The sequence below is a fragment of the Bradyrhizobium sp. AUGA SZCCT0431 genome, from assembly GCF_018131065.1.
In the GTDB taxonomy this organism is placed as follows: domain Bacteria; phylum Pseudomonadota; class Alphaproteobacteria; order Rhizobiales; family Xanthobacteraceae; genus Bradyrhizobium.
On sequence record NZ_JAFCLR010000055.1, the window covers coordinates 1 to 51,529 of the forward strand.

Genomic DNA, 51,529 nt, shown 5'->3' on the forward strand with positions numbered 1-51,529 from the left:
CGTCCAACGTCCGTGACGACGGCCGACGCCCTCTGAGTGGGACGGGATGGCCAAAGATATGCCCCTGATTTGCCTTCGGGAAAAGCGAAATATTTTTGATTTCGGGGCTTGACACGATTTCTGTAAATCGGAACTGATTTGCCCGTCGGGCAAATGGTGAGCATTTCGCGGTGCCTTGCGCCTCCAAATCGAAGACGCTCATGCGTCGTGACCTAAGAGCTCATGGTCGTGAGCTAAGATCTGTAGCGAAACGCTGCGATGAGTGCAGAAAGTGCGGGCGGCGTCTGCCGCCGGCTGGGGTGATAGAGATAGTAGCCGGGAAAGGCCGGGCACCACTTCTCCAGTATCCGCTTGAGCCGCCCGGCCTTGACATCGGCAGCCACCTCATCGTCGTAAACATAAGCGAGCCCTTGACCGGCCAGGGCTGCCTCGCGGATCAGATCTCCGTTGTTGAATGAAAGCGGACCATCGACGCGAACCTGGAATGGCCTTCCCTTGTCCTCAAAGTCCCAGGCGTAAAGCCCGCCTGCCCTGACACGCCGGTAGTTGATGCAGCGATGGCCCGCGAGTTCGCGCGGTGTTCGGGGCACCTCATGGCTCGCGAAATACGACGGCGCGCCGACGACCACCATCCGGATATCCGGCCCGATGCGGACCGCGATCATGTCTTTTTCGACGATGTCGCCGAAGCGGATGCCGGCGTCGATGCGTTCCGCGACGATGTCGGTCAAACTGTCTTCGACGAGCATGTCCACCCTTATGTCGGGATGCGCTGCAAGGAAGCGCGGCAGCACAGGCATCACAACCGTCGAGACCGCATGTTTGGTCGCAGTGAGGCGGACAGTGCCGGACGGTTTCCCGCGCAGAGCGCCGACCGCATCCACTCCGGAGGCAATGTCCTCCAGTGCCGGGCGCAACGAGCGAAGCATCGTCTCGCCCGCTTCGGTCGTCGAAACCGAGCGCGTGGTCCGCGACAGCAACCGCACTCCGAGGCGCGCCTCCAGCGACTTCATGGCGTGGCTCAACGCCGACTGGGACATGCCGAGTTCGGCCGCCGCGCGGGTAAAGCTGCCCTGTTTCGCGACGACCGCGAAGGCGGCGAGGTCGTACAGATCGTCTCGTTTCATTTATGCACCGGATACATAAGCCCTAGTGAATTATAGCGGCTAATCGATATCGACGGCCAGTGCTATCTGGCCATGAGTGCCCCCGAACGGACCGGTCGCATGCCGACATTTCGGGCATCAGAAAATCGCTCTGTTCGACACCCCCTCAAGACAAACAGCCCGCAAGGAGCACGTATGAAGCTTGTTGTGAACAACCGCGAGGTCGCGATCGATGCCGATCCCGCGATGCCCCTGCTTTGGGCGCTGCGCGACGTCATCGGCCTGACAGGCACAAAGTTCGGCTGCGGCGCCGCCCAGTGCGGGGCCTGCACGGTGCATCTGGACGGCCAGGCCGTCCGCTCTTGCATCACGCCGATTTCGGAAGCCGAGGGCAAGAACCTCACGACCATCGAAGCCGCGACTGACGGCACCGACCGCGTCGGAGCCGCCGTGCATGCGGCATGGCTCAAGCACGACGTGGCGCAGTGCGGCTACTGCCAGAGCGGCCAGATCATGAGCGCGATCGCTTTCCTCAAATCGCAGCCCCGCGGCAAGCCGCCGACAACAGCCGAAATCGACGCCGCCATGGACGGCAACATCTGCCGTTGCGGGACCTATGCCCGCATCCGCGCCGCGATAGCCGACGCCGCCCGCACGATAGCCTGAAGGAGCCGCCATGTTGCCCAACATCGACTACCGCGATCTGCCGCGCGCCGCCCAGCGCCTGATGGCGCAGGGTCAAACCGACGAAGCCGTCACGCTGCCGCGCCGCAGCTTCCTGAAGCTGGCCGGCGCAGGCGGCCTGGCGCTCGGCGCCTTTCCTCATCTGGTCATGGCTCAGGCTGCAGGCCAAGGGACAAGCGCGCTCAAGCCGACCGAACAGCCGGCAGCCTTCGTACAGATCGCCGTCAATGGTGAAGTCACGGTGACGATCAACCGATTGGAGTTCGGACAGGGCGTGCAGACCGCATTGCCGATGATCCTGGCGGAAGAACTCGATGCCGACTGGAGCCTGGTGCGCAGCCGGCATGGTTCGAACGATGGTGCCTACATCGACCCGCGCTTCGGCATTCACCTCACCGGCGGTTCCAATTCGATCAAGAACAGTTTTGCGCAGTATCGCGAACTCGGCGCGCGTGCGCGGGCGATGTTGCTCGGTGCCGCGGCCGTGCGCTGGAAGGTGGACGTGGCCACCCTGCGCACGCAGGCCGGCACGGTGCTGGGCCCGAATGGCCGCAAACTGGGTTACGGCGAACTGGCCGAAGCCGCGATGGCTCAGCCAGTGCCCGAAAAGGTCACGCTGAAGAATCCCAAGGAATTCCGCATTATCGGCCGCCCAACTTCGCGTCTCGACGCGCACGCCAAGAGCAGCGGACAACAGAACTTCGGTATCGACGTTCGCCTGCCCGGTCAGCTGACGGCCGTGGTCGCGCGACCGCCGGTGTTCGGCGCGCGTGTTGCCTCGGTGGACGACAGCGCGGCACGCGCCGTCAAGGGTGTGAAGGCCGTGCTGCGCGTGCCGCTGGATGGCGGCGCCGAAGGTGTTGCCGTGGTGGCCGACGGATATTGGCAGGCCACACAGGGCCGCGAAGCCCTCAAGGTACAGTGGAACACATCTGCCGTGGAGAAAGTGGACAGCGAAAAGCAGCTGGCGCAGTACCGCGAGTTGGCCGCCCGTCCCGGCCCGCGCAAGCTCGACGCCGACATGGCGCCGCTCGACACCGCGCCGCGGCGACTGGAAGCGGAGTTCGTGTTTCCGTATCTCGCTCACGCGGCGATGGAGCCGCTGAACTGCACGGTCCGGCTCTCCGAGGGACGCGCCGAACTGTGGACCGGCAGCCAGTGCCCTGGTTTGGACGCCGCCGCGGTCGCGCGCGTGCTAGGCCTCAAGCCCGAGCAGGTGGCGGTGCATGTGCAGATGGCCGGCGGCGGCTTCGGCCGGCGCTTCTCGAGCAGCAGCGACTTTGTGGTCGAGGCCTGCGAGATCGCGAAGGCCGCGCGCGCCGCCGGTCTGAACGCGCCGGTGCGCACGCTCTGGAGCCGTGAGGACGACATGCGAGGCGGCTACTACCGCCCCATGCATTTGCACCGCGCACGCATCGGCTTCGATGAGCGCGGCAAGGTGCTGGCCTGGGATCACGTCATCGTCGGTCAGTCCATCACCACGGGCACCGTGTTCGGCGGTTTCCAGGTCAAGGACGGCATCGACGCCACGGCGACCGAGGGCATGCGCGATCCCTACCCGCTGCCGATGCGCCTGACCGTGCATCACCCCAAGCTCAACGTGCCGGTGCTGTGGTGGCGCAGCGTGGGTTCCACACACACCGCCTTCGTGATGGAGACCTTGATCGACGAGATCGCGCGCACCACGAACCAGGACCCCGTGGCCTACCGAATGGGTTTGTTCGGCGACAAACACCCGCGTCACCGCGACGCGCTGCAGATGGCGGTCGACAAGAGCGGCTACGGCAAGACACGCTTGCCCGCAGGCCGTGCCTTCGGGGTGGCGGTGCATGAGTCGTTCCAGACCGTCGTGGCCTATGTGGTGGAAGCCTCGGTGCGGGACGGCCGCCCGGTGCTGCATCGCGTAACCGCAGGCGTTCACTGCAATCTGGCCGTGAACCCGCGCACCGTGGAGGCGCAGTTACAGGGTGCTGCCGTGATGGGCCTGTCGATGTGCCTCCCCGGCTCAGCCATCACGCTCAAGGACGGCGTCGTCGAGCAGGGCAATTTCGACGGCTTCACCGTGGCGCGCATGTCAGACATACCCGACTTCGCCGTCCACATCGTGCCCAGCGCCGAGCCTCCCACCGGCATGGGCGAACCCGGTCTGCCACCGCTGGCGCCCGCATTCGCCAATGCCATCGCGCGACTCACCGGCAAGCCGCTGCGCCAGCTGCCCTTCAACATCGAAAACAAGAGTAAGACATGAGCAAGGTCTGGTTCATCACGGGTGCCGGCAGCGGCATCGGCGCAGCCACTGCTAGGGCGGCATTGAAGGCCGGTGACCACGTCGTCGCGACCGGCCGCAAGCTCGACAAGGTCCGCAATGCCCTACGTGACGTCACAGGTGAGAACCTCGCGTTCGTCCAGTTGGATGTCGCCAACGAGGCACAGGCGAAGCCGGCGGTCGACGCGGCGATGAAAGCGTACGGACGCATCGACGTTCTCGTCAACAATGCCGGCTACAGCCTGCTCGGCAATTTCGAGGAGTTGAGCACCGCCGAAATCGAAAAACTGATCGCGACCAATTTCTACGGCGTGATGTACGCGATGCGCGCGGTCCTTCCAGTCATGCGTCAGCAGCGATCGGGCCGGATCATCAACGTGAGTTCGCTCGCGGGCATCGTCGGCTTCAAGCATTGTGGGGCCTACAGCGCCGCGAAGTTCGCAGTCGAAGGCCTGTCGGCATCGGTGGCCCACGAAGTCGAGCCGTTCGGCATCAGGATCGTTGCGGTCGAACCAGGCTTCTTCCGGACCGACCTCCTCGATGCTGACAATGCGAAATATGCCGGCAGCACCATCGGAGACTACGCCGCCGAAGGCAAAGCTGAAGCCATGTGGTCAGGCTATCACGGCACCCAGCAAGGTGATCCCGCCAAACTCGCTGACGTGCTTGTAAGGATAGCCGGAATGGAAAATCCGCCAAAGCAGTACGTCGCAGGCAGCGACGCGCTTGCAGTGGTCAAGCCAGCTCTTGAAGCCCGCCTTGAGGAACTGCGTGCATACGAGAACCTGTCCAAATCGACGGATGGTTCGTTCTGAAGTCGAGCGAGGGGCCAACGCGCCTCCGCCAGCTTGACACCAGCAACGGATAGCAAGACCACACGGCTTTGCCGTACGCTTCAGCGCTGTCGAAATTGGTGGGCGCAGCGACGCAGCCACCTTCCACAAGCCTCGAACTGCCGATACACTGCACCGGCGCTACCGAGAGTGGAAAGGACGTACGATGGCCGATGTCACCGTCAACGCCGGTACCCCGTCAAGCAGCGTCGAACCTAGCCTTCACAGGGTCATGGGCCCCTGGCTGCTCCTCCTGTTTATCGTCGGCGACATTCTCGGCACCGGGATTTATGCGCTGACGGGCCAGGTCGCCAAGCAGGTAGGCGGGGTGGTGTGGCTGCCCTTCGTGGTGGCATTCGTGGTCGCGCTGGTGACCGCGTTCAGCTATCTCGAACTGGTCACGAAATATCCGAAAGCGGCGGGCGCCGCCCTCTATACCCACAAGGCTTTCGGCATCCATTTCATCACGTTCATCGTCGCGTTTGCGGTGATGTGCTCGGGGATCACCTCGGCATCGACGGCGTCCCGGGCGTTCGCGGCGAACATGTCGCATGCGATGGGGCTCGGTCTGACGGGGTTTGGCATCACCGTCACGGGTCTTGCTTTTATGGCGGTGGTTGCCGCGGTCAATTTCCGCGGCGTCGGCGAAAGCGTGAAGGCCAATGTGGTGCTCACCTGCGTCGAACTGACCGGACTGCTGATCATTATCGTCATCGGCCTTTGGGCCATCGGCCTCGGCCAGGGCGACGTATCGCGCGTGATGCAGTTTCGCTCGACCCCGGACGGCGGCATGTTCTGGCCGGTGATCGCAGCGACCACGCTCGCCTTCTTTGCCATGGTGGGCTTTGAGGATTCGGTCAACATGGCCGAGGAGTGCAAGGATCCAACCCGCCACTTCCCAAAAGTGCTGCTTGCGGGCCTTGCGATTACCGGTCTCATCTATGTTCTGGTCTCGATCTCCGCGATCACGCTGGTGGCTCCGGAACAATTGGGCGAAGGCGAGACCCCGCTTTTGCAAGTGGTTCAAAAAGGCGCGCCCGGTTTCCCGCTCTGGATCTTCGGCTTCATCACGATGTTCGCGGTGGCGAACAGCGCGCTCATCAACATGCTGATGGCCAGCCGCCTTGTGTATGGCATGAGCCGCGAGCATGTGCTGCCGCCCACCCTCGGCAAGGTGCACCAGACGCGGCGCACGCCTTATGTCGCGATCGGCTTCACGACGCTGCTGGCCTTCGGACTGATCACCTTTGTCGGCGAGGTGCCGGCGCTCGGAGGCACCACGGCGCTGCTGTTGTTGTGCGTGTTCACGGTGGTGAATGTTGCGGTGCTGGTGCTTCGGCGCGACCCTGTCGATCATCAGCATTTCCGCACACCGACCATTCTGCCGATCCTGGGGGCGGTGTTCTGTGCCTTCTTGACCGGTCCCTGGACCGGCCGTGACCCCGTGCAGTACCGCGTCGCCGGCGTCCTGCTCGCGGTCGGCGTCGTTCTCTGGTTCGTCACGGTCATGGTCAACCGCGCGACCGGGGTGAAGCGCGCGGACCCGGATGTGGAAAATCTGGGTCGCGGCGGGCCGGTCAACTAAGCGGCGATCGCCATCAGGTTCCAACGCCTGGAAAGATGGCATTCGCACGCCTACATTGGCGGTGACCAGATCGAAATGAGGGATGACCTGATGTCGGCGGTGCCGGAAGTGAAATCCGCGGACGCAAGCATCGAGAAAACAGTAATCAGCACCATCGTGCTCGGCTTTGCGGCCGACCCGATGACGCGCTGGGTTTGGCCCGACTCGTCCGAATACCTCAAGGTGATGCCGCCATTCGTCAAAGCCTTTGGCGGCCGGGCATTCGAGCATGGCACAGCCGACATCACGGAACACGCTCGCGCCGCCGCTTTATGGCTGCCGCCGGGCGTCGAGCCCGACGAAACGGCGATGGATGCGGCCATGGAAGGGTCGCTGCGCCCGGAGATCGCCGAGGATGTTGGCATTGTGATGAAGGCCATGGCCGAGCATCATCCGCACGAGCCGCATTGGTACCTGCCCGTTATCGCCGCCGATCCGAAATGGATCGGGCAAGGGCTCGGCGCGTTGCTGATGAAACACGCCCTTCGACGCTGCGACGAGCAGGGCACTGCCGCCTACCTCGAAAGCTCGAACCCGCGCAACATTTCCCTCTACGAACGCCACGGCTTCAGGATCATCGGCAGGATACAAAGCGGCTCGTCTCCGGTGTTGACGCCAATGCTGCGGGCGCGACCCTGAGCCCACAGGGCGGATTGGCTCAACGGATCCGCGCACACCCCGGAAAGTTCGTGACGTGGATCACACCCTCGGCTGAGCGCTCGTTCTAGCCTCCCCGGCACGGTGGATGAGGCGTCCATCGCTTGAGAGGAGATCAACGGATGCAAAACGATCAAGAGTTGAACATCGACGAGCTGTCCGCGGTGTACGGAGGCATGGCAACGTCAAAGGACGGCACGATGCCCTATCCAAAGCCTTCGCCGGTGGATCAGTTCATCAAGTGGATTCTCGGCATGTTCAAATGACAACGGTCCGCGGAGCGGACTGAATCAACAGTCCGCCCTGCGGCCCTCGGCCGGCTTCACGGCGTCATTCCGTCGATCGCTGGTTGGGCTGCCGGTTGCGGCGGCCCATTTCCTGTTTGCTCCAACAACGCTTTTGCACATTCAGTTGCGATAGTGATCACTGCCCCTGTCCAAGGTGGCGCGGCAGCGTGCTAGCCTTGCTCCGGCACCGCCGGAACTGTCGGAGGAGACCTGTCATGGGCAAGCGGATCAGTCGCTGCGTCGAATTGTTGGAGCAGGATCAGGCGATCTATTATGACGGGCCGCACAGTGGCCATGTGCTGACCCATGCGCAAGGCCGCATCGATGCCGGGACCTGGGCCGACTACATGAATGTCGGCATGGAGCACGGCGCCTTCGATATGGCCGGCCTTGCCGACTACATGCGCGGCATGGTCGATGCCGGGCCGACACGGTCGGGGCACCGCACGCCGACTGTCATCGTCGAGGCGCCGGTCAATGGGATCGACGCCGCGCATGTGCGTTACAACGCCTGGCAGTTCCGCCAGATCCTCGGCCGCGGCGTGCATGGCATCCTGCTGTGCCAGGCGGAAACCGCCGACGCGGTGCGGGCCTTCGTTGAATCCTGCCGCTATCCGCACAACACGCTTGGCGTCGATCCCGAAATCCCCTCGCCGCTGGCACGGATGGCGGGAGCGATACGCGCAAAAGACGGCGGCACCGACGCCGCCGGCCGCAAGCTGCTCGGGATCGGCACGCGGGGGCGCGGATCGGAAACCACGGCGGCACCTGTGTGGGGCCTGTCGACCGAGCAATATATGGAGCGCTGCGATCCCTGGCCGCTCAATCCGAAAGGTGAACTGCTGCTGGGGGTGAAGCTGGAAAGCCCCGAAGGCGTCGCCAATTGCGAGGAGATCCTTAGCGTGCCCGGACTGGGATTTGCCGAGATCGGCCCGGGTGACCTCAGTCTTTCGCTCGGCTATCGCGAGATTCCTCGCGAACCCTTTCCGCGGGAAATGCAGGCGGCGCGCCACCGCATTTTGGCGGCCTGCCGCAACAACGGCGTCGCATTCCTGCAAGGCTGCACGGCGGACAACATCACGACACGGATTGACGAGGGTGTGCGCGTGATCGCGGGGCATAGCGAGGCCGCCGCCATCAAGGGCCGGACACACCAGAAGCGGATTTTGCCGGTGTAGCTGGAGCGGATTGGGGCGGCCCCTGGATCACGCCGGGGGGCGGGCTTTCGGCAATGGCCCCATGCGGGCAAGCACCTCGTTCGGCACCCCGTAGAGCTTGATCACGTGGTCGATCTTGTTGAGACCGCAGGCCTCGCGCTGCACGACGAAGAGCCAGAGCGCATACCCCGCCTGTTCGACGAGACGATCGCGGATCTTTCGATCGGAGTTGGCGGTCCGCGGACATGCGGCAAGTGCCGTCAGCGCGGCCTCGAGCCGCCGTCCAAGCCGCCCGAGCGCTGACGCCCTCTCCTCGGCGATCTCGTATTGGAGAGTTGCGTATCCGGATTGAAGTAAATTCAACGCCATATCGGCGCGCTCCGAAAAATGGCCTGTCAATTAGCTCTTATAGTATTGGCCGGTACGGCACCGTTCAAGACACGCGTGCCGCTAATCCTCGTTCGCCTTGAACCGGCCCAGCCCCTGCATCACGAACGGCGCTACCAGCGCGATCAGCGCGATGCCGAGCAGCGTCGCCGACATCGGGCTTTGCAGCAGCGCCATGGGATCGCCGAGGCTGATCGACATCGCGCGGCGCAACTGGCTTTCGGCAATCGGCCCTAAGATGAGACCGACCACGACAGGCGCGATCGGAAAATCGAACCGGCGCATCAGGAAGCCCATCACGCCGAAACCCGCCAGCATCGACAGTTCGACCACCGACGGTTTTGCTGCGATGGTGCCGGTGGTCGCAAACACCAGAATGCCGGCGTAAAGCCACGGCTGCGGGATCGCGAGCAGTTTCACCCACAGGCCGACCAGCGGCAGGTTGAGCACCAGCAGCATGACGTTGGCGATGAACAGGCTGGCGATCAGGCCCCACACCAGATCGGGCCGCTCGGCGAACAGCAGCGGTCCCGGGTTCAGGCCGTATTGCTGAAAACCCGCCAGCATCATCGCGGCGGTAGCCGAGGTCGGAAGCCCCAGCGTCAACAGCGGCACGAGGGTGCCGGCAGCGGATGCGTTGTTGGCGGCTTCCGGCCCCGCGACGCCTTCGATCGCGCCCTTGCCGAATTCCTCGGGGTGTTTCGACAGCCTCTTTTCAGTTGAATAAGACAGAAAGGTCGGAATCTCCGCGCCGCCGGCGGGCAGCGCGCCGATCGGAAAACCGAACATGGTGCCGCGCAGCCACGGTTTCCACGACCGTTGCCAGTCCTCTTTGGTCATCCATAGCGAGCCGCGCACCGGCTCGAGCTTTTCTTCGGAGTGATGACGGCGCGAGACGACGTAGAGCGCCTCCCCCACCGCGAACAGTCCGACCGCCAGCGTCGTCACTTCGACGCCGTCGAGCAGTTCGGGGATGCCGAAGGCGAGCCGGGGCTGGCCGGTGAGCTTGTCGATGCCGACGAGCCCGAGCGTCAGCCCGATGAACAGGCTGGTCAGTCCGCGGATCGGCGAACTTCCGAAGGTTGCCGACACTGTGACGAAAGCCACGCACATCAACGCAAAATAATCTTCCGGCCCGAAGTGCACCGCGAAATCGACCAGCCAAGGTGCCAGAAAGGCGAGGCCAATGGTGGCGATGGTGCCGGCGACAAACGAGCCGATTGCGGCGGTCGCCAGTGCAGGCCCGCCGCGGCCGGCCTTGGCCATCTTGTTGCCCTCCAGCGCGGTCGCCATCGATGCGCTCTCGCCGGGCGTGTTGATGAGGATGGCGGTGGTGGATCCGCCATACATGCCGCCATAATAGATGCCGGCGAACATGATCAGCGAACCGCCGGGATCGAGCTTGTAGGTCACCGGCAGCAGCAAGGCGACGGTGAGCGCAGGCCCTATGCCGGGCAACACGCCAACCGCGGTGCCGAGCAGCACGCCGATCAACGCATAGAGCATGTTCATGGGCTGGATAGCGACAGCCATGCCGTTGGCGAGGGCGACGAAGGCGTCCATCAAAACAGCCTTTCCAGTGGGCCGGCGGGAAGGCTCAACGTCAGCAGCCTACTGAAGGCGACATAGATCAGGGTGGTCATTACGAAGCCGATGGCAAGATCGGCGAGAATGGCGCGCCGCCCGAAGGCCGTCGCCGTGGCGACGAACAATGCCGTGGTCGCCGGGATGAAGCCGCCGCCAAGACCGATGATGGCGATCAGCAGCGCCAATCCGCCGAGAATCAGCCACACCGCTTTGGTATCGGCGCTCTCGCGTGCCGGCAGATTGCCGCGTAGCGCCTCGACCAGATTGCCGATCGCGAGAATGCCGAGCCCCACGGCGATGACAACAGGCATCACGTGGGGCCCCATACCGTAGGGATTGTTGGATTGCAGGTGGCTCGCGTCCCACACCAGCACCGCGGCCAACGCCGCGAGCGCGAGCGCAATGACAACGCCCGCGGAATCGATACGCCGCTCCGCCGCACCCTGCGGAAGGTCGCTCATGATTTGACCAGGCCGACCGACTTCAGCACGTCGGTAACGCGCACAGTTTCTTTCTTCAGGAAATCCGCGAACGCGTCGCCGCCGAGGTAGGCGTCATCCCAGCCCTTCTGCTTGAGAACCTCTTTCCAGGCGTCGGACTTGACCATCTTCTCCACCGCATCGCTCAGCGTCTTCTTCTGTTCCGCCGTGATGCCGGGAGGCGCCATCACCGCGCGCCAGTTGGCCAGCACGAGGTCAATGCCTTGTTCCTTGAAGGTCGGAATATCGCTGCCGGGGATCCGCTTTTCCGAGGTCACGCCGATCGCGCGCAGTTTGCCGGACTTGATCTGACCGTCGTATTCGCTCATTCCCGAAATGCCCGCGGTGACCTTCCCGCCAAGGATGGCCGCCAGCGACTCGCCGCCTCCGGAAAACGGGATGTAGTTGACCTTCTTGGCGTCGGCGCCGACGGCGCCCGCGAACAATGCCGCCATCACATGGTCGACGCCGCCGGCCGAGCCGCCGGCAAAGGTGACCTTGGCGATATCGGCCTTGAGCGCGGCGGCCAGATCCTGCGCCGTCTTGATCGGCGAATTCGCCGGCACGACGATGACCTGGATCTCCTCGGTGAGGCGTGCAATCGGCGTCACCTGTTCAAGCGTGACAGGCGATTTGTTCATGGCGAGCGCGCCGACCATGACGAAGCCGTTCACCATCATCTGGTTACCGTCGCCCTTGGCGCCGTTGACGAACTGCGCAATGCCGACGCTGCCACCGGCGCCGGCAACGTTGGTGACCTGGACGCTGCGCGCGATACCGGCGGCGACAAACGCCTGCTGCATCGCCCGGGCGGTCTGATCCCATCCGCCGCCGGGCGCTGCGGGCGCCATCAGCTTGAGTTCGAGCTGCTGCGACAGCGCCGGGCTGCCTGCCGCGAGCGTCAGCGCGACCGCCGCGCCAATGAGGCGCGTATGAAACGGGATCATGGGAGTTCCTCCAGGCTGATGCAGATGGCTACGCATTTGCCGCATCGTGTCATTTCGTCGCATATCAGCCGGAAAAGCCGTCGCTGTCCAGACGGACTGTTCACCGGCGTCATGTTCCGCTGCAAAAACGTGAGGGCGGTATTGCCTGCCGACCGGGGTAGTGGGTCAGTTTGGACAAACACCCCAAGAAAGTCCTTGGTTAATGCCGGGACTTTCACCATGCGGACTCGCACCGGGCGGGAACCTGCGGCTACAGTTGCGCCATGGCGGCTGGAATCAAAGACTACATCATTGCGCTGTCACACGAGGCGGTCCCCTCCCTTCTTAGGGGGATCAGCGTCATGGAGGTGATCGGGTTTCGCGCTGGCGATTGTTGCGCCCGCGCTAATCGGATGGCGCTACGAGCTTTCCGCAACAACGACCTTGGCGCTAATTGCTGGCTTTATTGTCCTAGAGATGATCCTGTATGTGCCATACAAGCTGTGGGCCAAATTAACTGAAGAAGTTACACCGCGTTTCGTTCTAGCGTGCAGCAATGACGAACGAGGATGCGTGCGACGTGATGTAAAATTCAATTCCGGCGGATCGACCAGCCAGATTTCTGCGACCTGGTTCCGCCTCAAGGTGTTGGCGTCAGGAACGGCTAACATCACCGGATGTTGCGCTCATCTGATCTCCATAAAACGGGTTGGAGAAAATCGAGACCTTCTAGATGGGGACTCTATTGTCCGCCCATTTACCCCGGCAAATGGTGCGGATACGGAAAAGAAAACCATTAGGCCGACGCATCCAGAATACGTTGACGTTATTACTGCCAACGCCAAGAACGGGATAATGTGGCTCTATCGAACGCATCAGGACGCCTCGCTTGATTGGAAGTCGATGTTCGCCAAGCATGGGAAGTTTATGCTTACAGTTGCGCTCACTAGCGAGAATTCAGCGCCATGCACGGCCGAATTAGAATTCGATTGGACTGGCGATCCGGCGACTTCATCACTTTCGTTGATTAGCCAAAATCCATCCGCGTGATTTTTCCCTGATCCATTCCAGTGCATCGGCTTCTTTCTCAAAGCCGAAGATGCTATCCACTTGGCCGCCGCGCCACAGAACGCTGACTGAGTGCCCCTTGCCGATAGCGTATTGCCGGACCACGAACTGATATTCCGGCTTGAAGTTCGATAGCTCCCATTGCTCAAGCATCGCGACCAGATCATCCATCTCCCAAAGCTTGTCGGTCACGCCAGCGGCCATTGCTGGCGTCACCTTGAGCGTCTGATGGATGCGAACGAAGTTGTAGTACATCGTATGGAGCGCAATCGCGGCGGCGTGGTTCTCAACCTTTTTCGAGAACGCATTGGTCAGGCGCGTGAAGCGGCGCATATGCGTGCGCATGATGAGGTTGCTGCGCTCGACATATGACGTGCTGATGTGCTTGGAGTCGGGATTGCCGATTTTCGGCTTCTTCTCTGCACCAATGCACTTGGCTGGACTGTAGCGGGTTTCGGCCTGTGGGTCAGCGCCGTAAATCTTGACCAGCATGGCGTAGTCAACGCCATCCCCGAACACGGCATCAACGGCGGTCAGGTAAGTCCTGTGGCCGTCGCTGGTAACGCGGTTGGCCAGTCTGTCCCGCAGATCGCCAGCGAACGAAAGGGCGGCGTCCGTATCGCGCGCGCCAAGCAACCAGCTAACGATCAACTTGGTATCGGCACAAATCGCGGTCCAAGTCCAAAGGTCGCCAGCGGTCGCCGGGGCGGCCGTCGCCTTCGCGACGTTGCCAGCCTTGGCGTAAACGAAGCTCCAGATTTCATCCATCTGGACGCGCTTGCACGGCAGATTGCGCAGCGCCTTGTCCTGATAGGCGGCGCAGGCGTGACCGGCTTCAACCAGCAGTTTGGCAACCGTATTCTTGCTGCACCCGGTCAGACGGGTGACTGCGCGGATCGACTGGCCCTCGCAAAGGAGGTGCAGGATTTGGGCGCGGATCTTCCGGTCCAGCTTGTTCATGGCTGGACGATATAACCCATTTTTCTTAACGTCAAGCATAATAGGTCAGTTTAAGGTGTCACGGTTTCCTTTTGCGCGCGGTTAAGTAGAGTGAGTGCGACTTTTCGACTCCCGTTAATTATTTCGTATTAGGTTTGTTGACTTGTATGGCAACAGTTATAGATTTGGTCAGTCGAGGCAATCTTTTCAGGCTGGACCCTCAGCTCGATTATCCGCAGCAGGAACTGCGTCGCATTTACACCGGCCCAAAACTGAGGAAATGGATCGAAAATGATTTATCTGGCCTCGCGTCGGATCGAGTTGAGTCTTCGCCCAAATTGCAATTCGACGATCTCGTCGCACTCTTTTGCTCAGGAGAGCAGCTTACTTATGATCTTCATTTCAAGCCCCTCAACCATGTTGAGGACGGTATCTGGGAATTGAAAACCACTGACCTACGTATCTTTGGTTGGTTTTCTCAAAAGGATTGCTTCATCGGAGTGATAGGCGACACAAAAAGGCGCATTCTTGATTACGGTCTTTATGGCCCTTATGCGAAGATGGAAGTAACGCCTTTCAGAAATCAGATCGACCTTGATCCGCCCAAGTATGTACCGGGAAAAAATCCACATGACGTCGTTTCAGATTACGATTGAACCCCACCAGCGCGCCGCCGGCCGCTTCATCGGGAGCGTTCGCCGTGGGCTACAAAAGGCGTATGCCGAAGCGAAGAAAAACAACGGCCTGAAGCAGTCCGATATCGCGCGAACCATCGGTGTTCATAGGTCTGTAATCAACCGCGAACTCACCGGCTTAAAGGACATGACCCTTGGCCGTGTAGCAGAGCTCGCTCACATATTGGGCCGCAAAGCGGTCATCAGCTTTCCAGAGATCCTTTCCCAGCCCGGCCAGAATATCGAAGCTAATCAACAGCCATTGGAAATGAAAACAGACTACTACTTTCTCTCTGAGCAAAACGAAGATTCTAACAATTCCGATTTTCGATTTGAGGTCGCCGCTCAATGAAGGGCATAAGCTGCTTCGCCTTTTTCTGTGAAGATGTGCGCCGAGAAGCTAGCGGGAAAGAAACCGTTATCGGCGTAGCAGCCGACGTGATGACGTTCCGGGCCTTCCCTGTTAAAGTGAGAAGACTCCAAGTGTATTATCGGATGCGGTTTGAGGTTGGTCAGGCTTACAGCCAAATCATTATTCCGTCCGTTGAGATCGATGGAAAACCGGTCGAAACCGCATCGTCCATTTCCGCCTTGCCACTAAAAATGATCAATGATGCGCTATCTAGGGCTGAGCACCGAGGGCACCCATATATTTCGAGCGCCGCCCTCGTTCAGTTTGCTGAGCCGTTTCCTGTTCAAGTCCCGTGCCAAATGCTGGCTTTCCTAAATATTGGCGAAGAACGAATTCTTTGTGGGGCGCTCACTCTTGCCTTAAAGCCTAGTCCCGAGACCAACGCTTCGCCGCACCCTTCCGAGCAATCTCCGCCCGACGATCCGGCGTCATAGCCACCGCCCTAGCCTTCCCGCCCTTCTTACCCAACGCCACCGCAGCGGGGTCCTTGCCCTGCTCTTCTGGCGTTGGATCACGGTCAGGCTTCTCCCCCGTCGCAATGTCTATGATCGACTTGGCGAGCTGGTTGGGGTCGCGGGGGCGCTTGGGGGTCATTCGGGCGTGCACCTAAGCTTGAGTCCGGCGACGGTGTTACCCGTCGTCTTAACGGTCGTGTCTATGGCGCAAGCATCGATGGCACCCGTCCACCGGTTGAGCCGGATGGTCGCCGCCAGTCCGTTGTCGCCGGGGTGAATTTCCCAATGGTTCGTCACCATGATTGCCAGCGCGATAATGGCTGCCCCGACAACGATTGCTATGCTTTGCCCCATCCCTCGAATATGCGCCGCGCCAGACCGATTTTCCAGCCCGGAACCCTGCCACAATCAAACTGACCCACTACCAACGCGGGGGGCGCTATTGCCTGCCGGCCGGCCCTACACGCCCGGCCGCGTTTTCGCCAAAACTTCCGTCGCTCAGGCCGGCTTCGCCTCCGGCATCACGCCGCCGAGCGCCACCGTCAGTTCGGCCGCCACCTCGCGCACGGTCTGGCCCAGCGACGGCAGGCGATCGTCGGTGAGACGGCTGGTCATGCCGGACACCGAGATCGCGGCCAGCGGCTCGCTGCAATCGTTGTAGACCACGGCGGCGATGCAGCGCAGGCCCATGCAGGCTTCCTCGTCGTCGATGGCAAAACCCTGGCGGCGGACTTTTTCGAGCTCCTTGAACAGATCGCTCGGCCGCACGATCGACTTTTCGGTCAGGCGCGGCATGCCGTGATGGCGGATGATCGCGTTGACGTCCTCGTCGGACCAGGTCGCGAGCACGGCCTTGCCGACGCCGGAAGCCACCATCGCGACGCGCCCCCCGACCTTGGTCAGCGAACGCATGATCTCGCGGCTTTCCATCCGCGTCAGCACGACGATGAATTCATCGTCGACGACGGCCAGATTGGCGGTCTCGCGCGTCAGGTCGCGCAATTTGCGCAAGTAAGGCACGGCTTGCGCGGAGAAATTGCGGCGGCGGGCGAAGGTCGCGCCGACCGTAAAACTGCGCGCGCCAACATGCCATTTCGATTCGGTGCGGTCGAACTGCACGAAGCGCCGGCTTTCCAGCGTCGACAGCAGGCGGTGCACGGTCGAGGTCGACAGCCCGGTGCGGATCGCAAGATCGCTCAGGCGATAGCCCTCGTCGTCCTCGGCGAGCGTTTCGATGATCGAGAGCGCGCGATCGACGGACTGCACGCCGCCGTCCCTCGACTCGGCTTCGCTGTCCAAGCCCGATTTCGGCTCGAGTGGTTTGCGCCGGATCACGTTTCGCTTCATCGCGACCTGCATCCATCCGTAACGTCAGACTGCTAGCGCGTCGGTCGGCAAGTTCCGTAGGCTTCGTTCGTCAAATAGAAATGCCGCCTCGGCGAACCGAAGCGGCATGGATCGCTGATCTCAGAGCAGGCCCGCGCCGCGCGCCCACTTGTACTTGGCGCCCAGCACTTCGACCGGCAGTTCGGTCGAGTACGCATAGGCCGGGATGCCGTTCTGGTAGAGATATTCGGCGGCCTCCTCGACCTCGACGTCGCCGGCGAGCGAGGCGACGATCGGCTTCACAAAACCCTTGGCCTCCATCTCCTTCTTCACCTCGACCATGTTGCGGGCGAACACCATCGGCGGCGTGACGATGGTGTGCCAGTAGCCGAGGATCAGCGAGTGGATGCGATCGTCCGACAGGCCGAGCTTGACGGTGTTGACGTAGGTGATCGGCGGCTCGCCACCGGTGATATCCACAGGATTTCCAGCCGCGCCAAACGGCGGAATGAATTTGCGGAACGCCGTATCGAGATCCGGCGGCATCGCCATCAGCGACAGGCCATTATCGACACAGGAGTCCGACAGCAGCACGCCGGAGCCACCGGCGCCGGTGATGATCAGGATGTTTTCACCCTTCGGCGTCGGCAGGACAGGCACGCCGCGCGCGAATTCGAGCAACTGGCGCAACGAGCGGGCACGGATCACGCCTGATTGCGCAAAGACATCCTCGTAGATCTTGTCGTTGCCGGCGAGCGCGCCGGTGTGCGACGAGGCTGCCTTGGCGCCGGCCGAGGTACGGCCGGCCTTGAGCACCACCACCGGCTTCTTCTTGGAGACGCGCTTGGCGGCTTCGGCGAAGGCGCGGCCGTCTTTCAGGTCTTCGCAATGCTGCGCGATGATCGCGGTGTTCGGATCCTGCTCAAAGAAAGCCAGCAGGTCATCCTCGTCGATGTCGGACTTGTTGCCGAGGCCGACGATCGCGGAGACGCCCATCTTGGCCGAGCGCGAGAAGCCGATGATCGCCATGCCGATGCCGCCGGATTGCGACGACAGCGCCGCCGAACCCTTGACGTCATAGGCGGTACAGAACGTGGCGCAGAGATTGGCGGGCGTATAATAGAAGCCGTAGATGTTCGGCCCCATCAAGCGGACGTTGTACTTGAGGCCGATCTCGACGATTTCGGCCTGCAGCTCGGGCGCGCCGGCTTCGGCAAAGCCCGACGGAATCAGCACCGCGCCGGGAATTTTCTTCTCGCCGCATTCGACCAATGCACCGGCGACGAACTTTGCCGGGATCGCGAATACCGCGGTGTCGATCACACCGGGAACGTCCTTGACGCTCTTGTAGGCCTTGTAGCCCAGAATCTCGGCGGCCTTGGGGTGGATCGGATAGATGTCGCCTTTATATCCGCCGTTGATCAGGTTCTTCATCACAGAGTTGCCGATCTTGCCGTCCTCGGCGGAGGCGCCGATCACGGCGACCGCCTTCGGCTGCATGATGCGGTTCATCGCGGCAACGATTTCGTCATTCGGGCGCGGCGCCGGGCGCGGCTTGTAGGCGAAATCGACAACGATGCGGACGTCGGCGGCGATCGCGTCGTTCTTGGTGGCGAATACCGGGTTGAGATCGAGTTCGACGATTTCGGGGAAGTCGCTGACGAGCTGCGACACTTTGACAATGACCGATGCCAGCGCCTCGCGGTTGACGGGGTCGCCGCCGCGCACGCCCTTGAGCATGTCATGGGCCTGGATGCCGTCGAGCATCGACAGCGCGTCGTCCTTGGTGGCGGGCGCCAGGCGGAAGGTGATGTCTTTCAAGACCTCGACCAGCACGCCGCCGAGGCCGAAGGCGACGAGCTTGCCGAACGAGCCGTCGGTGATGGAGCCGACAATGACCTCGGTGCCGCCGGCCAGCATCTGCTGGACCTGGATGCCCTCGATCTTGGCGTCCGCCTTGTACTTCTTTGCGTTGGCGAGAATGGTCTCGTAATTCTTTTCCGCATCCGCCGCGGTCTTGACGCCGACCATGACGCCGCCGGCCTCGGTCTTGTGGAGAATGTCCGGCGAGACGATCTTCATCACGACCGGGAAGCCCATGTCGGCCGCGAGCTTGGCAGCCTCGGCCGCGGATTTGGCGACGCCCTCCTTCGGAACCGGAATTCCGTAGGCATCGCAGACCAGTTTGCCCTCCGGGGCCGTCAGGCTGGTGCGCTTATCGGCCTTCACCGCATCGAGAACTTTGCGGACCGCATCTTTGGGATTCGACATGGACTTCCTCCTGGGGCATATTTTATGGCATTTGGTATGCCAGCGACGAGATTGTCAAGCGGTCCGGTGACCTGGAAACGCTGAAAACACGGGCAACTTGACATCCTGGTATTTGGTATGCCAAAAATATTATGGCAATTCCCTGCTACAACACGTCTCCCACTGGAGGAGACGAATCGTGCCCGCACACAAACAACCCAAGGCGACGCCTGCAATGGCTGAAGCAGATATCGCAATCGTCCGGATTGCACCTGAGACGAGCTTCAAGAACAAGGCCTATGAGGCCTTGAAGGAAGCTATTCTCAAGATGGATATCTATGCGACGCCCGAGCAGGTGATGCTCGACGAACGCGCGTTGTCCGAACGCCTCGGCGTCAGCCGCACCCCTATTCGCGAAGCCATCGCGATGCTGGAACAGGACGGTTTCGTCAAAACCGTGCCACGCCGCGGCATCGTCGTGGTCCGCCGCACCAAGACCGAGATCGTCGACATGATCCGGGCCTGGGCCGCGCTCGAAAGCATGGCCGCGCGCTTGATCACGACCACCGCGCGCAAGAAGGACATCACGGCGCTGCGCGATTTCTTCAAGGATTTCGGCAAGGACCGCCTGCCGCAGGACCACGTTGAGGAATATTCCAAGGCCAATATCGCCTTCCACCAGGCGCTGATCTCGCTCTCGGAGTCGCCGGTGCTGGTCGATATGACCAACGACATCCTGCTGCATGTGCGCGGCTACCGGCAATTGACGATCGGCCGCACCGATCGCACCGCGACCTCGCTGCCCGAGCATCTGGCCATCATCGAAGCGCTGGAAGCGCGCGACACCGAGCTGGCCGAGAAACGCGCGCGCGATCACACCCTGGGCCTTGCTTCGTATGTCGAAGCGCATGGCCAGGAATTGTTTAGCTAGAGAATTGATCAGCTAGAACGACCTCACAGCAGAAGACGATCAACTCGTCCGAACCACACACGATCAGGGAGAAAGTGGAATGTCCGTAACCGCAGCCAAGAGCATCGATACCAATCAAGCCGAGCGCGAGCTCACCGACGGCTTTAATCTCATGATCGATGCGCTGAAGCTCAACGGCCTTACCACGATCTACGGCGTGCCCGGCATTCCGATCACGGATTTCGGCCGCATGGCGCAGGCCGCGGGCATTCGCGTGATCTCGTTCCGCCACGAACAGAATGCCGGCAACGCGGCCTCGATCGCCGGCTACCTGACCAAGAAGCCCGGCGTCTGCCTCACGGTTTCGGCGCCCGGTTTTCTCAATGGCCTCACCGCCCTCGCTCACGCCACCACCAACTGCTTCCCGATGATCCTGATATCCGGTTCGTCCGAGCGCGAGATCGTCGACCTGCAGCAGGGCGACTATGAAGAGATGGATCAGCTCGCGATCGCAAAGCCGCTGTGCAAGGCGGCGTTCCGCGTGTTGCATGCGCAGGACATCGGCATTGGCCTGGCACGTGCGATCCGCGCCGCGGTCTCGGGCCGTCCGGGCGGTGTCTATCTCGATCTGCCCGCGAAACTGTTCGGTCAGGTGATGGATGCCGAGGCCGGACAGAAGTCGCTGGTGAAGGTGATCGACGCCGCTCCGGCGCAGATCCCCGCCCCGTCAGCGGTGAAACGCGCGCTCGACGTGCTCAAGGGCGCAAAGCGTCCGCTGATCATCCTCGGCAAGGGTGCGGCCTACGCGCAAGCCGATGATGAGATCAAGAGCTTCGTCGAGAAGAGCGGCATTCCGTTCCTGCCCATGAGCATGGCCAAGGGACTGTTGCCCGACACCCATCCGCAGTGCGCGGGTGCGGCGCGCTCGACCGTTCTGAAAGACGCCGACGTCGTGATGCTGATCGGTGCACGTCTCAACTGGCTGTTGTCGCACGGCAAGGGCAAGTCCTGGGGCGAAGCGCCGAAGAAGTTCATCCAGATCGACATCGAGCCGAAGGAAATGGATTCCAACGTCGAGATCGTCGCTCCCGTGGTCGGCGACATCGGCTCCTGCGTCTCGGCGCTGCTCGAAGGCATGGGCGCGAACTGGGCGGCGGCGCCTTCCGACTGGACCGGCGCGGTGACCAAAAAGCGCGAAGAGAACGTCGCCAAGATGGCGCCGCGGCTGATGAACAACAATTCGCCGATGGATTATCACGGCGCGCTCGGCGTGCTCAGAACCATCATCAAGGAACGGCCCGACGCCATCCTCGTCAACGAAGGCGCCAACACGCTCGATCTCGCCCGAGGCGTCATCGACATGTACCAGCCGCGCAAGCGGATCGACGTCGGCACCTGGGGCGTGATGGGCATCGGCATGGGCTATTGCATCGCCGCCGCGATCGAAACCGGCAAGCCGGTGCTCGCGGTCGAAGGCGACTCGGCGTTCGGTTTCTCCGGCATGGAGGTCGAGACCATCTGCCGCTACAACCTGCCGGTCTGCATCGTGATCTTCAACAATGACGGCATCTATCGCGGCACCGACGTGAACTCGGTTGGTTCGGATCCGGCGCCCACGGTGTTCGTCAAGGGCTCGCGCTACGACAAGATGATGGAAGCGTTCGGCGGCGTCGGCGTCCACGCCACCTCGCCGGATGAACTGAAGCGCGCGGTCAACGCCGCGATGGATTCCGGCAAGCCGACGCTGATCAACGCGGTGATTGATCCCGCGGCCGGCTCCGAGAGCGGCCGCATCGGCAACCTCAATCCGCAAAGCGTGCTGAAGAAGAAATAATCCGATTTCCACCCAATCCATCCTGCGCGTTGCAGGGCATACAGAGTACGGAGCAAAGAATATGACAAAGGCGCTCGAGGGCGTTCGCATTCTCGATTTCACCCACGTTCAGTCGGGACCGACCTGCACGCAGTTGCTGGCCTGGTTCGGCGCCGACGTGATCAAGGTCGAGCGTCCCGGCGTCGGCGACATCACGCGCGGCCAGCTGCAGGACATTCCCAATGTGGACAGCCTGTATTTCACCATGCTGAACCATAACAAGCGTTCGATCACGCTCGACACCAAGAACCCGAAGGGCAAGGAAGTCCTGACAGCACTGATCAAGAATTGCGACGTGCTGGTGGAGAATTTCGGCCCCGGCGTGCTCGATCGCATGGGCTTTCCCTGGGAGAAGATCCACGCCATCAACCCGAAGATGATCGTGGCCTCGATCAAGGGCTTTGGCCCCGGACCTTACGAAGATTGCAAGGTGTATGAGAACGTAGCCCAGTGCACCGGCGGCGCGGCGTCGACCACCGGCTTCCGCGACGGCTTGCCGCTGGTCACCGGCGCGCAGATTGGCGACAGCGGCACCGGCCTGCATCTGGCGCTCGGCATCGTCGCCGCGCTCTATCAGCGCACCGTCACCGGCCAGGGCCAGAAGGTCACCGCCGCAATGCAGGATGGTGTGTTGAATCTGGCGCGCGTCAAACTGCGCGACCAGCAGCGCCTCGCCCATGGCCCGCTGAAGGAATACAGCCAGTTCGGCGAAGGCATTCCGTTCGGCGACGCGGTGCCGCGCGCCGGCAATGATTCCGGCGGCGGCCAGCCCGGCCGCATCCTCAAGTGCAAGGGCTGGGAGACCGATCCCAACGCCTACATCTATTTCATCACCCAGGCGCCGGTGTGGGAGAAGATTTGCGACGTGATCGGCGAGCCCGGCTGGAAGACCCACGCCGATTACGCCAAGCCGCCTGCCCGGCTGTCGCGCCTCAACGAAATCTTCGCGCGCATCGAACAGTGGACCATGACCAAGACCAAGTTCGAGGCGATGGAGATCCTGAACAAGGACGACATCCCCTGCGGCCCGATCCTGTCGATGAAGGAGATCATCGAGGACCAGTCGCTGCGCGCAACCGGCACCGTGGTCGAGGTCGATCACCCGACCCGCGGCAAGTATTTTTCGGTGGGCAACCCGATCAAGATGTCGGACTCACCGAGCGAGGTCACGCGCTCGCCGCTGCTCGGCGAGCACACCGACGAGATCCTGCGCCAGGTGCTCGGCTTCTCCGATCACCAGGTGGCCGAGATCCACGACTCCGGCGCGCTCGATCCGCCGCGCAAGCAGGCGGCCGAATAAACCGCCTCATCTCCCGAATTCTGCCAAAGGCCGCCGGTTTCCGGCGGCCTTTTCGTTGGTCGGAACCCAATACAGTCATTTATGCTGCGATGCAGAAGATTAATTGCTGCTATGCAAACAAATGCGTTGTTTCTGGCATCTGGTATACATAAATTCACGGGAGATCACGAAGCGGAGCCACTCCGCGACTCAGAAAAGGGGACCAAATGTCCAAGACCGCCTCCCTCGGCCTCGTACCCTCCAGCACTTTCTTCGGCCGCCTGATGGCTTCCATCGACCGCCTGCTGATTGCGAGCTCCCGCATCGCCATTCGCAACGGCGACCTCCCCCGTTTCGGTCTCTGAGCCCACTAAGGCGCAGTACGGACTGCGTTTTCCGGCTCGACCACTTCAGGTTTCCTCCCAGACTAAAGGCCCCGGTTTTCCGGGGCCTCTTTTTTTGGCGCAGCCTTAAGCACTCCGGGTCAGACGCCAACTGCGACAAATTAGCCTGAGCTATGTTCTGGCATCATTATTCGTTTGCAGTATTGGCATATCGCATACCAATATGTCTTCCAAGCGTTCCGGCCCGACAACGAACGGAGGCGATCAGGAGGATGGCGGCAGGCTCTTCGGCGCCTAGGCGGCGGCATTCGCAGGCGGTGCCGCGGTTCGCAGTTCAGACTTATCCGAAAGACGCGGATGCTGCGCCGAGCGGTCAGGCTTACAGTTCACAAAGGTCTGCAACCCTGACCTGCAATGCCATCTGACCAAACCTCATGAGATAATTGGACAAGTGGGGAAATCCGGCTGGATCAGAAGTGTTGAGTTAAGAGTTGAGTTAAAGACAAAGCCGGCAAAGAACGGCGCGTTTAAATTTTACGGGGAGTACGTCAAATGAAGCATTCTGTCTTGCATACCGCGTTAGCTGCGATTGCCATCTTCGGCGCGGGCAATATGGCCGCCTCCGCCGCGTGGGAGCCGGTTCGCCCGGTCGAATTCATCGTACCCGCCGGCACCGGCGGCGGCGCGGACCTGATGGCTCGCACGATCCAAGGCATCGTTACCAAACATAGTTTAATGAAGCAGCCGATGGTCGTCATCAACAAGGCCGGTGGCGCCGGCGGCGAAGGCTTTCTCGACGTCAAGGGCTCGGGAAACAATCCCCACAAGATCATCATCACCCTGTCCAACCTGTTCACGACACCGCTTGCAACCGGCATTCCCTTCAGCTGGAAGGACATGACGCCGGTCGCGATGCTGGCGCTCGACGAGTTCGTGCTCTGGGTCAATGCCGAGAAGCCCTACAACACCGTCAAGGACTACGTCGATGCCGTGAAGCAGGCGCCTGCCGGCAGCATGAAGATGGGCGGCACCGGATCGAAGCAGGAAGACCAGATCATCACCGTCGCCGTCGAGAAGGCAATCGGCGCCAAATTCACCTACATTCCCTACAAGGGCGGCGGAGAGGTCGCGGTCCAGTTGGTCGGCAACCACGTCGATTCAACGGTCAACAATCCGATCGAGGCGGTGGCGCAATGGCGCGGCGGCAAACTTCGTCCGCTCTGCGTGTTCGACGGCAAGCAGATGGCCTATGACGAAGTCATCGCGGACGGCAAAGGCTGGAAGGATATTCCGACCTGCAAGTCGCAGGGCCTCGACATCGAATATCTGATGCTGCGCGGCATCTTCATGTCGCCCAAGGCCACCAAGGATCAGGTCGAGTATTACATCGAGCTGTTCAAGAAGGTGCGGGCCACGCCCGATTGGCAGGACTTCATGAAGAGCGGCGCCTTCAACACCACCTTCCTGACCGGGGCTGAATACGCCAAATGGGTCGAGACGGAAGATAAGCGTCACGAAACCCTGATGAAAGAGGCCGGTTTCCTCGCTACCCCCGGAAACTGACCTCAGTCACGTCGCGTATACCGGCGAATGCGCAGCGCATGAAGCGCTGCGAACCCAGAACCGTGATTCCGGATGGAGTTTGAATGACTACGAATAGCCCGCACGCCGGCCCGACCCACAAGGCCGTGGAAGCCGGCGTTACGCTGCTGATCGCGTTGTTCGGCGCGATCGTCGTCTACGGCAGCCTGAAGGCCGGAATCAATTGGGGCGCGGAGGGACCGCGTGCCGGTTTCTTCCCGTTCTACATCGGGATCTTCATTATCGCCTCCAGCGCGATCAATCTCTGGAACGGGCTGCGTGACGGGGACGACGGGCTGTTCGCGGAGTGGGGGCAGTTGCGCCAGGTCCTGAGCGTCGTCATACCGACCGCGATCTATGTCAGCGTGATGCCGTTCACGGGCCTCTATCTCGCCTCCATCATCTTCATCGGCTGGTTCATGCGATGGCTCGGCAAATACCGATGGCTGGTGGTCATTGGCGTGGCGCTTGGCATGCCGATCGTCACCTACTTCATTTTCGAACGCTGGTTTCTGGTCCCGCTTCCCAAGGGACCGATCGAGGAATGGCTCGGGCTCTAGAATTCTCGTGTCGTTGGAATGGTCACATCGTTAGCTCAACGCTTGCAGGACTTGAAGCATGGAAGAACTCGTCAATCTTTTTCACGGCTTTGCGGTCGCCCTGCAGCCATTCAACATCATGGTGATGGTCCTGGGCATCGTGCTCGGCGTCATCATCGGCGTGCTTCCGGGATTGGGCGGCGCCAACGGCGTCGCCATCCTGTTGCCGCTGACCTTCAGCATGCCGCCGACATCGGCCATCATCATGCTGTCCTGCATCTACTGGGGCGCGTTGTTCGGCGGCGCCATTACATCCATCCTGTTCAACATACCCGGTGAACCCTGGTCGGTGGCGACCACGTTCGACGGCTATCCGATGGCGCAGCGGGGCAAGGCCGGCGAAGCGCTGACCGCCGCCTTCACCTCCTCGTTCGTCGGCGCGCTGTTCGCCGTCATCATGATCACGCTGGTCGCGCCGCTGGTCGCAAGCTTCGCGCTGCGGTTCGGCCCTGCGGAAAAATTTGCGGTCTATTTCCTGGCGTTCTGCAGTTTCGTCGGCTTGAGCAAGGAGCCGCCGTTCAAGACCATCGCCGCGATGATGATCGGCTTTGCGTTGGCGGCCGTCGGCCTCGATTCCATCACCGGACAATTGCGGCTGACGTTCGGGTCGACTGAACTGCTCAACGGCTTCGACTTCCTGATCGCCGTCATCGGCCTGTTCGGCATCGGCGAGATCCTGCTGACCATGGAAGAGGGTTTGGCCTTCCGTGGCGGCAAGGCGAAGATCGACCTGCGCGTCGTCCTGCAGACCTGGAAGGAAATGCCGAAGTACTGGGTGACGTCGCTGCGCTCCTGCCTGATCGGCTGCTGGATGGGCATCACGCCCGCAGGCGCCACGCCGGCGTCGTTCATGAGTTACGGCATCGCCAAGCGGGTCTCCAAGCACGGCCATAATTTCGGCAAGGGCGAAGTCGAGGGCGTGATCGCGCCGGAGACCGCGGCGCATGCGGCCGGTACCGCGGCGTTGCTGCCGATGCTGTCACTCGGCGTGCCGGGATCACCGACCGCGGCCGTGCTGCTCGGCGGCCTGCTGATCTGGGGCCTGCAGCCCGGCCCGATGCTGTTCGTCGAGCAGAAGGAGTTCGTCTGGGGCCTGATCGCCTCGATGTATCTCGGCAATCTCGTCGGCCTGATCGTCGTGCTGACCTGCGTGCCGATTTTCGCGGCCATCCTGCGCGTGCCGTTCAGCATCATCGCGCCGCTCATTCTGGTGCTCTGCGCGATCGGCGCCTATTCGGTCCACAGCTCGACCTTCGACGTGATACTGATGCTGGTATTCGGCGTGGTCGGTTATCTCCTGAAGAAGTGCAACTACCCCCTCGCCCCGCTGGTGCTGGCCATCGTGCTCGGCGACAAGGCGGAGGAGTCGTTCCGGCAATCGCTGCTCGGGTCGCAAGGCTCGCTCGGCGTATTCTTCTCGAACTCGCTGGTCGGCACGATCATGGTGCTTGGACTGATCGCGCTGTTCTGGTCCGCCATCCAGGAAGGCTATAGCCGCTTGCGTCCCCATTCGGTCGCCTGACGGCTAAAAATACCAGACACAAAAATTTTTCGACCTTGTAAAGCCGCCGGATCGTAAAGCGATCCGGCGGCTAAGTCTTTTTATCTGCAGCATTTTCTAAAAGGATCGAAAAAGAGACATCCACGAAAAAATCAATTAGCCTGCGACATCTAGTCAAGATTTCTCTTGTCTACTGGCATATCATATACCAAACTCCTTCCTTAGAGCTGTCGGGCGATAGAACAGCGCACATAGGAGGGAAGATGACGGACACAGTTCAAGGAGCGGCCCCTGCAGTAGCCCGCGTCAGCGATACCTACCGCTGGACGCAATTGGCGATCGGCGTCGCCGCCATGGTGATGATCGCGAACTACCAATACGGCTGGACATTCTTCGTCCCCGACATCCAGAAAAAATTCGGTTGGGATCGCGCGTCGATCCAGTGGGCGTTCACGCTCTTCGTCTTGTTCGAAACCTGGCTGGTGCCGGTCGAAGGCTGGTTCGTCGATAAATACGGCCCGCGCATCGTGGTTCTCGTCGGCGGCGTCCTCTGCGCCGTCGGCTGGGCGATCAACGCGCAGGCAGAAACACTCAACGGCTTCTATCTCGGCATGATCATCGCGGGCATCGGCGCCGGTGGCGTCTACGGCACCTGCGTCGGCAACGCGCTGAAATGGTTTCCCGACAAGCGCGGCCTCGCCGCCGGCATCACCGCGGCAGGCTTCGGTGCGGGCTCCGCGCTGACGGTCGCCCCGATCCAGGCGATGATCAAGGATTCCGGCTTCCAGACCACCTTCCTCTATTTCGGTCTCGGACAAGGCATCATCATCGTGCTGCTTGCCTTCCTGATGTTCGCGCCAAAGGCGGGACAGGTCCCGGCCGTGATCCAGAACGCCAACGTGATCCAGAGCCGCCGCAACTATGCGCCGACCGAGGTGATCCGCCAGCCGATCTTCTGGCTGATGTATTTCATGTTCGTGATCGTGGGCGCCGGCGGATTGATGGTCACCGCCAACCTCAAGCCGATCGCCGTCGACTGGAAGGTCGACAGCGTGCCGGTGACGCTGATGGCGGTAACGATGACCGCGGTGACATTCGCCGCGACCATCGACCGTGTCCTCAACGGTCTGACCCGGCCGTTCTTCGGCTGGATCTCCGACATGATCGGCCGCGAGAACACCATGTTCATCGCCTTCGGCATGGAAGGCGTCGGCATCTGGGCGCTGTACATGTGGGGCCACGATCCGATCTGGTTCGTGCTGCTGTCGGGCTTCGTGTTCTTTGCCTGGGGCGAGATCTACTCGCTGTTCCCCTCGACCTGCACGGACACGTTCGGCGCCAAATTCGCGACCACCAATGCCGGCCTGCTCTATACGGCGAAGGGCACGGCAGCCTTGCTGGTGCCGATCGCGAACTACATGCAGCAGTCTTCCGGCACCTGGGACAGCGTGTTCATTATCGCGGCGGGCGCCAACATCCTCGCCTCGCTGCTGGCGATCTTCGTGCTCAAGCCGTGGCGCAAGGTGGTGGTCGCGAACGCAAAGGCGTCCACCTAACCTGCACTACCCGACCCGACGACAAGCGCGCTCATCCCCCGGGATGGGCGCGCTTTCGCTTTGTGGGGCTCCTGAACCTGCATACCTGACGGTGGCTTCGCGCTAACGCGTCCACATCCTGCTCAAACCGTGCTCAGCAAAAGACTGGTCTCGCTGTTGGCGATGCCATCGATCATCCGCACCTCGCGAAGAAGCCTGTCAAAATCTGCGAGGCTCGCCGCCCGGATATCGGCGACAAGGTCCCAGTTGCCGTTGGTCGTGTGCAGCGCTGAAATTTCCGTCAGGCCGCGTAGCTTTCGAACGACCTGGGTGGTCGATTTGCCGACGACCTCGACCATCATCACGGCACGTATGGTATTGACGTCGTAATCCTCCCGTACGCGGACGGTGAAGCCGAGCAGCGTACCGGTCTCGATCAGGCGATCCAGCCGGTTTTGCACCGTGCCGCGCGCGACCCCCAGTGCGTCGGAAAGCTTGGTCAGTGAAGCGCGTCCATCGGTCCGAAGGTGGGCGATGATCCGGCGATCCAGACTATCCGGTGCATACTTTGCTGCGGCCATCTCTGCTCCAGAGTACAATTCGCGCAATAGGACTGTACAAATTGCCAAACTTTATGACCGAAATAGCACAAAACTGATATTTCGGCCAACATGTGCGGTCGCTATCCTTCGCCATCAAACATGTGCGATCGGAACCCGACAATGTCTTCGCCCCTTCCATCGGAAAAAGCGTTTGTGCCGTTCGTCAGCGTCGCGAACATGATGCGCCTCGTGCATCACATCGGCATCGAGACCCTGCTCAGCGAACTCACTGACGTCATCGAGGCAGATTTCCGTCGCTGGGAGTTGTTCGACAAGACGCCGCGCGTTGCATCTCATTCCGGCGAAGGCGTGATCGAGTTGATGCCGACCTCCGATGGCGAAATCTACAGCTTCAAATATGTGAATGGCCACCCGAAGAACATGGCGCAAGGCCTGCAAACCGTGACGGCCTTTGGCCTGCTGGCGGAAGTCTCGACCGGCTATCCCGTGCTGCTCACGGAAATGACGCTGCTGACGGCGCTACGGACCGCAGCCACCTCGGCCATGGCGGCGCGGCACCTCGCGCCCAGGGGTACCCGCACGATGGCGATGATAGGGAATGGCGCGCAAGCCGAGTTTCAGGCGCTCGCCATGAAAGTCGCGGTCGGCATCGATCATATCCGGCTCTACGACATCGATCCGCAGGCGACGGCAAAGACGGTTCGCAACCTTTCCGGCATGGGCCTGACTGTCACCGCCTGCACATCATCGCAATCCGCGGTCGAAGGTGCGGGGATCATCACCACCTGCACCGCCGACAAGTCGTATGCGACGATCCTGACGGACAACATGGTTGCGGCCGGGGTTCACATCAATGCCATCGGCGGCGACTGCCCGGGCAAGACCGAACTGCATCGCGATATCTTGCTGCGCGCCGATACCTTCGTGGAATATCCGCCGCAGACCCGCATCGAGGGCGAAATCCAGCAGATGGATGCAGATTACCCCGTCACTGAGTTGTGGCAGGTTATCACGGGACACGCGACCGGCCGCCGCGATGCAAACCAGATCACCCTGTTCGACAGCGTCGGCTTCGCAATCGAGGATTTCTCCGCCCTTCGCTATGTCCGTGACAAGCTCAGGGGCACGGGGTTTTACCAGGACCTCGACATTATCGCCGATCCCGATGAGCCCCGCGACCTGTTTGGCATGTTGCTGCGCGCAGGGCAGGCCTAGGATGGCAAGATACATTCCGTACTCCGTCCAGGCGCCTTCTGCGGTGATCATGGTTCGGCCGCACCACTTCACGGTGAATACCGAGACCGCCACCGACAATTTCTTCCAGGCCTGCCCGGACCCGCAGGATGACCTCTCCTTGACGGCCTACGCTGAGATCACCCAAGCGGCCGATACGCTTCGCAGCCATGGTGTGAACGTGCATCTGTTCGACAGCACCGGCACCGACACACCGGATGCGGTCTTTCCAAACAACTGGTTCTCCACCCACGCCGGCGGTCATGTGGCGATCTATCCGATGAAGGCTGTCAGCCGCAGGCGCGAGCGTCGCATCGACGTCATCGAAATGCTGAAGAGCCGTTATCGGGTGCAGGAGGTTATCGACTATTCGGGTCTCGAGCCCGACGGGCTGTTTCTCGAGGGGACCGGCGCCATGGTTCTCGATCATATCGACCGTGTGGCCTATGCGGTCCGCTCCGACCGCACCAATCCGATTGCGCTTGAGCGCTTTTCGACCCAATTCAATTTCGAGCCGATGGTCTTCGATGCGCGGGACGATAATGGAGTCGCGATCTATCACACCAACGTCCTGATGTGCATCGCGACCGACTTCGCCCTGATGGGACTGGACATGATGACTGACCTCACACGACGGCGGGAGATCGTTGCGAGGCTGGAGCGTTCCGGCCGCAGCGTTATCGCGCTCGCGAACGAACAGATTTCAAAATTCGCCGGCAACGCCCTGGAACTTCAGGGAAACGATGGTCGAATCCTGGCCCTCTCGACGACGGCGCTTGCCTCGCTTAATCAGGATCAGCTCGGCATGATCTCGGAAAGCGCCAAACCCGTCGCACTCGATATCCCCACGATCGAACGAGCCGGTGGTTCGGTCCGCTGCACGCTTGCAGGAATTCATCTGGCGCCGAGATAGACTGGCCTCTGGTATACCTGGTCGCTTCAGACCAGCTCTTCGTCACTGCCGGATCTCTCGCCCTCCCTCGCCAAATCTCCGATAATGTCAGTAATACTGCCTATTTCTGTGCACGACGCGTGCGCGATGCCTGGTTTTTTCCGTGTTGACTTATGGTATTATGTATACCAGAATTGCGCATAATCCACTCCAAGGAGGTTGCCATGCAAGTCGGAGATATCCTGCGCAAGAAAGCCGCCCGTGTCGCAACGGTTCGCATGAACGAGACGGTTGCCATCGCCGCGCAACTGATGCGCTCCAGCAATATCAGCGCGCTGGTGGTCAAGGATGTCGTTCGCACCGAGGGCAATACGGCCGTCGGCATGTTCACCGAGCGCGACGTGGTTCGCGCAATCGCCGAGTACGGCGCCGCCGGCGCCAATCTCAAGGTTTCGCAATTCATCTCGGTGCAGCAGCTGGTGTCGTGCAGTTCGCAGGATTCGCTCGAGCACGTTCGCCATCTCATGAACAGGCACCACATCCGCCATGTGCCGGTGCTCGAGAATTACAGCCTGATCGGGGTCGTCAGCATCCGTGACATCTCGACCGCGTTTGACGAGGAAGCCAACGCCCAGCTGGCCATTTCGGCCTGACATTCGTCCTGGGCCTCAGCGGCAACGCGCCGGTCCGAGACGACTTTTGCGCCGGCACCCCTTGACGCCGGAATTGTCAACCATTGGCTTTTGCGAAAGACCCCATGAAAATCTGTATCTACGGCGCCGGTGCGATCGGCGGCTATCTCGGTGTGCAGCTTGCGCGCGCCGGCGTCGATGTCAGCCTGGTGGCGCGCGGCGCCCATCTTGCCGCGATGCGCGCCAATGGGCTCAAGCTTTTGATCGGCGACGAGGAGCGCGTGGTGCATCCGCGCTGCACCGACAATCCGGCCGAACTCGGGCCGCAGGATTACGTCATCATCTGCCTGAAGGCGCATTCCATCACCGGCGTGCTGGAAGCCATGCAGCCGCTGCTCGGACCGCATACGCGCGTCGTCACCGCGGTCAACGGCATTCCCTACTGGTATTTCCACAAGCATGGCGGCGTCCATGAGGGTTCGACGCTGGAGAGCATCGATCCCGGCGGCCGGCAGTGGCGTGAGCTGACGCCGCAGCGCGCGATCGGCTGCATCGTCTACCCCGCGACCGAGATCGAGGCGCCCGGCGTGATCCGCCACGTCTATGGCGACCGCTTCCCGCTCGGCGAGCCTTCCGGCGAGGCGACCTCCGACGTGCAGCGGCTTTCCGACGCGTTCGTCAAGGCCGGGATGCAGGCGCCGGTGCTGGACCGGATCCGCGACGAGATCTGGCTCAAGCTGTGGGGCAATGTCTGTCTCAACCCGATCAGCGCCCTCACCCACGCCACGCTCGACGTGATCTGCTCCGATCCGGCGACGCGCGCGCTGTCGAAGGCGATCATGATCGAAGCGCAAACCATCGCGGAGAGTTTCGGCGTCAATTTCCGCGTCGACGTCGAACGCCGCATCGAAGGCGCCCGGAAAGTCGGCGCGCACAAGACCTCGATGCTGCAGGATCTCGAACGCGGCCGCCCGATGGAGATCGACCCGCTGGTCACGGTGGTGCAGGAAATGGGACGGCTGACCAAAATTCCGACGCCGGCGCTCGACGCCGTGCTGGCGCTGGTCGGCCAGCGCGCCAATATCGCCGGGCTCTATGACGGCAATGTCCGCCCGGCCGAAACAAATGCGCCGGCCTTCGCATGACGAAATGGGGGAAGCTGCTGTGTGATTGTAATGCCGATGGACTTGCGATAAGCACGGCCGCTCCTCGCCCGAAGAGCTGCCCCAGGTGATGTAAGGCCTGCTCCGTTTTCTCCGCCTCCAAGCGCGGCGGACGGAAAATCTTAAGGCCAGGCGTGGGGCGAAACGTCAAAGAAAAACCCAGCACAAGTAGTGGAAGAGAGAACATGGCGCGTAACATTCTGATCCTTGGAGCTTCCTACGGTTCATTGCTGGGAACGAAACTGCTGATGGCCGGTCACAACGTGACCCTGGTTTGCCGGAAGAAGACGGCCGAACTGATCAACCGCGAGGGCACCGAGGTTCGCATCAAGCTGCGCGACGAGAAGGTGCACCGGGCGATCTTTTCGCGCGACCTGCCGGGCAAGCTGGACGCAGTCACGCCTGCCGAGGTCGCCCTGTCCCGCTACGACCTGGTTGGCCTTGCGATGCAGGAGCCGCAATACACCAACCACACCATCCGCGTTCTGATGATCAAGATCGCCGAGGCGAAGCTGCCTTGCCTGTCGATCATGAACATGCCGCCGCTGCCCTATCTCAAACGGATCCCGGCGCTGGCGGACATGGACCTCGAAGAGGCCTACACCAACGCGCTGGTTTGGGAGCGCTTCAAGCCGGGACTGGTGTCGCTGTGCTCGCCCGATCCGCAAGCCTTCCGCCCGCCGGAAGAGGCGGCGAATATCCTTCATGTCGGCCTGCCGACAAACTTCAAGGCAGCGGCATTCGAAGACGAGAAGCACAACCAACTGCTGCGCGAGCTGGAAGCCGACATCGATGCGGTGAAGCTGGATGGCCAGGACGTTCCGGTCAAGCTCAAGGTGTTCGACTCGCTGTTCGTCCCGCTGGCCAAATGGTCGATGCTGCTGACCGGCAATTACCGCTGCATCACGCCGAACGAGCCGCAGTCGATCCGCGACGCGGTGCATGGCGATCTGAAACTGTCGCGATCGATCTATGAGCATGTCGATGGTATCGCGCGGCGTCTCGGCGCCGACCCGGTAGATCAGGTGCCGTTCGAGAAATATGCCAAGGCGGCGGAAAGCCTGCTCAAGCCGTCATCGGCGGCCCGCGCCGTGGCCGCTGGCGCGCCGTTCATCGAGCGGGTCGACCTGCTGGTCAAGCTGATTTCGCATCAGCTCGACGCGCCCAACGCCGAGATCGACAACACGGTGCAGGTGGTCGATCAGAAGCTGAGCGAGAAGATCGTGGGGAGCGGATCCGGCTCGGCCTGATCGGCGCCATCGCGGTTCGAGAATAGCGCCATTGTCTTCTATCGGTGTGGCAGGCGCCGTGATGTCGTTGTCGCTCTTGTGATGCAAGAAGCGACTTCGCTCGGTCGGCTTAGGCGACACCCGTCAGCGCCGGCCATGCCTTCATGGCGTCGTGGGCGATCCGCATGAGCGTTGCGCGGGTCGCGCCGTCCCGGGCTTGAATGGCCATGCCTTGCTGCACCGTCACGTAGAAGGTCGCCACTGCGCGGGCGTCCGTCTTGGCCGGCAGTTGCCCCGCCGATACGGCCAGCTTCAAACGGTTTTCCAGACCATCGATGTTGGCGGCGCGGTCATTGCGCAGCCCATCACAGAGCCCTTCATTGGCCGCAGCCGGCGTGAGGCCCGACAGCACGACCATGCATCCGCGCGGTTTTCCGCGCCGGGTGAAGGTCACGGCGCTGGTGGTGAGATAGGCCTCCACTGCATCCCGGATTGCGGGGGCGGCGTCCATCGCCGCGAGGATTTCCGGACCCTCGGTGGCCTTGTAATGCGTCACCGCCTCCTGGAAGAGCGCTTCCTTGGAGCCGAACGCCGCATAAAGACTGGGTGACGCAATGCCCATCGCGTCGGTCAGATCGGAGATCGAACTCCCCTCGTAGCCTCGAGCCCAAAACACTTCCATCGCGCGCGCCAGCGCCTTCTGGCGATCAAAACCCCGAGGCCGGCCACGGTCGGCCATGATGCCATCCTTTTCTGTATCGATCACTATATAATTCATTTGACAGCGCCCGTCCAGTGGGACAGTATCCATTTCTGTAACGATCAACACAGAATGGAAAAACCCATGTCACGTCTTGAAGGAAAGCGCGCGCTTGTCACAGGCGGCAGTCGCGGAATTGGCGCTGCGATCGCCCTGCGCCTGGCCGATGAGGGAGCGGATGTCGCCCTCACCTACGAGAAGTCCCGTGATCGAGCCGAGGCCGTGGTCGCCCGGATCGAGGCGCTAGGCCGAAAGGGCCTCGCCATCGCCGCGGACAGCGCCGATCCGGTGGCGGCGAAATCCGCCGTCGACCGCACCGCCGCCGAACTGGGCGGGCTCGACATCCTGGTCAACAGCGCGGGCATCGTGCGAGGAAATGGCCCGATCGAGACCTGGACGCTCGAGGATATCGACCGCACGCTGGCGGTGAACGTCCGCGGCGTCATCCTCGCCACCCAGGCTGCCGCGGCTCATCTGTCCAAGGGCGGCCGTGTCATCACCATCGGCAGCAATCTCGCCGAGCGGGTGCCTCAGCCGGGCATCACCCTTTATGCGGCGTCGAAGTCGGCCCTGCTCAGCTTCACCCGTGGCCTCGCTCACGATTTGGGCCCGCGCGGCATCACCGTGAACCTGGTTCATCCCGGCTCGACCGATACCGACATGAATCCTGCGACGGGCGAAGGCGCTGATTTCCAGCGAAGCCGGATGCCGATCCCGGAATACGGCAAGCCGGAGGACATCGCTGGTATTGTCGCGTGGCTCGCCAGCGAGGAAGGCCGGTTCGCCAACGGCGCCGGGTTTACCGTCGACGGCGGAGCCAACGCGTGAGCCGGGCGGCGAGCGATCACAAGGCGCTTCGCCGCACCGTTCCCTTGCTGGCCTTGGTCACCGCAATTGTCGTGGCCATTGAGTTCGTCGTGGTCGGCCTTCTGCCGTCGATGGCTCGTGATCTAAGGATCAGTCTGGCCGCCGCGGGCGGACTGGTGTCGGCCTTCGCGCTTTCGGCTGCGCTGCTGGGACCACTGCTCACCCTGGCCGCCACGCGTATTCAGCCGCGTCGCACTCTGTCGGCGGTCGCGACGATTTTCGGGATTGGCAATCTCTTGGCGGCCGCGGTGCCGAGTCACGGGCTCCTGCTGGCAGTCCGGATTGTCGAAGGAGCAATCCTGCCGGTTTTCGTGAGCGTCGGCGCCGGCGTGATCGCAATCCTCGCCAGTTCCGAACGCCAAGGTCGAGCGATCGCTCAGGTGAACATCGGCACTATCGCCGGCCTCGTCTTCGCCGTTCCCGCCGGGGTGGCGCTGGGGACATCGGCGGATTGGCGAGCTGTTTTCGCAGGCCTGGGTGTCTTGGCGCTGGCCGGCGCCGCCGCGCTGGCGATCGGGCTTCCGACCGTTTCCACCTCATGCCGGCCCAATGTCGGACAGCAGGCGATGATCCTGCGATCGCCGCTCGTCCTCGGTCACCTCGTTCTCTCCGCGACGGTGTTCGCCGCCATGTTCGCATCCTATGCTTATCTGGCCGCGATCCTGGAGATTGAAGCCGGCTACCGCGGCGTGCAGGTTGCGGTGCTGTTGATGGGATTCAGCGCCATTGGTTTGATCGGCAATGCCATCGGCGGCCGCGTGGCGGACAGGCGACCGACCGAGGGCACGGTGGCGGCGCTCCTGGTCGTGACCTTCGCCGTGGGTGCCATCTCGGTGGCCGGCGGCCACAGCTGGTCGTTCCTTCCCCTGCTGGCGCTCTGGGGCGCGGGCCACGCCGCCGGATTCGTCCTCTGCCAGGTCCGCGTGATGTCGGCCGCCGACCAGGCCCCGGCCTTTGCGATGTCGCTCAATATCGCGGCCTGCAATCTCGGGATCGCTGTCGGCGCCGTGACCGGGGGCGCCCTGATCGAGGCCTCTGGCCTGAGAATGTTGGGAGTCGGCACCGCAGCCTTCGCGGCCTTGGCCGTTAGTTCGGCGGTGATCATCCAGCGGATCGACCAGCTGCGGCGCGCGGCGTCAAAGGTGCAAGCCGGCAGCTAAGCCTCCAGCCAGGCGCGTAAAGATCGCCAGCATTTTCGAGCCAGGCGCATCGCGGGCTTCGTCGCGAAACTCGTCATGCCCGGCCTCGTGCCGGGCATCCACGTCTTCGCTTCACGCGATCAAGAAAGACGTGGATGGCCGGGCATAGGCGAGCGGAAGCGACGCCGTCCTACGGACGGCTATGCCCGGCCATGACGAAAATCAAATCATCAGAAAATCGGCGTCGGGGACGGCTGGCCGATCCAGGGATTCCAGGTGACCGTTCCCGGGGGATAGCCGCCGAACGGGGGCTGCGTCGTGCAGCCGATGATGACGACCTTGTCGCCGAAGAGGCCGCCGCCGATGCGGCCGCCGCTGACGGTCTCGAGTTGCGCGAGGCTGAGGATTTCGCAGTCAGCGCCCGTGTTCTGATTCAGGGAATTGCTCATGATCATCCTATCCGTTCGCTAGAGTGGTTGATGTTCCGGGCATAAGCGGCCCGTGGTCGCAACTTGCCCCAGCGCTCCCGGACGTACCGTGATTTTGATCACCCAGAAATTGGCATCGCCGGCGCCCCAATCATCGCAGCGAAATGATGTCCGAATGTTCCGCTCTGCGGAAACAACAGCCGCGCTTTTGCATGCTGGCGATGCCCTCACCCCCGCCCGCCCCCGGTAGACTTTTGCGCCTGCTGACGGCATCCTGCCCCTCGAAATCCAACAAAAACGCGCGTGGCTCGGCCCGCGCCCGGAAAACAAAGGGCAGGACATGATCAAGACGCGGTTCACCGAAATGTTTGGCGTTGAGCACCCGATCGTCCAGGGCGGGATGCAATGGGTGGGGCGGGCCGAGCTCGTCGCCGCCGTCGCCAATGCCGGCGCACTCGGCCTGATCACCGCGCTGACGCAGCCCACCCCGGAAGACCTCACCAAGGAAATCGCGCGCTGCCGCAACCTCACCGACAAGCCGTTCGGCGTCAACCTCACCATCCTGCCCGCGATCAAGCCGCCGCCTTACGCGGAATACCGCCAGGCCATCATCGAGGCCGGCATCAAGATCGTGGAAACCGCCGGCAATAAGCCGCAGGAACACGTCACCGAATTCAAGAAGTACGGCATCAAAGTCATTCATAAATGCACCAGCGTTCGCCACGGGCTGTCGGCGGAGCGGATGGGCGTCGATGCGCTTTCGATCGACGGCTTCGAATGCGCCGGCCATCCCGGCGAGGACGATACCCCGGGCCTCATTCTGATTCCGGCGGCCGCCGACAAGATCAAGATTCCGATGATCGCCTCCGGTGGTTTCGGTGACGGCCGCGGCCTGGTCGCAGCGCTGGCGCTCGGCGCCGAGGGCATCAACATGGGCACGCGCTTCATGTGCACCAAGGAAAGCCCGATCCACCAGCTGGTGAAGGAGCGTATCGTCGCCAATGACGAGCGCGAGACCGAGCTGATCTTCCGCACCATGCGCAACACCTCGCGCGTCGCCAAGAACATGATCTCGACCAAGGTGGTGCAGATGGAAAAGGAAGGCGCAAAATTCGAGGATGTGCGCGAACTCGTCGCCGGCGCGCGCGGCAAGATGGTCTACGCGTCAGGCGATGCCGATGAGGGCATCTGGTCGGCCGGCCAGGTCCAGGGCCTGATCCACGATATCCCGACCTGCGCCGAACTGGTATCGCGGATCATGCGCGATGCGGAGGCCATTATCCGCAGCCGCCTCGAAGGCATGATGTCGGGCGCGTCGCGTCAGGCCGCGGAATAGGCGCGGCTGCGCTTCACCTCTCCCGCTCTTGCGGGGGAGGTCGGATCGCATCGACAGATGCGATCCGGGTGGAGGAACTCTCTCCACACGGGCAGTCTCACTCGCGGCACCACCCCCACCCCAACCCTCCCCCGCAAGTGCGGGAGAGGGAGAAAAAGAGAAGCCCATGAAAGCCTACGTCTACGGCGCCAACGGCGCTGAAATCACCGACGTCGCAAAGCCCTCGCCAAAGGGCACGCAGGTGCTGGTCAAGGTCAGCGCCTGCGGCCTCAACCGCGCCGATCTCGGCATGACCAAGGGTCATGTGCATGGCGCGGCCGGCGGCGTCGGCACCGTGCTCGGCATGGAATGGGCCGGCGAAGTCGCCGAGCTCGGGCCGGACGCCAGGGGCGTCAAAATCGGCGACAAGATCATGGGCTCGGGCGGCGCGGCCTTCGCCGAATACACGCTGGCCGATCACGGCCGGCTGTTCCGCGCCCCCTCCAACATGAACTTCGAGGAAGCCGCCACGCTCCCCGTCGCGCTCGCCACCATGCACAACGCTGTGGTGACCAATGGCGCGCTGCAGGCCGGCCAGACCGTGCTGATCCAGGGCGCCTCCTCCGGCGTCGGGCTGATGGCGATGCAGATCGCAAAATACAAGGGCGCCAAACTCGTGATCGGCTCCTCCACGGACGCGATGCGCCGCGGCCGACTGAAGGAATTCGGCGCCGACCTCGCGGTGGATTCCTCTGATCCTGGCTGGGTCGACGAAGTGCTGAAGGCGACGGGTGGCGAAGGCGTCGACCTGATCGTCGATCAGGTCTCGGGGTCGGTCGCGAACCAGAACCTCAAGGCGACCAAGGTCAAGGGTCGCATCGTCAATGTCGGCCGGCTCGGCGGCACCCATGCCGATTTCAATTTTGATCTCCACGCCGCGCGCCGCATCCATTATATCGGCGTCACCTTCCGCACCCGCACCATCGAGGAAGTCCGCGAGATCTTTGACGAGGTCCGGAAAGACATCTGGCCGGCGGTGGAATCGCGAAAACTGCAGTTGCCGATCGACAAGGTTTTTCCCTTCGCCGAGATCGGCGCGGCGTTCGCGCACATGGAAGCCAACAAGCATCTGGGGAAGATCGTGGTGACGCTGTAGGACGCTTGTAGGGTGGGCAAAGGCGTTCTTCACGCCGTGCCCACCATCTTGAGCTACAATTTTCCCTGCTTCGAATGGTGGGCACGTTGCGCTTGCCCACCCTACGTGCCAAGGCCACCGCAATGACCTCAGCCAAACCCCACACCATCCACGATGGCGGCCGCTACTTCGAAGGGCCGCGCTGGCATGCGGGCCGGCTGTGGTTCGTCGACTGCATGGAGCGGACGCTGCTCAGCCTTGCTCCCTCAGGCGAATGCGAGCAGCACGCGAAATTCGACGACACGCCGTGCGGCCTCGGGGTGCTGCCGGACGGCAGGCTGATCGTGCTGACGATGTTTCAAAAACGCTTGCTGGCCTTTTCCGACGGAAAGCTGTCGCTCTACGCCGACCTGTCCGACATCGCGACCGGCACGATCGATGACATGATCGTCGACGGGCTCGGCCGCGCCTATGTCGGCGATCTCGGCTTCGACCTGCCGCCGCCGCCGGATCGCGGCGCGCCCGGCCGCATCATCCTGGTGATGCCTGATGGCGCCAGGCGCGTGGTGGCCGACGGATTGCGGTTTCCCAACGGCATTGCGGCCTCGCCCCAAAACGACCGGCTCGTCGTGGCCGAGATGGATGGCGCGTGCCTTGCCGATTACGACATCGCACCCGACGGCGGTTTGAAGCTTCGCGGCCGCTTCGGCAGCATGAAATCGCCCGACGGCATCTGCCTCGACGCTGATGGCGCGGTGTGGGTCGCGGCCTTCGAGGAGGACGCCTTCATCCGGCTCGACCGCGAGGGCCGCGAATTGCAGCGCATCGAAGTGCCCGGTCGCCGGGCGCTTGCCTGCGTGCTCGGCGGCCCCGAGCACAAAACCCTGTTTTGCCTGAGCGCCGCGACGTCGTACGAAGAGTTGCGGCAACGGAAATCGTCGTCGCGGATCGATGCCGTCGAGGTGGAGATTCCGGGCGCGGGTAATCCCTGAGCGCAGACGCGCGCACCGAACCAACGTTCAAGTGGCCCCGAAACCTGGATCAGGCCGTTGGATCAAACCACCGGAGCGGCGATTCTTTCCTTCAGTTCGCTGCAGGTTTTGCGAACCTCCGCCGTCATCAGCGAACAGTCCTCGATCTGAACGAAGATGCGCTTGGCCTCCTCGCGGTAGCGGGCTGCGGTTTCCTTCATCTCCTGGGTCACGGCGAGCGCATCGCGGGTCATCGCCTCGCACTGCTTGACGCGCTCGATCAGTTCCGCGCCCATCGCCTCGATGTCCTTCGCGGCAGCTTCGTATTCGCGGACAATGGCTTCCGCCGTCAGCTTGCCGATCTCCGTGGCCCCCTCGCGGTGCTCGACGTAATCAGGCATCGACGCGGTGTCCGGCATCGACACGGTCGGCTCATGCACCCTTGGCGGCGCGAACGTGACAGGCCGCCGCTCGTGGACCGGCGGACTTCTTCGAAACTCCGCTTCGATTTCGCCCTCCAGGTCAATGACGCTGGAGACACGCTCTACTATAGACTGTACCATCACTACTACTCCCTTTGTCCAAAAGTGAGTCTTCGTAATCGAGTTTAATCAGACTCCACCTCTTTGGGCGCTGTGCGCCCGCGCTCTTGCTTGAGGGCGAAGAGAATATCGCCAAAATTCAGGCAGTTCTACTGCAACCGACGCCCTTTGTTCACTAAACGTTCCTACCCCTGAATTGCCGACTACGTTGCTCAACTTAGGTTTCGTCGGCACTGGATTTGCAGAAGCTCATGCATTCCCCGCGGATGCCTTGCACGCTGGCCGTGACCTCGGTGGCACGCGCTTCCCGGTTGCCGGACACCGCCGACCTTCAGCGAAACCGCGCCCGATGCCGCCGCCGGGAACCACACAACGGGCAAGACATTGACCTTCCATGAAAATGGCCAAGGCAATCCGCCAGCAGGCAGCCACCGCGGAGCGGGTCGCGGCGAGCACCGTTGACGCCTATGTCGCCGACCAGATGAAATCGCTGGCGCGGGCCTTTCGGACCCAGGCCGAGATCATCAAGAAGAAGCAAAAGAAAAAGAAGAAGAGATGAGCTTTTCCATCAAAGCCAAGTGTCAGCACGGCGAACTGATCCATCGCAGGAAGACTGCAGAAGCAGCGCTCAAGAAAGCGCGGGAAATGTCGCGAGCCGGCTGTTATGACATCTACATAACCACGCCCGAAGGACGGGATTACCACTCGTCCGAGTTCGCGGAGTTGCCTCGCACGCCCAAAGTGCGACCCGTTCGGAAATCGCATCCAACTCACAAGCCGGATACGCCGTGACGTGCCCGGGTCGATGACTCCGAATCCTTTGGCTCGCGCGCAGCGCTGAGGAACCATTTGGCGGCGGATCGATTGGCTGGGAATGATCCGGAGTTCAAACCATGGCCGATGACATCCCGACACAGCCGTTTATTTACGAAGGCCTCGACCCGGTCCCTGAATCCAGGTCCAGGATCGAGTCCAAGATCGAATCCACCTTCGAGGAGGTCTCTGACGCCGTCAAAGGCGCGGCCAGCCGGGTCGGCGACGCCATCGAGACCGGCCGAAAGCCCGGCATGCCGCTAAGCATCCTTAGCAACATTGCACGTGAAGCTCCGCTCGGTTCTCTCCTGGTCGCCTTCTTGCTCGGCGTCGCGGTAGCCAGGCGACGGTGAGGAAAAATTCATGGCTGACAAATCAACATTTACCGCCGACGAATGGAAAACGCTTTTGGAAAGCGTGATGGCACCGGGCCTTGCCGTAACGGCCGCCGAGCCAAGCGGGCTTTGGGGACTGCTTCAGGAGAGTTTCGCAAGCGGAAAAATGCTGGCGAAGACGAAGATGGACACAGGCTCCAATCCACTCATCAAGGCTGTGGTCGATGACTTCGCAACAAGCGAGGGGCGAGCCGTGGCGCGCGACGGCTTGAAGGAAAGTCTCAGCGGCAAAAAACCCTCCGAGGTCAAGACGGCCTGCATCGACATCCTGCAAAAAGTCGACGGCGTTCTAGGCGCCAAAGCGCCCGGCGACGCTGCCGCGTTCAAGAACTGGTTGCGCGAGATCAGCCAACAGGTCGCCGAGGCATCCACCGAGGGTGGATTTCTCGGTATCGGCGGTGTTGTGGTCAGCGATACCGAGAAGGCGACGCTTGCTGAAATCTCCAGCGCACTCAAACTGCCGGCTTAAGCACCTCAATGGCCCCGCTTGACCAGCGGGCATTCGCTATTCGCCAGGTCGGAGTAAACCTCGCCGCTCGGAACCTTTTCAAGGACGTTGTAATATTCCCACGGCGCCTTGACGTCCGACGGATCCTTGACCTGGACCAGGTAGAAGTCGTGCACGAGCTTGCCGTCCTCGCGCACCTTCGCGCCTCTTGCGTAGAAATCGTCAACCGGCATCGAACGCATTTTCTCCAGGACCGGATCGGTTGCATCGCTACCAACCGCTGCGACGGCTTTCAGATAGTGACTGACGCCTGAGTAAACCGCCGCTTGCGGTGCCGTGGGCATTGTGCCGCGCAGCTTGAAGAAGCGTTGGCCGAAGGCTCTGGTTTCGTCGTCGAGCGCCCAGTACCACGCCGTGAGGGTCGTCAGGCCTTTTGCAATCTTCGGGCCCATGGCATGAACGTCGGTGAGGAACATCAGCTCGGCCACGGGCTTTTGCTTGCCCGTGTTCATGCCGAACTCGTTCCATTGCTTCATCAAGGTCACCAGCTGCTCACCGGCATTGGCGAAGGCGATGGCCTTGGCTCCGGAGGCCTGGGCCTGCAGAATGAAGGAACTGTAATCCGCGGTGCCGATCGGGTGATACACCGCGCCGAGCGACTTGCCTCCTGTTGCCGCGAGCACGCGCTGCGACTCCAGCACCATGTTCTTGCCGAACGCGTAATCAGCCGCAATGAAGAACCACGTATCGTAGCCCTGGCTGACCAGGGTGCGGATCGGCCCCGACACCAGATTGTAGGAATCGTGAAGCCAGGCCAGGCCGTTCCGGGAACATTGCTTGCCGTTGAGTTCGGTGGTCGCCACGGCTGAATAGACCGCAATCTTGTTCTTGTCGCGGGCCAGTGACTGGATGGCGAGGCCAACGGCCGAGTTGGACACGTCGGCGACCATGTCGACGCCATCGACGTCGAACCATTTCCGGACAATGCCGACGCCGATATCAGGTTTGTTCTGGTGGTCGGCGGCAATGATCTCGACCTTGATCGACGGTACCAATTTCTGGAAATCTTCCGCCGCCATTTTGGCGGCAGCGATCGAACCTGGCCCGCTCAAGTCAGACAATGGCCCGGTCTGGTCATTGATGACGCCGATCCGGACGACGCCACCGGAGAGTTCGGCCGCGCGAGCGACCGGCAAGGATCCGATCAGTGCCCCGGAGAGCAAAACAGCAGCGACCTTGAACATCAATCTTCCCAGGTTCGTGCGGCCGCTGCAAATCATGCAAGTACCTTTCCAAAAAATGGCGCCATGTTTCCTGCCGTCTAGCTGATGGCTCAAGCAGCCGTCATCGCTTTCGATTTGAGCTTCAAGGCAGCCTTCTGGACCGCCGCCGCGCGCTTGCGAAGCCAGGGTTCGGCCTCAAGGCGCATTTGGGAAAGCATCTCGGGCGGCGCATTCTGCACGGTGATATCGAACGGCGGCTGCGGTTGGTATTCCAGCATGAGTTGGAGTTTCTTTGCGACTTCTTCGCCGCACAGCTCCGATGCAACCTGAAAGCCGAAATCAATTCCGGCGGTAACGCCGCCGCCGGAAATGCGGTTACGGTCGATCACGACACGTTCGTCGACCGCGATGGCGCCAAAGGCGGCAAGCTGCTCGCTCATCAGCCAGTGGCAGGCCGACTTGTATCCGTCGAGCAGGCCGGCGGCGCCGAGGATCAGGCAGCCTGCGCAAACCGAGGTGACGTAGCGCGCCGATCCGCCCTTGTCGCGAACGAACGCAATGACCTCGTCATCGCCCAGGAAGTCGACCAGCCCCGGGCCGCCACCGATGCAGAACACATCCAGATCCGGGCAGTCGGCAAAAGTCGTGGTCGGCAGCAGCGGCAGGCCGACGTCGCTGATGACGGGTTCGATGCGTTTCCAGAGCAGATGCATGCGAACGTTCGGAAGGCGGGCAAAGACTTCGAAAGGCCCGGTGACATCCAGTTGGGTCATCCCGGGAAAGAATAGAAGTCCGATCTCGATCGGCTTGCCAGACATCGTGCACCCCTCTGTTGAACAAGAGGATGTTGACAGGCGAGACCGTTTGCCGAAATGTCATAATACACGCATTTCCTGCCAAAACCGCACGAAGAGATTTCCTGACAAGGCCCGCTCATGGCTTCGACCGCCCGCCGTCTGGTCTTCGTCCTGTTCGAGGATTGCCTGCTGCTCGACTTTGCCGGGCCGCTGCAAGCCTTTGAGCTTGCCTGCGAAACATCCGAGGCCGGCCGTGCGCCCTATGTCTGGCAGATCTGCTCGTTAAAGGGTGGTCCGGTCAAAACCTCGTCCGGCCTGGAGGTGATGACATCAGCCCTCGCCGACTGCGACCGCAAAGATATCGACACCCTCATCGTCGGTGGCGGCCCCGGCGTTCATCGAGCTTCGGCGGAGGCCGCGCTGGTCGAGTGGTTTCGTATCGCGGCGCCGAACGCAAGACGCGTCTGCTCCGTCTGTACCGGCACCTTTGTTCTGGCTGCGGCCGGCCTGCTTCACGGGCGGCGCGCGGTCACCCATTGGGGCTCCTGCGAGATGCTCAGGGCGCAATACCCCGACGTTTCGGTGTTGGTCGATCCGGTCTTTGTTCACGACCGCGGAATCTGGACGTCCGCGGGTGTGACGGCAGGCATCGATCTGGCGCTCACCTTGCTTGAAGATGATCTCGGGCACCGCGAAGCCATGCGCATCGCACGCCGGCTGGTCGTGTTTCTGAAGCGGCCCGGCGGGCAGGCCCAGTTCAGCGTACCGCTAACGCTGCAGTCGTCCGAAGACAGCGCGTTCGAAAATATCTCGACCTGGATGCAGGACAATCTCCGCCGCGATTTGCGCGTCGAGAGTCTGGCCGAACGCGTCGGCATGAGCCCCCGCACCTTCGCACGCGTGTTTCGGCAAAAGACCGGCCGGACGCCGGGCAAGGCCGTGGAAGAGCTTCGCGTCGAAGCCGCCCGCAGGGCATTGGAAGAATCCGTCGCCAGCATCAAGGAAATCGCCGCGCGCGCGGGATTTCAAAGTGAAGAGCATTTGCGGCGTGCGTTTCGGCGCAGGTTGAACGTGCTGCCGCAGGATTATCGGGTGCGGTTTTATCAGGGGGAGAGGCAGTGAGTGCGCGTATGGCGGAATAGCGTAGCGTAATCCGCGTTCTTGCTTGAAAATGCAGCGGCGGATTTCGCCTTCGGCTAATCCGCCCTCCACGCTCACCTGTGTGCTCGGCGGCCCCGAGCGCAAAACCCTGTTTTGCCTGAGCGCCGCGACGTCGTACGAAGAATCGCGGCAACGGAAGTCGTCGTCACGGATCGATGTGGTTGAGGTGGAAGTGGCGGGTGCGGGTAATCCCTGAGCGTCGACGGGACTTCCGCGTCAAGCCATGTGGCGCAATAGCAACACGCCCTGGGAAACGCCCTTCATGACGCCTGTTGGTCGCTCCAGTTGTCCGAATCCATTCGTCGGATGCGCCGCGTCTGCTTAAGGTCGGGATGCCGTAAGCTCATCACAGCTTCCGACAAGGGCTGGCATGTCGGAAATCGTTGAAACGCGTGGTGCGCTTTGTGCCGATGCCGACCGGCCGCATTGGGCACGGCGCTTCAGGACGCGCGCGACACGACCGGGCTTTGGACGCGTCAGCATTGTCGGGCTGCTGCTGGCCCTCTTGCTTACCGTCTTCGGCTCGCAGGCCGCACTGGCGCAGATCGCCGATCTTGCCATGACGAAGACGGTGTCCGATCCGACCCCGAACGTCGGGGATGTGGTGAGCTTCACGGTCACCCTTGGCAATGCGGGACCGGACGGTGCCACCAACGTCAGTGTGCAGGATCTGCTTCCCGCCGGCCTGACCTTCGTGAGCGCCGCTCCGAGCCAGGGAAGCTATGCATCGGGTAGCGGTATCTGGGACGTGGGTTCGGTTGCGGTCGGCGCGCCGGCAACACTGCAATTGGTGGCCACCGTTGCCAGCGCCACTGCGCAAACCAACACGGCGTCGATCGCAGCCTCCGATCAGTTCGACCCCAGCGGCGGGAATAATTCCGCGTCCGCGACGGTCACACCGCAGACCGCCGATCTGTCGCTCACCCACACGGTGTCCAATCCGAGCCCGATCGTCGGGGATGTGGTGACGTTCACGGTCACCCTGGGCAATGCGGGACCGAATGTTGCCACCGACGTCCGTGTGCAGGATCTGCTGCCCGCCGGCCTGACCTTCGTGAGCGCCACTCCGAGCCAGGGAACCTACAGCGACATTACAGGTATCTGGACAGTGGGAACGGTCGCGCCCGGCACACCACAAACACTGGCGTTGCAGGCCACCGTCACCACCACCAATCCGACCACGAACACGGCGACGATCTCGCAAAGCGATCAGTTCGATCCCGCTACCGGCAACAATGCCGCGGGCGCAACGGTCACGGCGCACAATGCCAACGCCGACCTGTCGGTCACCAAGACCGCCCCGGCGACCATCCAGCCGGGGCAGAACATCACCTACACGATCACGGTGACCAATGCCGGGCCCGAGCCGGCCGTCACCGTTACGGTGAACGACACGCTGCCCGCGGGCCTGACCTTCGTGAGCGCCACGCCGAGCCAGGGCATCTTCGCCGCCGGTGTGTGGACGGTGGGAACGGTCGTCACCGGCACCCCGCAAACGCTGACGCTCACGGCGACGGTCAACGGGGCGCTGGCTGTCGGCACCGTCCTGACCAACGTCGCCACGGTGGCGAGCGCCACGCCCGATCTGAACGCCGGCAACAACAGCGCGAGCGTGTCGACGACGGTGACCACCTCCGCAGCGACGACGACGGCACTGACGTCTTCGCTCAATCCGGTCGCGTTCGGTCAAGCCGTGACGTTCACCGCCACGGTTTCGGCAGGCGGCGCGACAGGCAATGTCACGTTCAGGGATGGCGCGACGGTGCTGGCCACCGTGGCGCTCGGCGGAGCGGCGACGGCAACCTTCACCACCTCGTCGCTAGCCGTCGGCGCGCATGCGATCACCGCGACCTATAATGGCGATGTGAATTTCCTCGCCAGCACATCGCCCGTGCTGACGCAGACGGTCGGCACGACGGCCACGGCGGCGGCGCTGGTGTCCTCGCTCAACCCGAGCGAATTCGGCAAACAGGTGACGTTCACCGCCACGGTCACCAGCAGCGCGGGAACGCCGACCGGCACGGTGATTTTCAGCGACGGTGGCGTCGCGATCGGCACCGCCACGCTGGCGGCCGGCATTGCGTCCCTGACGACCTCGACGCTCACGGTCGGTTCGCACACCATCACGGCGAGTTATGGCGGTGCCGCGACTTTCGGTCCCGCGACGTCACCGGCACTGAGCCAGACCGTCAACACGCCCGCCGACAGCGTGAAGCTGCGCGCGTTGCAGGTTTTGGTGACGCCGATCGTGGCCCAGGTTTCCGGGCAGGCGATCTCCGGCGCCATCGACAGCGCGATCGGCGAGGCCTTTAGCGGCGGCGGCGCCTTCATCTCACCGAGCGCCAGCGGTGTGCGTTTCAATTTCGCCGCCGATCCCGACGCGCAGCCGGCGAATGGCTCCATCCGTTCCACCGATCCCTTTACCGGCGCCGGCGGGACATTGGCCAACAATGGACGAAGCTTCCAGCCGGGCCAGCCTGCGCGCATCGAGGACGCGTTCAATGCGATCGGCTATGCGCCGTCCACCAAGGCGCCGCCGCTCCGTGTCGCCGAGCCGAAGGAATGGCTGGGCTGGGCCGAAGTGCGCGGCGCGACGCTCGATCGCTGGGGCAGTTCGTCAGCCGTGCCCGGCGCCACCGTCGTCTACGGCAACCAGATCAACCTGCTGGCAGGTCTGACCCGCAGGTTCACACCCAACTTCGTCGCCGGCGTACTCGGCGGCTACGAGACCTTCGACTATCGTTCCGATGCGCTCTCGGGCCGGCTGAAGGGCGACGGCTGGACCGTGGGCTCCTATCTCGGCTGGAAGATAACGCAAGGCATCCGCTTCGACGCCGGCGTCACCTATTCGGGAATCGGCTTCGACGGCACGGCGGGCACCGCCGCCGGATCCTTCACCGGCCAGCGCTGGCTGGTCACGAGCGGGCTCACCGGCACTTACAGCAGTTACGGTTTCCAGATCGAACCATCGGCGCGCGTCTACGCGTTGTGGGAACATGAAAACGCCTACACCGATACGCTCGGCACCCTGCAAGCCGCGCGCGACTTCTCGACCGGCCGCGCCAGCGCCGGCACCAAGCTGGCCTATCCGGTCGCGTGGTCGGGTGCGACGGTCCTGACGCCTTACGTCGGCCTCTACGGCGACTACTATTTCAAGAGCGACAGCGTCGCGCTGGTCGCGCCGGGCGCGCTGCCCTTTGTCGTGCTCGACGGCTGGTCGGCGCGCGCTGTTGGCGGCGTGACGGCGCGGTTCGACAACGGCGCGCAACTCGCCATCGGCGGCGAGCGCAGCGGCCTCGGTGGCAGTTTCGGGCTCTGGACCTATCGCGCGCGGGCGTCCCTGCCCTTCGGTGCGCGCTAGAAACGCGAGTAGCCCGCATGCGCGCAGCGACATGCGGAATCAGCGCGACACAATACCCGGATGTCGCGTTGCTCATCCGGGGCTACAGGCCACTCCAATACTGTTATGCGAGGCCTCGGTAGCCACCAGCAGCAACAATTTTCCGTTTTTCAGAAATTCCCCTTGACGCCACCCCCAAATCACCTGCACACCTCACCCATCCTGTCCCAACAAGAGGGGCGCTCGCGATCGTCACGAACGTGGGACGGGGTGCGGTGGACGCGGCAGCGTCGCGCGCGACAGGTGGCTGCAGGGTGAGATGAACCTCATGAGCGGCACACGGCGCGCAGGACGAGCGATGCCAACGCCCGAATGGACCTGAAAGCGAAGACGGGCCGTGCCCGGCAAAGCCAAAGGCGAAGGCGGGAATGCTGCGTACGGCAAAACCGTGTGGTCCTGGCACCCGTTGCTGGTGTCAAGCTGGCGGAGGCGCGTCTGGCCCGACCGGGTTCAGACAAACCTTCAATCCGTCAGCGACGGTGACAAGAAAGCTCGTTCACCGGGGAGAGCACGGCATAAGCCGTAAAGCCATTGCGCAGGGAATGTCGGATCGCCTCCGCTGCCCTGTATGCTCGTGTGCAGCCTACTTAGCACAATTCGCACACGAGACCGCGGGTGCAGCGCGCATCCGGCATTCCCTGCGCCCTCTCTTGAGAGGGCGGAAAGATTTCAAGCAAGACTCGGGCGCAATGCGTCGCGAGAATGCGAAGCCGTATGTTGCCGTCGTCCCGGCGAAGGCCGGGACCCATAACCACAGGACCTCATAGTGGCGCGAGATCGTTGAACAGCGCCTTTCACAATCGGCGACACGGCGTATGGGTCCCGGCCTTTGCCAGTGGCGTGGACACTTATCGCATCCATAAGACGATGGCGGCGACAGTGACGATGGCAAGGTAATTTCGGGCTGTCTTTTCGAAGCGGGTTGCGACGCGGCGAAACTGCTTGAGTTTTGAGAAGCAACATTCGACGAGATGGCGCTGGGCATATAGATGCTTGTCGAGCGGATATTTGAGGGCCCGTGACGGGTTGTTGGGGATGACGGCGAGCGCCCCCTTGGCGGCGATGGCCTGGCGCATGTGATCGGCGTCATAGGCCGTATCGGCCATTACGACCTCGGCGGGTAGTCCCTCGATCAATGCGGCGGCTTGCGGTGCATCGCCCTTCTGACCTGCGGTAAGGGTGAACCGCACGGGACATCCCAAGCCGCGAACGGCCATATGTATCTTGGTGCTCAGGCCGCCGCGCGAGCGGCCGATCGCCTGATCTTCAGGCCCCCTTTTTTAGCCCCGGCAGCGTGCTGGTGGGCTCGGACAATGGTGGAATCGACGATCAGATATTCGAAGTCCGGATCATCGGACATGGCCTCGAATATTCGCCACCAAACACCCTTGATGCTCCATCGGCTGAAGCGCCGGAACACGCTGTTCCAATCTCCAAACGCCTCCGGAAGATCACGCCAGGGGGAGCCCGTACGCACGATCCACAGCACGCCTTCCACGAACATCCGATTGTCGCGCCCGGTCGAGCCCTTCTGATCGGGTCGCCCTATGATCAGCGGCGCCATCCGCTCCCACGCCGCGTCGCTCAATACCAAACGGTCCATCACACCCAAGACTGCCTCCCCAAAAGCAGCCTTGAATCTGATTTGCTCTTAAAAGGGAATCCTTAGAGTCCACACCACCTA

General features: G+C 62.2%; 51 protein-coding genes. 35 read left to right on the forward strand and 16 right to left on the reverse strand.

The window, feature by feature from the left end; all coding sequences use genetic code 11:
* Together JQ567_RS34245 and JQ567_RS34250 are read right to left on the reverse strand one after the other, a co-directional pair.
* A partial coding sequence (locus JQ567_RS34245) for a hypothetical protein (RefSeq protein WP_212442906.1) occupies positions 1-202 on the reverse strand: 202 nt, incomplete at its 3' end.
* Between the two features lie 31 nt (positions 203-233).
* Positions 234-1,127 carry a LysR family transcriptional regulator gene (locus tag JQ567_RS34250; protein WP_212442907.1) on the reverse strand — a complete coding sequence of 298 codons (894 nt, stop codon included), beginning with the start codon at positions 1,125-1,127 and terminating at the stop codon, positions 234-236.
* 174 nt (positions 1,128-1,301) lie between these two features.
* Here JQ567_RS34250 and JQ567_RS34255 point away from each other — a divergent pair, with 174 nt between their 5' ends.
* From JQ567_RS34255 to JQ567_RS34285, 7 genes are all read left to right on the forward strand, one after another.
* The gene (locus tag JQ567_RS34255) at positions 1,302-1,772 is read left to right on the forward strand and encodes a (2Fe-2S)-binding protein (RefSeq protein ID WP_212442908.1); all 471 of its coding nucleotides are present in this window, start codon (positions 1,302-1,304) and stop codon (positions 1,770-1,772) included.
* Between the two features lie 10 nt (positions 1,773-1,782).
* Entirely contained in the window at positions 1,783-4,038 is a 2,256-nt protein-coding gene (locus JQ567_RS34260) for a xanthine dehydrogenase family protein molybdopterin-binding subunit (RefSeq protein ID WP_212442909.1), read from the forward strand.
* Positions 4,035-4,871 carry an SDR family oxidoreductase gene (locus JQ567_RS34265; protein WP_212442910.1) on the forward strand — a complete coding sequence of 279 codons (837 nt, stop codon included), beginning with the start codon at positions 4,035-4,037 and terminating at the stop codon, positions 4,869-4,871. Before JQ567_RS34260 ends, JQ567_RS34265 begins: the two co-directional genes overlap by 4 nt.
* Before the next feature lie 184 nt (positions 4,872-5,055).
* Entirely contained in the window at positions 5,056-6,474 is a 1,419-nt protein-coding gene (locus JQ567_RS34270; protein ID WP_249165912.1) for an APC family permease, read from the forward strand.
* A 90-nt stretch (positions 6,475-6,564) separates the two neighbouring features.
* Entirely contained in the window at positions 6,565-7,152 is a 588-nt protein-coding gene (locus JQ567_RS34275) for an N-acetyltransferase (protein WP_212442911.1), read from the forward strand.
* A gap of 140 nt (positions 7,153-7,292) precedes the next feature.
* Complete coding sequence (locus JQ567_RS34280; protein WP_212442912.1) at positions 7,293-7,436, forward strand: hypothetical protein; 144 nt, start codon at positions 7,293-7,295, stop codon at positions 7,434-7,436.
* A gap of 236 nt (positions 7,437-7,672) precedes the next feature.
* Positions 7,673-8,635: an aldolase/citrate lyase family protein gene (locus JQ567_RS34285; protein WP_212442913.1), complete on the forward strand. Its 963-nt coding sequence runs from the start codon at positions 7,673-7,675 to the stop codon at positions 8,633-8,635.
* 27 nt (positions 8,636-8,662) lie between these two features.
* Here JQ567_RS34285 and JQ567_RS34290 read toward each other — a convergent pair whose 3' ends face one another.
* The 4 genes from JQ567_RS34290 to JQ567_RS34305 form a co-directional block, all read right to left on the reverse strand.
* Positions 8,663-8,983 carry a DUF6665 family protein gene (locus tag JQ567_RS34290; protein ID WP_212442914.1) on the reverse strand — a complete coding sequence of 107 codons (321 nt, stop codon included), beginning with the start codon at positions 8,981-8,983 and terminating at the stop codon, positions 8,663-8,665.
* An 81-nt stretch (positions 8,984-9,064) separates the two neighbouring features.
* On the reverse strand, positions 9,065-10,564 hold the full coding sequence (locus JQ567_RS34295; RefSeq protein ID WP_212035298.1) for a tripartite tricarboxylate transporter permease: 1,500 nt from the start codon (positions 10,562-10,564) through the stop codon (positions 9,065-9,067).
* Positions 10,564-11,049, reverse strand: coding sequence for a tripartite tricarboxylate transporter TctB family protein (locus tag JQ567_RS34300; protein WP_212442915.1), 486 nt, complete (start codon positions 11,047-11,049; stop codon positions 10,564-10,566). The genes JQ567_RS34295 and JQ567_RS34300 overlap by 1 nt, the downstream gene beginning before the upstream one ends.
* Entirely contained in the window at positions 11,046-12,014 is a 969-nt protein-coding gene (locus tag JQ567_RS34305) for a tripartite tricarboxylate transporter substrate binding protein (RefSeq protein ID WP_212442916.1), read from the reverse strand. Before JQ567_RS34305 ends, JQ567_RS34300 begins: the two co-directional genes overlap by 4 nt.
* A 423-nt stretch (positions 12,015-12,437) precedes the next feature.
* On the opposite strand from JQ567_RS34305, the gene JQ567_RS34310 reads away from it, so the two are divergent.
* The gene (locus tag JQ567_RS34310) at positions 12,438-13,043 is read left to right on the forward strand and encodes a hypothetical protein (RefSeq protein WP_212442917.1); all 606 of its coding nucleotides are present in this window, start codon (positions 12,438-12,440) and stop codon (positions 13,041-13,043) included.
* Here the strand turns inward: JQ567_RS34310 and JQ567_RS34315 are convergent.
* Entirely contained in the window at positions 13,008-14,021 is a 1,014-nt protein-coding gene (locus tag JQ567_RS34315) for a helix-turn-helix domain-containing protein (protein ID WP_249165913.1), read from the reverse strand. The two genes, JQ567_RS34310 and JQ567_RS34315, sit on opposite strands and share 36 nt — an antisense overlap.
* 146 nt (positions 14,022-14,167) lie before the next feature.
* Here JQ567_RS34315 and JQ567_RS34320 point away from each other — a divergent pair, with 146 nt between their 5' ends.
* The 3 genes from JQ567_RS34320 to JQ567_RS34330 are packed head-to-tail and all read left to right on the forward strand — an operon-like array spanning position 14,168 to position 15,520.
* A complete protein-coding gene (locus tag JQ567_RS34320; protein ID WP_212442919.1) occupies positions 14,168-14,656 on the forward strand; it encodes a hypothetical protein in 489 nt (162 codons plus the stop codon).
* A complete protein-coding gene (locus JQ567_RS34325) occupies positions 14,631-15,026 on the forward strand; it encodes a helix-turn-helix transcriptional regulator (RefSeq protein ID WP_212442920.1) in 396 nt (131 codons plus the stop codon). The genes JQ567_RS34320 and JQ567_RS34325 overlap by 26 nt, the downstream gene beginning before the upstream one ends.
* Positions 15,023-15,520 carry a DUF6941 family protein gene (locus JQ567_RS34330; protein WP_212442921.1) on the forward strand — a complete coding sequence of 166 codons (498 nt, stop codon included), beginning with the start codon at positions 15,023-15,025 and terminating at the stop codon, positions 15,518-15,520. Before JQ567_RS34325 ends, JQ567_RS34330 begins: the two co-directional genes overlap by 4 nt.
* Positions 15,521-16,039: 519 nt before the next feature.
* Here JQ567_RS34330 and JQ567_RS34335 read toward each other — a convergent pair.
* Both JQ567_RS34335 and JQ567_RS34340 read right to left on the reverse strand, forming a co-directional pair.
* Positions 16,040-16,888, reverse strand: coding sequence for an IclR family transcriptional regulator (locus JQ567_RS34335; protein WP_212442922.1), 849 nt, complete (start codon positions 16,886-16,888; stop codon positions 16,040-16,042).
* 120 nt (positions 16,889-17,008) lie between these two features.
* Entirely contained in the window at positions 17,009-19,138 is a 2,130-nt protein-coding gene (locus tag JQ567_RS34340) for an acetate--CoA ligase family protein (protein WP_212442923.1), read from the reverse strand.
* A 214-nt stretch (positions 19,139-19,352) separates the two neighbouring features.
* Between JQ567_RS34340 and JQ567_RS34345 the strand changes: the two genes are divergently transcribed.
* The 8 genes from JQ567_RS34345 to oxlT all read left to right on the forward strand — a co-directional run bounded on the left by JQ567_RS34345 (position 19,353) and on the right by oxlT (position 28,760).
* Complete coding sequence (locus JQ567_RS34345) at positions 19,353-20,048, forward strand: GntR family transcriptional regulator (protein ID WP_212442951.1); 696 nt, start codon at positions 19,353-19,355, stop codon at positions 20,046-20,048.
* Between the two features lie 79 nt (positions 20,049-20,127).
* Positions 20,128-21,861: an oxalyl-CoA decarboxylase gene (oxc, locus tag JQ567_RS34350; RefSeq protein WP_212205590.1), complete on the forward strand. Its 1,734-nt coding sequence runs from the start codon at positions 20,128-20,130 to the stop codon at positions 21,859-21,861.
* Between the two features lie 61 nt (positions 21,862-21,922).
* Complete coding sequence (frc, locus tag JQ567_RS34355) at positions 21,923-23,200, forward strand: formyl-CoA transferase (protein ID WP_212442924.1); 1,278 nt, start codon at positions 21,923-21,925, stop codon at positions 23,198-23,200.
* Between the two features lie 206 nt (positions 23,201-23,406).
* The gene (locus tag JQ567_RS34360) at positions 23,407-23,544 is read left to right on the forward strand and encodes a hypothetical protein (protein ID WP_212442925.1); all 138 of its coding nucleotides are present in this window, start codon (positions 23,407-23,409) and stop codon (positions 23,542-23,544) included.
* Between the two features lie 531 nt (positions 23,545-24,075).
* Entirely contained in the window at positions 24,076-25,086 is a 1,011-nt protein-coding gene (locus JQ567_RS34365; RefSeq protein WP_212442926.1) for a tripartite tricarboxylate transporter substrate binding protein, read from the forward strand.
* Positions 25,087-25,169: 83 nt separating this feature from the next.
* Positions 25,170-25,664, forward strand: a complete 495-nt coding sequence (locus JQ567_RS34370) for a tripartite tricarboxylate transporter TctB family protein (protein ID WP_212442927.1) — start codon at positions 25,170-25,172, stop codon at positions 25,662-25,664.
* A 58-nt stretch (positions 25,665-25,722) separates the two neighbouring features.
* Entirely contained in the window at positions 25,723-27,225 is a 1,503-nt protein-coding gene (locus tag JQ567_RS34375; protein WP_212442928.1) for a tripartite tricarboxylate transporter permease, read from the forward strand.
* 242 nt (positions 27,226-27,467) lie between these two features.
* Positions 27,468-28,760 carry an oxalate/formate MFS antiporter gene (gene oxlT / locus JQ567_RS34380; protein WP_212442929.1) on the forward strand — a complete coding sequence of 431 codons (1,293 nt, stop codon included), beginning with the start codon at positions 27,468-27,470 and terminating at the stop codon, positions 28,758-28,760.
* Between the two features lie 122 nt (positions 28,761-28,882).
* On the opposite strand, the gene JQ567_RS34385 is transcribed toward oxlT, so the two are convergent.
* A complete protein-coding gene (locus tag JQ567_RS34385; RefSeq protein ID WP_212442930.1) occupies positions 28,883-29,320 on the reverse strand; it encodes an Lrp/AsnC family transcriptional regulator in 438 nt (145 codons plus the stop codon).
* A 141-nt stretch (positions 29,321-29,461) separates the two neighbouring features.
* Between JQ567_RS34385 and JQ567_RS34390 the strand changes: the two genes are divergently transcribed.
* The 5 genes from JQ567_RS34390 to JQ567_RS34410 all read left to right on the forward strand — a co-directional run bounded on the left by JQ567_RS34390 (position 29,462) and on the right by JQ567_RS34410 (position 34,472).
* A complete protein-coding gene (locus JQ567_RS34390) occupies positions 29,462-30,517 on the forward strand; it encodes an ornithine cyclodeaminase (RefSeq protein WP_212442931.1) in 1,056 nt (351 codons plus the stop codon).
* A gap of 1 nt (position 30,518) precedes the next feature.
* Positions 30,519-31,448, forward strand: a complete 930-nt coding sequence (ctlX, locus tag JQ567_RS34395) for a citrulline utilization hydrolase CtlX (RefSeq protein ID WP_212442932.1) — start codon at positions 30,519-30,521, stop codon at positions 31,446-31,448.
* A 203-nt stretch (positions 31,449-31,651) separates the two neighbouring features.
* Positions 31,652-32,080, forward strand: coding sequence for a CBS domain-containing protein (locus JQ567_RS34400; protein ID WP_192734339.1), 429 nt, complete (start codon positions 31,652-31,654; stop codon positions 32,078-32,080).
* A 104-nt stretch (positions 32,081-32,184) separates the two neighbouring features.
* On the forward strand, positions 32,185-33,204 hold the full coding sequence (locus JQ567_RS34405) for a 2-dehydropantoate 2-reductase (protein ID WP_212442933.1): 1,020 nt from the start codon (positions 32,185-32,187) through the stop codon (positions 33,202-33,204).
* A 203-nt stretch (positions 33,205-33,407) separates the two neighbouring features.
* Positions 33,408-34,472 carry a ketopantoate reductase family protein gene (locus tag JQ567_RS34410; RefSeq protein ID WP_212442934.1) on the forward strand — a complete coding sequence of 355 codons (1,065 nt, stop codon included), beginning with the start codon at positions 33,408-33,410 and terminating at the stop codon, positions 34,470-34,472.
* A 109-nt stretch (positions 34,473-34,581) separates the two neighbouring features.
* Here the strand turns inward: JQ567_RS34410 and JQ567_RS34415 are convergent, their stop codons facing one another.
* Positions 34,582-35,190 carry a TetR/AcrR family transcriptional regulator gene (locus JQ567_RS34415; RefSeq protein WP_212442935.1) on the reverse strand — a complete coding sequence of 203 codons (609 nt, stop codon included), beginning with the start codon at positions 35,188-35,190 and terminating at the stop codon, positions 34,582-34,584.
* Between the two features lie 105 nt (positions 35,191-35,295).
* On the opposite strand from JQ567_RS34415, the gene JQ567_RS34420 reads away from it, so the two are divergent.
* Both JQ567_RS34420 and JQ567_RS34425 read left to right on the forward strand, forming a co-directional pair.
* Positions 35,296-36,039 carry a 3-oxoacyl-ACP reductase family protein gene (locus JQ567_RS34420; RefSeq protein WP_212442936.1) on the forward strand — a complete coding sequence of 248 codons (744 nt, stop codon included), beginning with the start codon at positions 35,296-35,298 and terminating at the stop codon, positions 36,037-36,039.
* On the forward strand, positions 36,036-37,238 hold the full coding sequence (locus tag JQ567_RS34425; RefSeq protein ID WP_212442937.1) for an MFS transporter: 1,203 nt from the start codon (positions 36,036-36,038) through the stop codon (positions 37,236-37,238). Before JQ567_RS34420 ends, JQ567_RS34425 begins: the two co-directional genes overlap by 4 nt.
* A gap of 209 nt (positions 37,239-37,447) precedes the next feature.
* Here the strand turns inward: JQ567_RS34425 and JQ567_RS34430 are convergent, their stop codons facing one another.
* Positions 37,448-37,666 carry a hypothetical protein gene (locus JQ567_RS34430; protein WP_212442938.1) on the reverse strand — a complete coding sequence of 73 codons (219 nt, stop codon included), beginning with the start codon at positions 37,664-37,666 and terminating at the stop codon, positions 37,448-37,450.
* A gap of 319 nt (positions 37,667-37,985) precedes the next feature.
* On the opposite strand from JQ567_RS34430, the gene JQ567_RS34435 reads away from it, so the two are divergent.
* From JQ567_RS34435 to JQ567_RS34445, 3 genes are all read left to right on the forward strand, one after another.
* Positions 37,986-38,981 (forward strand): nitronate monooxygenase family protein, encoded by a 996-nt coding sequence (locus JQ567_RS34435; protein ID WP_212442939.1) that lies wholly within the window; start codon positions 37,986-37,988, stop codon positions 38,979-38,981.
* Positions 38,982-39,147: 166 nt separating this feature from the next.
* Positions 39,148-40,116 (forward strand): zinc-binding dehydrogenase, encoded by a 969-nt coding sequence (locus tag JQ567_RS34440; protein WP_212442940.1) that lies wholly within the window; start codon positions 39,148-39,150, stop codon positions 40,114-40,116.
* A 122-nt stretch (positions 40,117-40,238) separates the two neighbouring features.
* Complete coding sequence (locus tag JQ567_RS34445) at positions 40,239-41,087, forward strand: SMP-30/gluconolactonase/LRE family protein (protein ID WP_212442941.1); 849 nt, start codon at positions 40,239-40,241, stop codon at positions 41,085-41,087.
* A gap of 62 nt (positions 41,088-41,149) precedes the next feature.
* Here the strand turns inward: JQ567_RS34445 and JQ567_RS34450 are convergent, their stop codons facing one another.
* Positions 41,150-41,629, reverse strand: coding sequence for a hypothetical protein (locus JQ567_RS34450; RefSeq protein WP_212442942.1), 480 nt, complete (start codon positions 41,627-41,629; stop codon positions 41,150-41,152).
* A gap of 373 nt (positions 41,630-42,002) precedes the next feature.
* Here JQ567_RS34450 and JQ567_RS34455 point away from each other — a divergent pair, with 373 nt between their 5' ends.
* The 4 genes from JQ567_RS34455 (at position 42,003) to JQ567_RS34470 (ending at position 43,285) form a co-directional block, all read left to right on the forward strand.
* A complete protein-coding gene (locus JQ567_RS34455; protein WP_212442952.1) occupies positions 42,003-42,167 on the forward strand; it encodes a hypothetical protein in 165 nt (54 codons plus the stop codon).
* Positions 42,164-42,400, forward strand: a complete 237-nt coding sequence (locus JQ567_RS34460) for a hypothetical protein (RefSeq protein WP_212442943.1) — start codon at positions 42,164-42,166, stop codon at positions 42,398-42,400. Before JQ567_RS34455 ends, JQ567_RS34460 begins: the two co-directional genes overlap by 4 nt.
* Positions 42,401-42,501: 101 nt before the next feature.
* Positions 42,502-42,774, forward strand: a complete 273-nt coding sequence (locus JQ567_RS34465; RefSeq protein WP_212442944.1) for a hypothetical protein — start codon at positions 42,502-42,504, stop codon at positions 42,772-42,774.
* Between the two features lie 10 nt (positions 42,775-42,784).
* On the forward strand, positions 42,785-43,285 hold the full coding sequence (locus JQ567_RS34470) for a hypothetical protein (protein ID WP_212442945.1): 501 nt from the start codon (positions 42,785-42,787) through the stop codon (positions 43,283-43,285).
* A gap of 5 nt (positions 43,286-43,290) precedes the next feature.
* Here the strand turns inward: JQ567_RS34470 and JQ567_RS34475 are convergent, their stop codons facing one another.
* Positions 43,291-44,508 (reverse strand): ABC transporter substrate-binding protein, encoded by a 1,218-nt coding sequence (locus tag JQ567_RS34475; protein ID WP_212442946.1) that lies wholly within the window; start codon positions 44,506-44,508, stop codon positions 43,291-43,293.
* An 89-nt stretch (positions 44,509-44,597) separates the two neighbouring features.
* Positions 44,598-45,305, reverse strand: coding sequence for a DJ-1/PfpI family protein (locus tag JQ567_RS34480; protein WP_212272019.1), 708 nt, complete (start codon positions 45,303-45,305; stop codon positions 44,598-44,600).
* Positions 45,306-45,422: 117 nt separating this feature from the next.
* On the opposite strand from JQ567_RS34480, the gene JQ567_RS34485 reads away from it, so the two are divergent.
* Both JQ567_RS34485 and JQ567_RS34490 read left to right on the forward strand, forming a co-directional pair.
* Positions 45,423-46,406 carry a GlxA family transcriptional regulator gene (locus JQ567_RS34485; protein ID WP_212442947.1) on the forward strand — a complete coding sequence of 328 codons (984 nt, stop codon included), beginning with the start codon at positions 45,423-45,425 and terminating at the stop codon, positions 46,404-46,406.
* 409 nt (positions 46,407-46,815) lie between these two features.
* Entirely contained in the window at positions 46,816-49,806 is a 2,991-nt protein-coding gene (locus tag JQ567_RS34490) for an Ig-like domain repeat protein (RefSeq protein ID WP_212442948.1), read from the forward strand.
* Positions 49,807-50,693: 887 nt separating this feature from the next.
* Here JQ567_RS34490 and JQ567_RS34495 read toward each other — a convergent pair.
* A protein-coding gene (locus tag JQ567_RS34495; RefSeq protein ID WP_212442949.1) for an IS5 family transposase occupies positions 50,694-51,457 on the reverse strand; the annotation gives its coding sequence in 2 pieces (ribosomal slippage) (positions 50,694-51,113 and positions 51,116-51,457; 762 coding nt in all).
* Positions 51,458-51,529 lie beyond the last annotated feature (72 nt).

What these genes read in the sequence shown, in the direction of transcription:
- JQ567_RS34250 (WP_212442907.1), bottom strand. Translation starts at nt 1,127, where the DNA reads ATGAAACGAGACGATCTGTACGACCTCGCCGCCTTCGCGGTCGTCGCG.
- JQ567_RS34255 (WP_212442908.1), top strand. Translation starts at nt 1,302, where the DNA reads ATGAAGCTTGTTGTGAACAACCGCGAGGTCGCGATCGATGCCGATCCC.
- JQ567_RS34260 (WP_212442909.1), top strand. Translation starts at nt 1,783, where the DNA reads ATGTTGCCCAACATCGACTACCGCGATCTGCCGCGCGCCGCCCAGCGC.
- JQ567_RS34265 (WP_212442910.1), top strand. Translation starts at nt 4,035, where the DNA reads ATGAGCAAGGTCTGGTTCATCACGGGTGCCGGCAGCGGCATCGGCGCA.
- JQ567_RS34270 (WP_249165912.1), top strand. Translation starts at nt 5,056, where the DNA reads ATGGCCGATGTCACCGTCAACGCCGGTACCCCGTCAAGCAGCGTCGAA.
- JQ567_RS34275 (WP_212442911.1), top strand. Translation starts at nt 6,565, where the DNA reads ATGTCGGCGGTGCCGGAAGTGAAATCCGCGGACGCAAGCATCGAGAAA.
- JQ567_RS34280 (WP_212442912.1), top strand. Translation starts at nt 7,293, where the DNA reads ATGCAAAACGATCAAGAGTTGAACATCGACGAGCTGTCCGCGGTGTAC.
- JQ567_RS34285 (WP_212442913.1), top strand. Translation starts at nt 7,673, where the DNA reads ATGGGCAAGCGGATCAGTCGCTGCGTCGAATTGTTGGAGCAGGATCAG.
- JQ567_RS34290 (WP_212442914.1), bottom strand. Translation starts at nt 8,983, where the DNA reads ATGGCGTTGAATTTACTTCAATCCGGATACGCAACTCTCCAATACGAG.
- JQ567_RS34295 (WP_212035298.1), bottom strand. Translation starts at nt 10,564, where the DNA reads ATGGACGCCTTCGTCGCCCTCGCCAACGGCATGGCTGTCGCTATCCAG.
- JQ567_RS34300 (WP_212442915.1), bottom strand. Translation starts at nt 11,049, where the DNA reads ATGAGCGACCTTCCGCAGGGTGCGGCGGAGCGGCGTATCGATTCCGCG.
- JQ567_RS34305 (WP_212442916.1), bottom strand. Translation starts at nt 12,014, where the DNA reads ATGATCCCGTTTCATACGCGCCTCATTGGCGCGGCGGTCGCGCTGACG.
- JQ567_RS34315 (WP_249165913.1), bottom strand. Translation starts at nt 14,021, where the DNA reads ATGAACAAGCTGGACCGGAAGATCCGCGCCCAAATCCTGCACCTCCTT.
- JQ567_RS34320 (WP_212442919.1), top strand. Translation starts at nt 14,168, where the DNA reads ATGGCAACAGTTATAGATTTGGTCAGTCGAGGCAATCTTTTCAGGCTG.
- JQ567_RS34325 (WP_212442920.1), top strand. Translation starts at nt 14,631, where the DNA reads ATGACGTCGTTTCAGATTACGATTGAACCCCACCAGCGCGCCGCCGGC.
- JQ567_RS34330 (WP_212442921.1), top strand. Translation starts at nt 15,023, where the DNA reads ATGAAGGGCATAAGCTGCTTCGCCTTTTTCTGTGAAGATGTGCGCCGA.
- JQ567_RS34335 (WP_212442922.1), bottom strand. Translation starts at nt 16,888, where the DNA reads ATGAAGCGAAACGTGATCCGGCGCAAACCACTCGAGCCGAAATCGGGC.
- JQ567_RS34340 (WP_212442923.1), bottom strand. Translation starts at nt 19,138, where the DNA reads ATGTCGAATCCCAAAGATGCGGTCCGCAAAGTTCTCGATGCGGTGAAG.
- JQ567_RS34345 (WP_212442951.1), top strand. Translation starts at nt 19,353, where the DNA reads ATGGCTGAAGCAGATATCGCAATCGTCCGGATTGCACCTGAGACGAGC.
- oxc (WP_212205590.1), top strand. Translation starts at nt 20,128, where the DNA reads ATGTCCGTAACCGCAGCCAAGAGCATCGATACCAATCAAGCCGAGCGC.
- frc (WP_212442924.1), top strand. Translation starts at nt 21,923, where the DNA reads ATGACAAAGGCGCTCGAGGGCGTTCGCATTCTCGATTTCACCCACGTT.
- JQ567_RS34360 (WP_212442925.1), top strand. Translation starts at nt 23,407, where the DNA reads ATGTCCAAGACCGCCTCCCTCGGCCTCGTACCCTCCAGCACTTTCTTC.
- JQ567_RS34365 (WP_212442926.1), top strand. Translation starts at nt 24,076, where the DNA reads ATGAAGCATTCTGTCTTGCATACCGCGTTAGCTGCGATTGCCATCTTC.
- JQ567_RS34370 (WP_212442927.1), top strand. Translation starts at nt 25,170, where the DNA reads ATGACTACGAATAGCCCGCACGCCGGCCCGACCCACAAGGCCGTGGAA.
- JQ567_RS34375 (WP_212442928.1), top strand. Translation starts at nt 25,723, where the DNA reads ATGGAAGAACTCGTCAATCTTTTTCACGGCTTTGCGGTCGCCCTGCAG.
- oxlT (WP_212442929.1), top strand. Translation starts at nt 27,468, where the DNA reads ATGACGGACACAGTTCAAGGAGCGGCCCCTGCAGTAGCCCGCGTCAGC.
- JQ567_RS34385 (WP_212442930.1), bottom strand. Translation starts at nt 29,320, where the DNA reads ATGGCCGCAGCAAAGTATGCACCGGATAGTCTGGATCGCCGGATCATC.
- JQ567_RS34390 (WP_212442931.1), top strand. Translation starts at nt 29,462, where the DNA reads ATGTCTTCGCCCCTTCCATCGGAAAAAGCGTTTGTGCCGTTCGTCAGC.
- ctlX (WP_212442932.1), top strand. Translation starts at nt 30,519, where the DNA reads ATGGCAAGATACATTCCGTACTCCGTCCAGGCGCCTTCTGCGGTGATC.
- JQ567_RS34400 (WP_192734339.1), top strand. Translation starts at nt 31,652, where the DNA reads ATGCAAGTCGGAGATATCCTGCGCAAGAAAGCCGCCCGTGTCGCAACG.
- JQ567_RS34405 (WP_212442933.1), top strand. Translation starts at nt 32,185, where the DNA reads ATGAAAATCTGTATCTACGGCGCCGGTGCGATCGGCGGCTATCTCGGT.
- JQ567_RS34410 (WP_212442934.1), top strand. Translation starts at nt 33,408, where the DNA reads ATGGCGCGTAACATTCTGATCCTTGGAGCTTCCTACGGTTCATTGCTG.
- JQ567_RS34415 (WP_212442935.1), bottom strand. Translation starts at nt 35,190, where the DNA reads ATGGCCGACCGTGGCCGGCCTCGGGGTTTTGATCGCCAGAAGGCGCTG.
- JQ567_RS34420 (WP_212442936.1), top strand. Translation starts at nt 35,296, where the DNA reads ATGTCACGTCTTGAAGGAAAGCGCGCGCTTGTCACAGGCGGCAGTCGC.
- JQ567_RS34430 (WP_212442938.1), bottom strand. Translation starts at nt 37,666, where the DNA reads ATGAGCAATTCCCTGAATCAGAACACGGGCGCTGACTGCGAAATCCTC.
- JQ567_RS34435 (WP_212442939.1), top strand. Translation starts at nt 37,986, where the DNA reads ATGATCAAGACGCGGTTCACCGAAATGTTTGGCGTTGAGCACCCGATC.
- JQ567_RS34440 (WP_212442940.1), top strand. Translation starts at nt 39,148, where the DNA reads ATGAAAGCCTACGTCTACGGCGCCAACGGCGCTGAAATCACCGACGTC.
- JQ567_RS34445 (WP_212442941.1), top strand. Translation starts at nt 40,239, where the DNA reads ATGACCTCAGCCAAACCCCACACCATCCACGATGGCGGCCGCTACTTC.
- JQ567_RS34450 (WP_212442942.1), bottom strand. Translation starts at nt 41,629, where the DNA reads ATGGTACAGTCTATAGTAGAGCGTGTCTCCAGCGTCATTGACCTGGAG.
- JQ567_RS34455 (WP_212442952.1), top strand. Translation starts at nt 42,003, where the DNA reads ATGAAAATGGCCAAGGCAATCCGCCAGCAGGCAGCCACCGCGGAGCGG.
- JQ567_RS34460 (WP_212442943.1), top strand. Translation starts at nt 42,164, where the DNA reads ATGAGCTTTTCCATCAAAGCCAAGTGTCAGCACGGCGAACTGATCCAT.
- JQ567_RS34465 (WP_212442944.1), top strand. Translation starts at nt 42,502, where the DNA reads ATGGCCGATGACATCCCGACACAGCCGTTTATTTACGAAGGCCTCGAC.
- JQ567_RS34470 (WP_212442945.1), top strand. Translation starts at nt 42,785, where the DNA reads ATGGCTGACAAATCAACATTTACCGCCGACGAATGGAAAACGCTTTTG.
- JQ567_RS34475 (WP_212442946.1), bottom strand. Translation starts at nt 44,508, where the DNA reads ATGTTCAAGGTCGCTGCTGTTTTGCTCTCCGGGGCACTGATCGGATCC.
- JQ567_RS34480 (WP_212272019.1), bottom strand. Translation starts at nt 45,305, where the DNA reads ATGTCTGGCAAGCCGATCGAGATCGGACTTCTATTCTTTCCCGGGATG.
- JQ567_RS34485 (WP_212442947.1), top strand. Translation starts at nt 45,423, where the DNA reads ATGGCTTCGACCGCCCGCCGTCTGGTCTTCGTCCTGTTCGAGGATTGC.
- JQ567_RS34490 (WP_212442948.1), top strand. Translation starts at nt 46,816, where the DNA reads ATGTCGGAAATCGTTGAAACGCGTGGTGCGCTTTGTGCCGATGCCGAC.